Here is a 57,671-nt window from a genome sequence, read left to right on the forward strand (position 1 = left end):
GGGCAACAAAGTCCTCTCCAAAGTCAAAAAAGAGATGGACGACCTCTATGTCGACTATTCCGATGAGCACGCCGAACGCATTGGTGAGCTACAAATACAGTTTGATGAAATGAACGGATGGAATGCCGAGAGTGATGCAGCTGCACTGCTCTCCAATTTGGGCATTACCGAAGATATGCACTATACCCTAATGTCCGAAATGGACGGTAAGCTAAAAGTGCGAGTACTTTTGGCGCAAGCACTCTTTGGCAACCCCGATGTACTCATAATGGACGAGCCTACGAACGACCTCGACTTCGAGACTATCAGCTGGCTGGAGAACTTTTTAGCAAACTATGACAATACGGTGATTGTAGTTTCCCACGACCGCCACTTCCTCGATGCTGTTTGTACCCATATCTCCGATATTGACTTCGGGAAAATCAATCATTATTCGGGTAACTATACTTTCTGGTACGAAAGTAGCCAGTTAGCAGCTCGTCAGCGTGCGCAACAGAACAAAAAAGCGGAAGAGAAAGCCAAAGAGTTGCAGGAATTTATCGCGCGCTTTAGTGCCAACGTGGCAAAATCAAAGCAGGCGACCTCTCGTAAGAAGATGTTGGAGAAACTCAATATCGAGGAAATCAAACCGTCCTCTCGTCGTTACCCTGCCATCATTTTCGAGCGTGACCGCGAGGCTGGCGACCAAATCCTACACGTGGAAAACCTCGCTGCATCTATCGACGGACAGGTATTGTTCCAAAATGTAGATATCAACCTTGCTAAAGACGACAAAGTAGCCGTGATTTCTAAGGATTCACGCGCCACCACTGCCTTTTATGAGATTCTCAACGGCAACCTCAAGCCCGATGCGGGCACTTTTGCGTGGGGGATTACCACCTCGCAGTCTTACCTGCCGGTGGATAACTCCGATTTCTTCACTCAAGACCTTTCTTTGGTGGATTGGTTGCGCCAATGGGCGAAAACAGAGGAAGAGCGCGAGGAAGTATATGTGCGCGGGTTCTTGGGCAAGATGCTTTTCAGTGGCGAGGAAGCCCTCAAAAACTGCAAAGTGCTCTCAGGAGGCGAGAAAGTACGCTGTATGCTCAGCCGTATGATGATGTTGCGCGCCAATGTGCTAATGCTCAACGAACCTACCAACCATTTGGATTTGGAGAGCATCACCGCCTTCAACAACTCGCTGAAAAACTTCAAAGGCACCGTGCTTTTTACCACCCACGACCACGAATTTTCGCAAACCGTCGCCAATCGTATCATCGAGCTTACCCCCAACGGCATTATCGACCGCTATATGACCTTTGATGAGTATATGGACGACAAGAATATTCAAGAATTGAGGGAAAAAATGTATAAACAATGATTAATGGTTAATGATTAATGGTTAATCACAGCACTTTGGCAAAGGTCATTGCACAAAAAGATGATTAAAATGAACTTTGCCAGAGTTTTTTGAAATAAAAAAAATATTAAATACTATAAAAATATGTATAGAGGATTTAATTTAGAAATGGATAGATGCGTTTTGCCACTATCTAATTTTATTTCTTACAAAATGAGAGATAAAGATCAATTCCCAAAGTTAGATTTTTCTTCTATTTTAAAAAAAGGAACTCTTGATGGAAATGAAATCATAAAAGAATGGTTTCCAAATGATATTAAATATCATATCTTTTTATCACATTCTCACAAAGATGAAGAACTAGCACTTGAAATAGCCTACATATTAGAAGAAAGACATAATTTAAAAGTTTTCGTAGATTCTGATATTTGGGGAAATAGTCTTGACTTACTAAAAAGAATTAATGATAAATATTGTATTGCTGAAGAAGATAAAACTTTATATGATTATGATAAATGTAATTATAGTGCTTCTCACGTTTATTTAATGCTTATGAATTCTTTAAATATAATGATAGATAGATGTGAAGCATTATTCTTTTTGAATACACCTAATTCTATTTTACTAAAAGATAGTCTTGATAATCTAGATGATTTAGAAAGAACATCATCTCCTTGGATTTTTTCAGAAATACAAATAAGTAAAACTATTAGAAAGAAGATTGATAGACCTCGAACAAAGTCTTTTAGTTCTACTGAAAAATTAGATGAAAGTCTACAAATAAGTTATCCATTAGATATAAAGAGTTTTCCTAAGATATCTTGTGAAATATTTAAAGATTGGATAGAAATGAAATGTAATAGTCCTTATGAAGCATTAGATGATTTATATAAATGTATACATTAACTATGGAAAAGAAACTAAAACATTTAGAATTTATACAGAATGCCATTAATAGAATGGCAAGTAATTCCTTTATTATTAAAGGTTGGTGTATTACACTTATAGTAGGCTTATTTGCTTTAGTAGAAAAAGAGATAATTCAAAACTATATTCTATTCTCTTTTATACCATTGTTATTTTTTTGGTTTCTTGATGCATATTTCTTGAAAAAAGAAAAAGAATATAGAGAATTATATGATGATGTAAGAGAAAAAGAGGAAGAAGAGATAGATTTTTCAATGAAAATTGAGCAAAAAAAATGTTACGGAAATTCCTTTTTTTCACAAACATTGATATTTTTCTATTTTATACCGTTACTAGTTTTAATAATTACTTTTTTAATAATAATTTATGGAATACAAATATGATATAGCTTTATCTTTTGCGAATGAAGATAGAGAATATGTAGAAAAAGTAGCTGCAATTTTAAAAGAAAGTGAAGTTTCTGTTTTCTATGATAAATATGAAGAAGTTGATTTATGGGGGAAAGATTTAGGTATTCATTTTGAATATATTTATCAAAGAGCCTCTAAATATGTTATTCTTTTTATCTCACAAAACTATGCTCAGAAAAAATGGACAAATTATGAATTTAGAAATGCTTTATCAAGGGCAATAGAAAGTAGAGATGAATATATTCTTCCTGCTAAGTTAGATGATACAAAATTAGAAGGATTAAGAGACTCTATAGGTTTTTTAGATATAAAAAGAATGTCACCAGAACAGCTCGCTTCAAAAATAATAGAGAAACTAAAACGAGAAATAAATATTCCTCTACCTCAAAAAGAACAAGCTAATAGTGATGTAGATGTATATTTATCATCTCAAATTATGCTTTCTAATTATAATTATAGTTCAGGAATTGTAGGAGTAATAGTTACTAATAAAATAAAAGAGCATAGATATTTTGATTCTCCTATATTTGAAATTAGTGAACCTTTATTTAATACTAATACCTTTATTTTATTAAACCCTATGGAAAATATTTCTTTTCCTAAAAAAATGGAATATGGAGAATCTTATAGTATTCATTATCCATTAAAAAAAGATGTTTTAGAAGAATTAAAGAAACTAAGAGGTAAAGAGGTCTTTTTAAAAGCTATTGTTAGAACATCAATAGGAGAAAAATTTGTATCTAACGAAATGAATATAGATAATTTATTTTAAATAGAAGATAATCCTCAAAAAAGATAATATCAACCCCCAACATTGCAATATTAACTCGGTAGAAACCAAAATCAAGTCCGTAGGATACAATATAAAGTCCGTAGAACACAATATAAACTAGAAATTTACTAAAATTATTTGTTTAACCATTAAAAAAGACAAGAAAATGGCTACAAGATTTATCTCATTCGAAAAATTCAAGAATTATTCCTTCATTTTTGAGAATATTTCCAAGAGTGATGTTCTATATAACAATTAATCATATAAGAAAATGAAAATCATAGGAATTAGTGTACGCACTACCAATCAGAACGGACAAGCGATGCAGGATATCGGAAACCTTTGGCAACGCTTTTTTAGCGAGCAAATTTTGGCAAAAATACCCAATAAGGTAAGCGATGCCATTTACAGCATCTACACCGATTACCAAAAGGACTATACCGAGCCTTACACTTGTATAATAGGAGTGGAGGTTACCACGCTCAGCACAATTCCCGACGGCTTAGAGGGAAGGGAATTCCCTGAACAAACCTTTCAAAAGTTTGTAGCCAAAGGCGCAATGCCTCAAGCAGTAGGGGCGATGTGGCAACATATCTGGGACAACGATGCCACGCTCAATCGCACTTATATATATGACTATGAGTGCTACACCGAGAAGTCTCAGCAAGGGGATACCTCCGAAGTAGATATTTTTATAGGTGTAAAAGAAAACAAATAATCCTAACAAACAAATGAAAAATTTATATAACGAAGCAGATAAGAACGAAATACTCAATCGGTTAGAAAATCTGAAAGTAGATGCCGTACGTCAGTGGGGAAAGATGAACATTGTACAGATGTTAGCCCACTTGAACGTTTCTTTAGAAACTCCTTTAGGGAAAAACTTTCCCAAGCGGGCATTTATCGGTAGGCTTATAGGAAAATTGGTAAAGAAAAAGTTTATCAACGACCAGCCTATGCCTAAAAATTCTCCTACTGATAAGATGTATGTCATCACAGACATCTCTATGGAGGATTTTGAGAAAGAAAAGCAACGAGCTAAAGAGCTGATCACCCTTTTTTATAACAATGGAAGGGAAAAATGCAGTCAGCACCCGCATTCTTTCTTTGGCAAACTCACTCCCGACGAGTGGGGAATCCTGCAATGGAAGCATTTTGACCATCATCTGCGACAATTTGGGGCGTAATGAATGCAATGCTACTCAATTAGAAATAATTTGTAAAAAATTAGTGTTAGACAAGTAAGAGTTAATTATCTTTAGCACTTAAAAAAGTAGTACAATGAATGACTTCGAGCAATATATAAGGGAAACTGAACCCCATCGTCGTGAAAAAGGTGAGGCGTGGCAGACGGCTATTGGCTTGCAGGCGGTAGATGGATTGAAACCCTCGGATTATCTCGTGCAAACGGCTAAGCAACACATCGAGGGGGATATTACTATAGAGGAGGCTAAGCACCTCATTGATAGTTATTATCAGTCCAAGACAGTACGCCACGAGCAGGGAGAAGAACGCACTGAGGAAGCCGACAAAGTTTCGGCGCGCATCACCGAATTGCTTACCGAGTCAGCTTTTAGCTTTTCCCCAGTAGCATATATAGGCATTCATCGCAAGTTATTCACCGGTATTTACAAGTTTGCAGGCAAATTGCGCGACTACAATATCACCAAAAAGGAGTGGGTACTCGGTGGAGACACGGTTCTCTACGCCAGTGCAAACAATTTGCGTGAGACTTTAGACTATGATTTCGAGCAAGAAAAATGTTTTTCTTATCAAGGCTTGCCTGTAGAGGAAGCTATCAAGCACATAGCTAAATTTGTATCAGGACTCTGGCAAATACACCCTTTTGGTGAGGGAAATACACGTACAACGGCAGTTTTCACGATTCAATATCTGCGTACCTTTGGCTTTGCGATGAGCAATGAAGCCTTTGCTTATCACTCTTGGTATTTTCATAACGCCTTAGTCCGTGCCAATTATAACAACCTTGCTAAAGGGATAACAGCGACTACTGAATACATAGAACGTTTCTTTAGAAACCTAATTTTAGGCGAGGAAAACGAGCTTAAAAATAGGTATTTATTAGTAGGGGATGAACTTCAAAGTGCAAAAGAGCAAATTCCAAAGGGCAAAATTTGCACTTTGAATTGCGCTTTGGAGGAAATGGCAGTATTACAATACTTACAACAAAATCCTACCGCTACTCAAAAGATTATTGCTGAGCATATAGGAAAATCGGAACGCACCGTAAAGACTATTACAGCAAATCTGGTAGAAAAAGGACTTATCGAACGCAAAAATGGTAAGCGAAATGGCTTTTGGGAAGTAAAAACAAACAATTAATCTTAAAATAAGTATCATTATGAAAACAACTTTCAATTTTGAGCTTTTTAAAAAGCGTTTAAACCTATTTTTAGAAAAGATAAAAGACCTTGGTGGCGAGGTCTCTTACGATAGAAAAGCCTGCTACAGAGGATGAAATCAAAGCTATAGAGGCACAATTGGGCTATACACTGCCTCCGCATTTCCGCGAAGTACTTTTGGAAAACACCGCTCATTTGGATTTTTATTGGGATATTAATGATATTACGGATGAGGGAGACATTTCTCTACCTGATAAATTAGTTGAAATCTTTCGCGGACAGTTGCTTTTTGGATTAGATTTGCTTTTGGACTATGAGGACGATCGCAAAGGTTGGGTAAAAGAGGTATATCCCGATTACAATAACGAATATGATCGCGTTTGGCATAATAAAATGTCCTTTCACCAAGTAGGCAACGGCGATTACATCGCTATTGAGTTAGAGCCAGAGAACTATGGTAAGGTTGTGTATCTCAGTCACGATGGTAGTGAGAACCACGGGCTTTATATAGCCGATAACTTTAAGGAATTCCTGATGAACTACGCTGCTATCGGTTGTACAGGGGGTGAGGATTGGCAATGGGAGCCTTTTTATACCAAAGGCAAAGGCTTAGACCCCACTTGTGAGAACGCCCAAGCGTGGTATAAGGTATTGGGGATAATACCTGAGGAATTAAGAAACAACAACAACTCGTAACTCTTAACTCATAACTCATAGATCTTAACTAAATTAAATGTTACCAGAAGAAGAAAACTACGCCGTTAGCAAATTTGAATCAATGCTCAAAGAGAATAATATCCTCTTTTTTGATGTGGATGAATTTGAGGAGATTGTAGAATATTACGTAGAATATGGGCGTATTAGTAAAGCCAAACGTGCCTTAGAGATTGGATTATCGCAACACCCCGATGCGTCTTCACTGAAATTGCTAAATGCTGAGCAATTGGTGTTTGAAGACCGTTTGGAGGAAGCTTCAGAAATTCTCAATGAATTGCTTGTGCTTGAACCTATGAATGCCGAAGTACACGCACAGCAGGCTAATCTGTATTCTAAAATGAACAAACATCACCGTGCTATTGAGTTGTTGCAATACGCCCTCACTCTTACTGATGATGTTTCCAATATTTATGCCTTAATAGCAATGGAATACCTCTATATAGAGGATTATACCAATGCTAAAAACTATTTTATCAAATGTTTGGAACAAGACCCTCAGGACTATACAGCACTACAACAGTTAGTATTCTGTTATGAAGTTTTAGGCGATGTACAAGAGGCTACTTCTTTCTTAAATCATTACTTGGATCAAAATCCTTATTGTGAAGTTGCTTGGTATTATCTCGGCAGACTCTATTTGGCTATTGGTGATTACAAAAATGCTTTGCGTTGCCTCGATTTCGCTATTATCAGTGACGATACTTTCACGGGGGCTTATTTTGAGAAAGCGCGTGTGCTCGAAATGATGGAAGATTACGAAAAAGCCATTGAGAACTACAAAATTACTCTCACCCTTGACGATCCTTCAGCTTTAGCTTATTTACATATAGGTCGTTGCTATGAAAAAATGCATAATGATACTAAAGCAGAGGAGTATTATTTTAGAGCTACTCACGAAGATCCTCAATTAGACAAAGCGTGGATTACCTTAGCCGACTTTTATTACTTGCGCCATAATCACAGCAAAGCCTTGAAATATATTCAGAAAGTACTCACTTTTGAACCTAATGAGCCTTATTATTGGCGTCGCTATGCCGAATTAAATTATTTTGAATTCCAAAATCTTGAAGAAGCTGAATATGGCTATCGCAAGGCTGTACAAAATGGCGATTATTCTTATAATACGCTTATTGAATGGGTAGATTTGATGTTCCTCACCAAAAAATATGGAGATGCATTGCCTATTGTTGCAGATATAGTACATATTTATCCACACGAACTCAACAATTATTTTCGTCTTTCCTTAGCTTATTATGGTGTAGGTGATGAGCATACAGCATTGCAATATTACCAAATGGGCGTTACTAAAGCTCCCGAATGGCAATCTTTCTTTGAAAACAAGTTTAACTTCAAAATGTAATTATTATGGGCATAGTGCTCCGTCAGTCGTTTAAGAATGTAGTGGCTACCTATTTGGGGTTTGCCATAGGGGCACTGAACACCCTTTTCTTATTTACTTACTTCCTTTCAAAAGCACAATATGGCTTGGTGAGTTATGTTACTTCCACTGCCACTATTCTCTCTCCACTTATCGCTTTTGGAGTAAATAATACTTTAGTACGTTATTATACGGCTTACCAGCATAAGGAAGAGCAAGCAAAATTCAACCTAATGCTTTGCTTTTTACCTTTGCTCATCATTGTACCTGCTACCTTTATTGGGGTAATTGGGTACGAACAAATCGCTCAATGGCTTTCGGCAAAGAATACAGAAGTACGCGATTACGTTTTGCTCATTTTTCTCACTTCAGTAGCAATGGCTTACTTTGAGATTGCTTATGCATGGACACGTGTACAGCTAAAAACTGTCTTTGGCAATTTCCTCAAAGAAGTATTCCATAGGGTAGGGGTAATGCTCCTGCTATTAGCTATTTATTTGCAAATTATTGACTTTTACCAACTGATATGGGGGGTGTTCTGGGTCTATACTTTGCGTATGCTTTTGATGTTCATTTTCGCTTTCTATGTACGCCGACCACAATTTGCTTGGGGATTGCCAAAGAACAAAAAAGAAGTTTTTTTGTATAGTCTTTTTGTGATTTTATCGGGGTCTGTAGCTTCTGTATTGATGGATATTGATAAGTTTATGCTCAACCAATACCTGCCTATTAGTGAGATTGCCATATACAATGTAGCTATATTCACTGCTACTGTGATTGCCATTCCTTACCGTAGTATGTACCAGATTGTAAGTCCCCTAACAGCACAGTTTATGAACCAACAGAAACCTCAAGAGCTTGCGGATTTGTACAAGCGCAGTACGGTAAATACTTACTTTGTGAGTATGGTCATTTGTGTGCTTATTGTGGTGAATGCCCAGCAGTGTTACGCCCTCCTATCCGATAAGGATTATAGCACAGGGCTTGGGGTGCTTATCATCATATCCGTAGTGAAACTCTCTGATGCCTTAGTAGGTTTCAGCAATGCGGTATTACTCAATTCTCCTTACTATCGCACGGTGCTATTTTTGGGCGTTTTCTTGGTCATAGGCACTGTTTTAATGAATATGTGGCTCATCCCTATTTATGGGATTAATGGAGCTGGATTTGCTACTCTTTTAGCTTTTACTTCGTATAATCTTCTTAAGTCGGGATTTGTGTATCGCAAATACAACTTACAGCCTTTTTATAAAGAAACTCTACAGACTACTCTCTTTGGTATCGTAGCCATAGGAGGTTTCTTCTTTTGGGACTTCCCATTTCACCCGCTGGTGAATATCAGCTTTAAATCATTGCTCGTAGGAGCCTTTTGGATATGGGCACTTATCAAATTTCGTTTGTCAGAAGAACTATTAAAAATACTTAAATAAATATGCATCCACGTATCAAAAACATTCTTGAAAATTACACTTATCCTATTATCAAATCTATTACTTACCCTAATGGTGATATGCTTGTTTTGGAGGGACAATGGATTAAAGAGAAGTATCACCTAAGAATTTTGTGCAAATCGTCCTTAGATAGTTATTTTTCTTATAACGAAGAGGATTATGTCTCTAATCTCTATCCGAAAATTATGGTAGAGAATGCCCAATATAAAATTTATGGAGGTGAATGTAGTTGGGAAGGAGATGGTTTTATTTACATTATCAATAAAGAAAATGGGGAACTTTTATGGTTTTTGTTTTTGGATAATAGCGAGTATTTTAAGGAAGCCTATTTTGAGGATACAAACCATATAATCGCTCGTTCTGAACTTGGCTTACGACTAAGAATTCCTATTAATGAACCTGAAAAACTAAGTGTAATAAAATGACTTTAGAAGAGATAAAAGCAATTGTCTATTACATTCAAGGCTTACAAGCCCTTTGGAAAGAAGGCTATAATGCTAAAAAAGTAGGAGATTATACTTCCAATTTTATATGCAAAGACTTCAGAGACTATAATACCACAAATGAGCTGTGGGAGGTTGTCAATGAGTTACAGTTTATGGGAGAAGGAGAAGAATGGGAAAAAACCAAAGAAGAAGTAGAGGCTCTCATTCAAGAAAAATTAGGAATTAGAATTTGCGACCCTATCAGTACACTTTCTTACACAATTAACTTGTTTATAAAGCAACTTACCAATGATTTTTCAACCAATTCGCTAGTTTTATCATTTATAGAACAGACAAAAGAGCTTATTACTTATCAAGAATATACTTTGGCATTGGAAAACTTACTGAAAAGCCTTTTGGAAAAATGTATTTTTATTCCAAGAGATACTTTGGCTATTATTGATGTAATAGATGATTCTTATATTAAGAGATTACAGGCTTCATTATGGGGAGTGTAAAACCAAAATTTTTCTAATTATTTTTGATACTTCTTTGTGAAATTATTATTTTTGCAGAAAAATATTTTTTATGAAAGAAAAAAGGAATATCAAACAAAAAATTAATTTATTTATAGGTTCGATTGGAGCCTTTATAGGGGTAGCAGTGTTTGTAGCTTATATTCCTCAAATTATGGCTAACTTAGAAGGACACAAAGCACAACCTTGGCAACCATTGTTTGCAGCAGGATCTTGTCTTATCTGGGTAGTGTATGGATGGACAAAAGAACCTAAGCCCGATTATATTCTCATTATTCCTAATTTGGTAGGGGTTGTTTTAGGATTCTTAACTTTTATTACTTCACTTTAAATACGTTACTTTTTGAAAAAATTGTAACTAAGCTGTATGAAAAACATAGATTTTTTGATGCTGAATAATCATCAGAAATTCTTTTGTTTGTTTTCTTTGGTAGGTTATTCTTTTTTATCTATCTTTGTCGGTGCTATTTGAAGAGTAATTAAATTTTAAACTTACCAAAATATTATGTCTAAAGAATTAGAAAATGTAATGACCAATCACTTTGAAAAAAAACACCTTATCGCTTTGATATCTATAGTGATTGTAACCGCTGTAGTGTGGAATTTGCCTACTGAGGTGTTTCATATTAGCGGACTAACGGTGGTACATCAGCGAATTATCGCTATTTTTGTGTTTGCCACTCTTATGTGGATTAGTGAGGCTATCCCTTCGTGGGCTACTTCGTTGGGTATCATCACCCTAATGTGTTTAACGGTTTCTAACCACAGTCTGTTCTTCTTTAAAGGAGAAGAGAACGAGATTTTCGGAAAACTACTCAGCAGTAAAGAGATTATGGCTACCTTTGCCAACCCTGTGATTATACTCTTTTTAGGTGGTTTTTTCTTGGCTATTGCCGCTACCAAATCGGGGTTAGACGTCTTGCTTGCCAAAAATTTGATACGTCCGTTCGGAAATAAAAGCGAGAATGTGTTATTGGGTTTCCTGCTCATTACGGGTATTTTCTCAATGTTTGTGAGTAATACCGCTACGGCAGCTATGATGCTCACTTTCCTTACTCCTGTTTTTGCAGCATTGCCTGCAAGTGGCAAAGGACGTACCGCGCTCACGATGAGTATTCCAATTGCTGCTAACTTGGGAGGAATGGCTACCCCTATCGGTACACCTCCTAACGCTATTGCTCTGCAAGCTCTCAACGACCCCAAAGGACTGAATATGGGCGTTGATTTTGGTGAATGGATGTCGTTTATGTTCCCATTGGTACTTTTGTTACTCTTCATCTCGTGGCGACTTATATTAAAATTCTTTCCTTTTACTCAAAAAACAATTAACTTACATATTCTAGGAAAAGTACACCAAGGTTGGCGTATGTGGGTAGTAAGTGGCACTTTTATCGTTACCATTCTTTTATGGCTACTCCCCAGTGAACTAACAGGCATTGATGCCAATACCGTTGCCTTAGTGCCTATGGGTATTTTTGCAGCAACAGGCGTGATTACCGCCAAAGACCTACAGTCCATCAATTGGAGTGTTATTTGGATGGTAGCAGGAGGTTTCGCTTTAGGTTTAGGTATCAATGAATCGGGCTTAGCCAAACTTGCTATTGATACCATTCCATTTGGGTCGTGGTCGCCTATAATAGTATTGATTGCCTCAGGACTTATTTGTTATCTTCTCAGTAACTTTATTTCCAATACCGCTGCGGCAGCTTTGTTAATTCCTATTTTGGTAACTATTTGTCAAGGAATGGGAGAAAACCTAAGCGCAATAGGGGGTACCTCTACAGTGCTTATTGGGATAGCTTTGGCAGCATCATCAGCGATGTGCTTACCTATTTCTACTCCTCCAAATGCCATTGCGTACTCTACAGGCTTAGTAAAACAAAACGATATGCTAAAAATGGGGCTTATCGTAGGGCTTATCAGTATGGTGATAGGGTACCTTGTTTTGTATGTTGTAGGAGAAACACATCTCTTAGGATAATATGAAAAACATCATTATCTTACTTGTATATATGTTAGATAAAAAAATGAATTATGAATTACGACAATTTTTTTCTTCCTGCGGAAAATTTTGAAGAAAGTAAACAATTTTTTGCAGAAGTTTTAAATCTGAAAATCAAGTTTGATTTTTCAGAGATAGGAATGATAGCTTTCAATGTGGGAGATGAAGAACCTGCCATTATTTTGAAAGATAAGACGAAATTTCCCCATACCAAACCAACAATTTGGATCGAAGTAGATGATGTAAAACAAATATATGATGAGTTGCAAGGAAAGGGTATATCATTTTTAAGTCCGCCGTTTCCTATCAGAACGGGTTGGGCGATTGAGTTTTTAGACCCATCAGGAAATGTATTAGGTTTTACGGATTACAAAGCAGAAAAATAAAATCTCTCTAGAAGTAATAAATTATGGCACTTTGGCAATATCAATTTACGATCATACCTAATCAATATATATTGAAAGATATATCTAATGAGGAGTTTGAATATGAATTATGGGAACACGCTAATATTCATAAAGAAGATTTTATGCAGGTGAACTCTTTTCTGCCAAAGACTAAATCTTGGAGTGAGAATTTAGATATATATGGCAATACTGATTCTAACTGTTTGGAAGTATTTTTTGATAGAGAAGATAGAGTTACTTCAGTTTCTTTGAGAATAGATTTCAGAACTGATTACAATAAAATACTTTATCAGTTATTATCTTTTTTCAAAGCAAAAGATTATACTTTATTGGATGAGAACTTACAACCAATAAAAACAATAAATAATGAAAGTTTGGAAGTAATTATAAAGCAATCTGCTCAATACAAAAAATATAATGAATTAGCATACCTTACAAATAAGAAGTAAGAAAAATTAAAAAATGAAGAACATTATCATCACAGGTACCAGCCGAGGGATAGGCTTTGAACTGGTACAACAGTTGGCATCGCAAGGACACAATATCTTAGCTCTTTCACGGCATACAGCTCCCATAGAAGCACTAAAATTACCCAAAGTACATTGTTTTCCTTTTGACATTACCTTAGCTACAGATAGAGAAGCCGTAGCGCAGTTTGTAAAAGAGCAATGGCAAAAGGTAGATATCTTGATTCACAACGCAGGCAAACTTATCAACAAACCTTTTGAAGCCCTTACAGAAACCGACTTTTTAGAAGTGTACAAGGTAAATGTATTCGGAGTGGCGCAACTCACCCAGAAAGTATTGCCTTTTATGAGGAATGGCTCGCACGTGGTAAGTATCAGCAGTATGGGAGGGATACAAGGAAGTTTGAAGTTTGGCGGTTTGGCAGCGTATAGTTCCTCTAAAGGTGCTCTTATTACCTTATCGGAGCTCTTAGCCGAAGAATACAAAGAGCGCGGTATCATCTTCAACACCTTAGCCTTGGGAGCCGTACAGACCGAAATGCTCACTGAAGCCTTCCCTGATTATAAAGCTAATATCACCCCACAGCAAATGGCACGCTATATTGCCGATTTTGCCCTTAATGGTAGTAAGGTATTCAATGGAAAAGTATTACAAGTAGCCAATACAACACCTTAAAACACTAACGAGTAAAGAATAAAAACTAATATTTAATAATATGTATATCATTATTTTAACGTATCAAAAAGACCTTTCAGAGGTTGAAAAACATTTAGAAGCACATCGCGCTTATTTAGATAAGCATTATGCTTCAGGACATTTTGTTGCTTCAGGAGCACAAGTACCCCGTGTAGGTGGTATAATTTTGTGCAAGGCAGGTAGTAGGGGAGAGGTAGAAACTATCATTGCCCAAGACCCTTTTTATCAGCACCAAATAGCAACCTACCAGGTCATTGAGTTTACTCCTACCAAATTCTCTGAAGAGTTCGGTAAGGTACTCTCTTAAAACCACAATTAACAAGTGAAAATTATTTTTCTAACAGCCCTTACTTTCTCAGTCTTAATACTCCTGCTTTATTACCTAATTCAGCAGTCTAAAAAGCCTTCGGGTTTTGTAGGTGTAATAATGATGAGACTTTTTAATCGTGTTTATATACCAATGGTACAATGGGCATTAGGACTTTATAAACCGTCAGAAGCTCCACGAAAAATATTAGATATAGGGGTAGGAAATGGCAAATCAACTGTCCTACTCACTGAATATTTTCCTCATAGTGAAGTTTGGGGAATTGAAATATCCGAAATCGCTATTAAGGAAGCAAAGAAGCTTCATACAAGGGCTATCTTTCAGTTAGAGAACATTCAGCATACCTCATTTGGTGATAAAACTTTTGATTTGATAACTGCTTTTCAAACACACTTCCATTGGCAAGACCTCAAAGAGGCTTTTTTGGAAGTCAAACGCATACTCTCAGACAAAGGCATTTTTCTCATTGCTTGTGAATATGCAAAGATTAGTTATTACCTTCCTAAGCTAAAAAGAACAGAAGATTTTAGTCAATTTTTAAGCTCAGTAGGACTATCCTTAATACAAGAAGAAAGAATGCAAGGTTGGGTACTTTATAAATTAATAGATACTGAATATAAGTAACTTATAATAATAATATAAACCTTTTATTTAATATGTATTTTATAAAGTATCTAATTACTATGTATATAAATGTGAAAATAATCTAATAATCAGTATATTAACCACTAATTTAAACAAAAGTAACAAGCATTTATTACGCTTACTAATGCTTTCGTTTTTGTTATAATACTTATACTTTAGCTTTAAAATGTTTTAATAAAATATTAATAACCAATATTTTAATATAATAATTATATATGAGTAAAAATATAGTCTCTACTACCAGGAGGAAACGCAAGGCAAATCGCTCCAAAAAGGTAGGTTTGCCTGCCGGTAGTCTGGTGTATTTCGGTAATAAAGAGAAGCCTCTCAATATAGAAGTCTTTGCCTATAACGAGCATTCTTGTGAGGTAAAGAAAGTTTCTTCGGCTGAAGAAGCCCTTAGATTTATAACCGACAATCATATCACGTGGGTAAATGTAAACGGCTTGAACAATATCGAGGAAGTAAAAAAGTTTGGGGCTTATACTCATTTAAATAACCTGCTCTTGGAAGATATACTCGATACCGAGCACCGTCCGAAAGTGGAAATCCTCGACGACCATATTTTAGTGATAATCAAAATGCTTTACTACGGTAAAGATGAGCAACTCATTTCAGAACACTTAGCGTTATTATTGGGCAAAAACTACCTCATCACTTTTCAAGAAAGTGAAGGTGAAGATGTCTTTGAACCTGTCCGTAAACGTTTGCAAAATACTGATAGCAGTTTGCGTAAACGCTCAGCTGATTATTTGTTATTCGGACTCTTAGATGCTATTGTAGACAACTATTTTGTGATTTTGGATAAAGTAAGCGATAAGATTGAAGCCATTGAAGACGAGATTATTATTCACTCTCGTGAAGATATGATTTCCGAAATTCAGTTGCTAAAAAAGAGTGCTATATTTTTGCAAAAATCGATTGTGCCTTCGCGTGAGGTAGTAAACAAGATTGAGAAAACCCCTCATCATCTTATCGACACCGATACTAAGCACTATTTCCGTGACCTCCACGACCACACAGTGCAAATTGTCGAAACACTCGGTACCTACCGTGATATCCTTTGGGGACTTACTGATACCTATATGGGGGCAATGAGTAACAAAATGAACAACATTATGCGCTTGCTCACCCTTATTTCTACTATTTTTATTCCGCTCACTTTTATTGTGGGGGTATACGGTATGAATTTCAGGTATATGCCTGAATTAGAGCTATGGTGGGCATATCCGTTAGTATGGTTGGTGATGATAGGTATTTCAGTAGCAATGATTTTCTACTTCAAACGCAAAAAATGGCTTTGACTTTCGTAAAAATGCACTATCTTTGCGCGCTATGAATTTGTTAGACGAGAATGTACAACGCTTTATCAGGGAATACGAGGGGACAACTACAACATTGCTCCTCAAAAAAACTGTGTTTAATGGCATTTCTAACAAAGAATTAACACAACAGATTGAAGGCAGACGTACAGCAGCTAAAAAACTCCCTTTTTTGCTTACTGCGGAAGGTATATTGTTTCCCCCAACACTTAATTTAGAGCAAACCTCCTCCGAGGCAACCGCTCAGTATAAGGCACAAGGCTTGCACGGAGAACGTTTTTTAGACCTTACTTGTGGGTTCGGTATTGATGCATTTTTTCTTTCAGAGAAGTTTAAAGAAGTTACGTTGGTAGAACAAAATAAGGAACTTCTCAGCAAAGTAGAACATAATTGGCAGGTTCTAGGGCGCAAGGCTACATTTATAAATGGAAGCGCAGAAGCTTTTTTGAAAGCAACAACAGCACATTACAACCTTATTTATCTCGATCCTGCCCGTAGAGACATACTCAAACAAAAGAAGTTTCTCTTAGAAGACCTCTCACCTAATATTTTAGAGTTACAGTCTGTACTATTGCAAAAAGCAGATAAAGTGCTTACCAAACTATCACCTATGATAGACATTAGTTATCTGTTGCATACGCTACCCAAGATAACACATATTCATTTGGTAGCCTTGCGCAATGAAGTAAAGGAGGTATTGGTAGTACAAGAACCTAAAAAAGAAACGCAAGTACAAATACATTGTGTGAATTTGGAGACTGAAGAGCCTATTTTACAATTTGCAGAAGAAGTGTTGCATAGTTCTCAAGTGGTGTATAGTGCGCCTAAAAAGTACTTGTATATTCCTAATAATGCTTTGTTAAAATCAGGAGCTTTTAACTATATAGCGCAGTATTTTGAGGTAGAGAAGTTGGACGTAAATACCCATCTATACACTTCCGAGCGGCTAAAAAAGCCCTTTGCCGGACGTGTTTTGCAGGTAGTAACTCCTATCAATCTTAAAGAGTTAAAAAAAGGTAGTAAATATTGTATTCTCTCTAAAAACTATCCGTTATCGGTAGCAGAAATTAAAAGGAAATACCGTATCGTGGAAGGTGGTAATGAATATCTTATCTTTACCCGTTCCGTTGAGGGGTTGGTCGTACTTTTAGGGAAGGTAATCGAGTGAGAAAGTTTTTTCTTTTGAGGTAAAAATGCTTAGTAAACGATAGTTGTACACTGGGAGTAATCAAGCGAATAGGTTTGTTATCCGTAGGATAAACTGACTTGTTATTAAAGATTCCCGATAAGGCTACAGTCCAATCATCTTTCAGATATACAAACGAAAAGCGCGTCACAGAAGTAGGATAAACCTTAATATTCAGCTGTTACAGTATGTCCATTTGGTTACCAAAATTCAGTCCACCGATAAACGCCCCTGTAAGTAACCAGTGTTTGCCAGCTACCCACGAATAGCCATAGCCCACGTGAAAACCTATTTGGAAATTCTCAAAAGCCTCGCTACTCACATTCTCTGTTTTAGCATCAGGCTCTATGCGATGCCAATAGAAACCACTGCCAAAAAGCAAACTCCCCGCCGATTTCACTTGGCGTTCGCTTTGCTCAAAGGCAGCTCGTGCCGAAAACTTGTCAGCACGCCATACGTAAGTGCTTTCTACACCTATTTGCTGGGTAGAAAGGGTAGGGAAGAGGGTGTAATTCCCTTTACCTCTATCGATATAAAATCCTGTATAGTCTTGATAATAAGCATCTATAAGTATGCGTTTACCGTATTTATGTGCTTGTATATCAATACTGCGAGTTTTTAGATTTGTTTCATTTTTTAGTCGGAATAAGTTCTGTGCATAAAGTACGTTAAGCCCTAATATCTTGCGCAAACCTATTCCAACTCCTAAACTAAATGGGTAGTTGGGTGAATAAGCCTTTTTCCCTTGCGTAAGTATGAGCATTTTGGTAGGAGTATATGCTCTGAGCCATATTTCTTGCGGATAAGGTTGAATGTAGGTAGTATCGCGCTCTTGTGCAAAGAACGAAAGGCAACCTCCCCATAAAAATATCAATAATAAGGCTCGTAAATTCATTATAATATATAAAAACGGGTGCAAAAGTAATACATTTTTAGCAACTATGAAAATCATACTCAAATACTTTTCCTCACTTAGTGAGTTGCAACAACAACAATTTGCAGAGCTCAAACCGCTATACGAAAAGTGGAATGCTCAAATAAACGTCATCTCGCGCAAAGATATAGACGATTTCTACGAGCGACACGTGTTGCATAGTTTGGCTATTGCTAAGCGCATTCAGTTCGTTGATGGCACGGTACTATTAGATGTCGGTACTGGTGGAGGCTTTCCTGGCATACCTTTGGCTATAATGTTTCCTAACTGTCAGTTTACATTGGTCGATTCTATCGGAAAGAAAATAAAAGTAGTACAAGAAGTAGTAAAAGCTTTGAGGCTCACCAATGTAACGGCTATGCAGATAAGAGCCGAAGAACTAAAAGATACTTACGACTTTGTGGTAAGTCGTGCCGTTACTCAAATGAAGGACTTTGTACCTTGGGTAAAAGGAAAGTTCAAGAAGACTTCCAAAAACGACCTCCCTAATGGTATTCTTTACTTAAAAGGCGGTGACCTTACTGAGGAGTTAGCTCCTTTCCCTAAGGCAGAACTGACTGATATTAGTAGTTATTACGATGAACCTTTCTTCGAGACTAAGAAAATAGTGTATTTACCTTTTTAAGCCCCTATTATAAAGATTGTAGGTCGTTTTTGTATATCAATATTTACTTTTTTCCAAAGATGTATAGGGTGTGTTTTGATTTCTTCAGTAGGAAGTGTAATATCACAAGCTATACATAAAAGAGTATCAGCTTGTAAGTTATCCATAAGGTCATTAAACATTTGTTGGTTACGATAAGGAGTTTCTATAAATAGTTGAGACTGTCCTTCACTTGCTTTGCGTTCTAGGGCTTTCAGTATTTTCTTGCGTTCTTGCTTATCAATAGGTAAATAACCATTGAAAGCAAAATTTTGTCCATTGAGTCCGCTTGCCATCATTGCTAATAAAAGTGAAGAAGGACCTACTAAGGGGATAACCTTTAATCCTCTTTGATGAGCTATACGCACTATATCAGCACCAGGATCGGCAATACCAGGACAACCAGCTTCCGAGATAATACCTATAGAATTCCCTTCCATACAAGGAGCGAGAAAGTTACTAAAATCACTATTACGCTGGTGCTTATCAATTACAGCAATTTGTAAATCAGCTTGTTTTTTATCTGGTACCATCAGTTTGATAAACTTTCTTGCTGATTTTTCATTTTCTACTACAAAATAAGTAAGTGAATGCAGTATATTGCTCACTTGTGTTGGTAATACATCAAGAGCGCTATCTCCTAACAAATTAGGGATTAAGTATATATTTCCTTTTGTTTGTTCCATTTATCTGTTATAAAATTTGCTAAAAATTCCTTTCCAACGATATTGCCTTATCCATTTACCTTCTTCTGCAGAGAGTAAGTAAGGTTGTTTTTCTTGTTTTGCTTTGTAAAAACCTTTGCAATAATCTAAGAAAAGTTTGCCACTACGTTTCTTTACAGCTAATTTTATTGCAGCAAATAATGTGAGAAGTACACCATATCGCATACGATAAAATACACTTCCTTGTAAATAACGGGCATTGCTTTTATAACCTGCCCCTGTAGGACGAAGATGTTTTACGTGAAGAGTTTCATCAGTTTGTACTGTCCATCCGTGATAACGAGCTAATAACTCATCTGCTGTATCCCACCCCATTGCTATTTTTAATCCTCCTATGGCTTCAAAACACGCTTTCCGATATGATTTTACAGCACCTCTCAAATGGTCTTTATTTGTGAGATTTTCAAGTACCCATAAGCCATTTTTCTCAATATAACAAAAGCCTCCAAACATTCCTAACTGAGGATTTTTGCTATATTCTTGCTTCATTACTTCAAGATAATTATTGGGAAAAATAAGGTCAGCATCAAATTTACAAATCACTTCTATGTCTTCTTTTAGATAAGGAAGTCCATAGTTAAAAGTTTGTACAACTTTAGCTCCAGGTAAGTGTTCTCCTTTTTCACCACGTTGTACTAATTGTACTATAGGATACTTAGAAGCAATGTGATTTACTACCTCAGCAGTACTATCAGTAGAACCATCATCTACCACTATAATTTGAAAAGGAGGATAAGTTTGATTGAGCAGAGAATGCAGTGTAGTACCAATGCTTTCTGCCTCGTTATAAGCAGGGATAACAATTCCGATATTCATTTTACTTAGCACTATCGGTTTCTATAAGTCCGTCTTTTAATCGGATAATACGCTTAGCATACCGTGCAATATCTTCCTCGTGAGTAACCAAGATAACGGTATTTCCTTTTTGGTAGATTTCGTCAAAAAGGTTCATTATTTCATAAGAAGTTTTAGAGTCGAGATTTCCTGTAGGTTCATCTGCTAAAATAATAGAAGGGTGATTTACCAAAGCACGTGCGACAGCCACTCTTTGCCGTTGCCCTCCTGATAACTCATTAGGTTTGTGAAGCATACGATTGTCTAAGCCTACTAATTTCAATACCTCTTTAGCACGCTCGTGTCGTTTTTCTTTCTTAACACCAGCATATACCATTGGGAGAGCCACATTATCTAAAGCTGTAGTACGTGGCATCAAATTAAAAGTTTGAAATACGAAACCTATTTCTTTATTGCGTATATCAGCTAACTCTGAATCACTCATCTTGCTCACATCCTTTCCATTTAAGATATATTCACCAGAAGTGGGAGTATCTAAGCAGCCTAAGATATTCATTAAGGTAGATTTTCCTGATCCTGATGGTCCCATTAGAGCAACATACTCTCCTTTTTCTATGGAAAGATTGATACCTTTTAGTACGTGTAGTATTTCAGAACCTAATCTAAAATCGCGTTTGATATTTTTAATTTCTAGTAAACTCATCTTTTCCTTACTGAATTTTTTGATTTAAAAAATCTAACAACTTTCCAAAAGCTTTTCCACGGTGACTGATACGATTTTTTTCGTCTTGAGTGAGTTCAGCAAAAGTTTTATCAGAGTTTTCAGGAATAAATATAGGGTCATATCCAAAACCATTAGTTCCTATAGGAGTTGTGCTTATATTTCCTTTTGCAATACCCTCAAAAGTATATACAACACCTTCTAAGCACAAGGCTATAACAGTTTTAAATTGAGCTTCTCGACAAGAGATTCCCTCCATATTTTTCAAAAGCAATTGTACATTATCCACATCGCTTTTGTGTTCACCTGCATAACGTGCTGAATATACCCCTGGAGCATTATTTAATGCTTGGACTTCTAACCCTGTATCATCAGCAAAAACATTACAGTGATACTGTTTTTGAACGTATTGTGCTTTTAGTAAGGCATTGTCCTCAATGGTAGTAGCTGTTTCAGGAATATCCTCATTACAGCTAATGTCATCCAAACTCAACAATTGAATGTTTGGAGGTAAAAGGGCTTGTATTTCCCTTAATTTATGCTGGTTATGGGTAGCAAATACTAATTTCACAACTAAAACTATTCCTTTTCTTCTGTATTTTCTTGAGCTGTTTCAGCTAATTGTGTTTTTTGTAAATGTTTCAGTTCTCGAAGTTTATTTTCCCACGTTTTAAGAGCCTCTTTTTGATTATTGATGTTCTTAATCACATCACGTACCAATGGATTCTTTTCATCAATATTACCAAAGAAAGCTAAATTATTTTCCAATTGTAATACTTCCGATTTGAGTTCCTCAATACGACGTTTTACAAAAATCACCTCATTGTTGAGAGAATTCTCATTATCATCATTGATAAGTCGTTCCAATTTATTGTTGTACTTAATAATCTCAATTTCTTGTTTATCAAAATTGAGTTTTTTGTACAATGCATCGATTATTTTGTGGAATTTGATATCGATAGTTCTCTTAGAATGATGAGTAGTTCCTAAAGCATTCCATTCATTCACAAAATTTTGTAAGGTTTCTATTTCCCTATCTCTATCAGTGCTTAATTGGTATTCTTTCAGTTTGTCCAAGAAAGCTTTCTTTTGCTCAAGAGCATTATTTTCTTTATTCTTAGAATGTTGGATTGCTTCTGCCAAACGAGTAAAATAGGTGTCACAAGCCTTTTTGAACTCTTTCCAAATTTTTTCGGTATTTCTAAGAGGTACACTTCCTATTTCTTTCCACTCTTTCTGAATATTTTTCATCAATTCAGTAGTAGTTTCCCAGTCAGTGCTATTTTGGTTTGCTTTAGCTATTTCTACTAAAGCTAATTTTTTGGTTAAATTTTCTTGTTGTTCTTTTTTAAGAATTTTGTAGAACTGGTTTTTCTTTTTGTTGAAGCTTCGCAAAGCTACATTAAAAGCTTTCCATACTTCATCAGCTTGTTGCAAAGGTACTTTTCCTACATTTAGGAAGTTTTGGCGCAATTCTTCTACTTGTTTAGAGAGTTGCTTCCAAGCATTATGTGTAGTAGGTTCTTTTTCTCCTAATTTTTTAATACGTTCAATAATGCTTTGTTTTTTCACAGCATTTTCCTCATATATTTTATCTAAATTTTTGAGGTAATATTGGCGTTTGTCGTGTATTTTTTTTGTCAGTTCGCTGAAACGTTGCCATATACTCTCACGGTGTTCTTTATCTACAGGGCCTATTTCTTCCTTCCAAATACGATGTAGCACTTGTAGCTCACGTGAGGCAAGTAGTGCATCTACATCATCTTGAGCGAGAGCTTCAGCTCGTTGAATGATTTTTAATTTTTCTTCCAAATTGCGTTTGAAGTCAATATCACGTAAATCTTTACTTAGGTGGATATAGTCATAGAAATTTTCTACGTGGTGGTGGTAGGTATTCCACAAGTCTTCATAATCGGCGTTAGAAACAGCTCCTGCTCTGCGCCAGCGTTCTTGCAATTGTTGGAATTGCTTAAAAGTTGTGCCTATGTGTTCCTCTGTTTTGATAAGGTTTTTTAGTTCTTCTATAATTTCTCGGCGCTTAACAAGGTTTTCCTTATGAGTTTTTTCCATTTCCTTGTAGTACTGATTGCGCTTTTCACGATAGTTATTGAAAGCTGTATAGAACTCCTTATAGATAGGAATTTCATAAGAAAAGTTATGAAGTTCACCTTCATCGGCAATAAACTCTTCTCTTTTCTCTTCTACCAGCGCATCGTACTTTTTATCAAATTCATAGCGGATAGCATCCACTTGTTTTTTGATAGCTTGAGTTTTCTCGGTAAGGAGCAGTTCTTTCAACTCTTTAGTCAATTCACTAAGAGACATTGCTTCATAATTTACAAATGAAGCTTCTTCTAAACGATTGTCCTCTATGGCTAATGTGTTTTTTTCCTCTGACATATCTAAGATTTAAATACAACTATTGTTTAAAAACGCTACTAAATTACAACAATATTTTGAAATACCTACTTTTTTTTGAAAATATTTTCACTTTTATTCTCTATAATAAACATAAGTAGTTTATTATCAGTATTTATTAAGGGAGATTTCTTTAAGATTCTCTATAAAAAAATCTACTTCTTCTATTGTATTAAATGCTGAAAATGAGAAGCGCAACGAAGGATATTGTAGTGCTTCTTTTGGCATAAAAGCCGATAATACGTGTGAAACTTGCACGCTACCACTTTGGCAAGCACTTCCTTTTGAGCAGGCAATACCTTTTAGATCTAACTGAAAAAGCAAAGTGTTATCTTGCTGTTGTAATGTAGGAAAGCCTACATTCACTATAGCATAACTACTTTCCTCTAAACTCTCTGATGTCCCGTTGAATACTATCTCAGGAAAATGATGTTTGAGTTGATGTATAAAATATTGTTTCAAGTTTTTGAGTTTTTCAGTATTCTCTTCTAAATTCTTATAACACAAGCTAAAAGCTACTTCCATACCCGCTATATTATGTACAGCTTCTGTACCTGCGCGCAAACCTTTTTCTTGTTCTCCTCCAGTAATACTGCCGTGTAAAGCTATACCTTTTCTGATAAAAGCAAACCCCACTCCTTTAGGTCCGTGAAACTTATGAGCTGAAGCTGTGATAAAATCTACAGGAATCTCTTGTAAGTTAATAGGATAATGCCCTACAGATTGTACTGTATCAGAATGAAAATAGGCTCCTTTTTCTTTGCAAAGTGTAGCAACCTTTTTTAAAGGTAAAATATTTCCTATTTCATTGTTTAGATGCATCAAACTTACTAATACTTTTTTTCCAATATATTGTTCGAGTAAGTTTTCTAAATGTTGAAGATCTATCTCTCCTCTTTCCGTAAGATTCACATAAACTATTTGTATAGGGTATTCCTTAGCTAATACCTCTAAAGTATGTAGTACAGCGTGATGTTCTATAAGTGAAGAAATAACTACTTGTACGTGTAAATCACGTATGCAACTGTGAAGAATAAAATTATCAGCTTCAGTACCCCCTGAAGTAAAAATAATTTCAGAGGGTAAAGCTTTTAGTTCTTTCGCTATTTGCTTGCGACTGTATTCAATAAGTGATTTTGCACCACGCCCTAAGGCGTGAGTAGATGATGGATTACCATAAGTAGTATTCAATACTTCTGTTATCTTTTCTACAACCTCAGGATAAAGGGAAGTAGTAGCCGCATTATCAAAATAGACTTTCATAGTTTTTGAAGGAGAAATTGTTATGCTTTGTTGGAAGTAGTATTATTATTCCTGTTGTTATTATTATTTTTGCGATAATTTTTATTGCGGTTGTTGTTATTTTTATTTCCTAATCCTTTTTTCTGTTTAGAAAGGAAAAGTCCTACTATAAAAGCTAATATAGCGACTGTAAAAGCACACCAGCAAGCTTCATTACACATAAAAGAAGAGTTAAATAATGGAGCTATTAACAAGCCTGCAAATACGTATTTAGAAACGTCTAACAAAAAATCTGAAATTCTTTTTTTCATTCTTTATTTTTAATAATTTTCGGCAAAGATACAACTTTTTATCAAAATGGAAATAATAGTGGTAAAACAAATACCATTACAATCCCCATAATAATTTGTAACGGTAAGCCTACTTTTACATAATCGGAAAATGTATAACGTCCTGCCGACATTACTAAAGCATTGGGTGGAGTAGAAAATGGTGAAGCAAAACACATACTCGCTCCTACAGCTACTGCAAACATAAATGCTTGAGGTTGTAAACCTAACGATAAAGCTGTTTTCATAGCAATAGGTGCTAAAAGTACTGCTGTGGCTGTATTACTAATAAACATCGTCATTAATGAAGTGGTGAAATATACCCCTGCTAATAGTATATATGGACTTTTATCGCCTAAACTTCCTACTAATGCATTAGACACTAAAGCAGATACTCCTGTTTTTTCTAAGGCTAATGCCATTGGCAACATACCTGCTATAAGCACAATACTCTCCCAGTTAATTGTTTTGTAAGCTGCTTCGATATTGCGTAAAGCTCCTGAAATAACCATTAGAAGAGAGGCTATAAGCACAGCTGTTACAGGAGCTATAGGAATAAAATCGAACATCATCGCTACTACCATTGCTACCATTATCAAGGCTGCTATAGGAGCTTTATGAGTGAGGGTTACTTTCGATGCTTCGGCAAGAGGTTGACCTAATACTACTAACTGACTTCTTTCGGCATCTAACTTGGCTATATGATCCCAAGTTCCTTGTACTAATAATATATCACCTGCGTGCATCTTTTCGTCTTTCAAGTTTTGTAAAATATAGGTATCCTTACGTTGAATACCTAAGATATTAAGCCCAAAGTGCTCACGCAGTTTGCTATCACTAACACGAGTATTTACTAATTTAGAAGCGGGCATTATCAACACTTCAGCTATCCCTATATCGTGAAAGTGTAATTCATTAGGTAAGCGTTGTTCAGGATGGTGTGTATCAAGGAAGTCCAAATGATTTTCGGTATTCATTTGTTCAATTGACTCAAAATCACCTCGTAAATAAAGAATATCTCCTTCATAAATTACAGTATCAGCATTTACAACCTCCTGATTACCTGTTTTAAAGAAAGGGTTATTAGAAGTAGGCTTGCGCCTAATTTCTAATACTGAAATATGATAACGTTGTGAAAGGTTTATTTCTTTAAGTGTCTTTCCTTTGAATAAAGTGTTTTCGCTTACCAATACGCGATATAAGTTCTTAGATAATTGATATTCACCTACTAAGTCACTCAGAGATTTTCCTCCCTTGCCTTTGTCACTTCCTCCTTCTCCTTTCTTAGTTAAAAAGATTTTAGTAATAGGTATCAATATTAACATCCCAACTAATAAACATATCAATCCTACAGGGGTGAATGAGAAAAAAGTGAGTTTGTCATAGCCATTTTTCACTAACTCTCCATCGATTACTAAGTTAGGAGGTGTACCGATGAGCGTCATCATACCGCCCATACTACTGGCAAAAGCCATAGGCATCAGCAATCTACTACTATTGATATTACCACTCATCGCCATACTCACAATAATAGGCATCATCAAGGCTACTGTGCCTGTATTGCTTACAAAAGCTCCAATAAAAGCTGTAACAAGCATCACCAGAACAAGGAGCTTCACCTCACTATTACCTGCTAAACGCAAGATTTTACTGCTCATCATCTTTGCCAATCCCGTTTGGAAGATAGCACCTCCTACTACAAAAAGCCCTATCATCATCACCACTACTTTATCCGAAAAACCTGACAAGGCTTGTTCGGGTGTAAGGATACCAAAAAGTACTAAAAGCACTAAGGCACACATTGCTACCAAATCGGAACGGACTTTACCGCTCATAAAAAACAAGGCTGATATAAAGAGAATGATGAGTGTTGTGTACATAACAAATTAAATGATTAATTCGACAAATCTACACTATAATTACTTGGCTCAAAAGTTACTGAAACGTGTTCTTGTAAGGAAGTAGATAATGAAATACCTTTAAAATCAGCTTTTATAGGATAATCTTTATGATTGCGATTCACTAACACTGCTGTTGTGAGTCGTTTTAGAGGTACTTCTAAGAAGTGTTTCACTCCATAGATAAGTGTACGTCCTGAATTGAGCACATCATCTACCACTATCACTGCTTTATCAGTATATTGTTCAGCAGGAATAGAAATCGTAGTACCTATCAATGGATTTTTTTTATCCATTATAATTTGGCATAAAACCACTTTTAAAGGTGAAATACCTGCCAATGCTACTGCAAGTTTCTCTGCAAATACATATCCATTGCCATTGATACCTGCTAACACGATTTCCTCTTCATTAAGATGTGTTTCATAAATTTGATAAGCAATGCGCCTTATCTTGTGTTCAATATCGGCGTGATTTAATATTTGTGTCATATACATATAATTTATTAAAGGCGACAAAGTTACAAACTATTTCCATAAAAAGCAAGATTTTTTATCTGAACTTCTATCATTTATCATTTATTTTGTACATTTGCCTCACCAATTATTTATCATTATGTTTATAACAGAACGTCTTCTAACTTTAGCTGATATTCCTTACCGCGATTTTACAGCTAAACTTATTCCTACCATTGATAAAGAATGTATCATTGGAGTACGAACCCCAGCAATACGCTCTTTAGCTAAAGAATTACTAAAACAACAACCTAAGGAGGCTATGGTTTTCTTAGAAAAACTGCCTCATTATTACTACGAAGAGAACAATCTGCATGCCTTTATCATAGCACAAATAAAGGATTTCGAAAAGACTATGCAGTACACTACACAATTTTTACCATATATTGACAATTGGGCTACTTGTGATATTTTTGCCCCTAAAATTTTCTTGAAATACCCTGAAGAGGTGTTGAGTTATGTTCAACAATGGCTCAAAAGTAACGAAACTTATACGGTGCGTTATGCTATTGGAGTATTACTCTCTAATTACTTAGATGAGCATTTTAAAACAACTCATTTAGATTGGGTAGCTGCCATACGTTCAGAAGAATATTACATCAATATGATGATAGCGTGGTATTTCGCTACAGCTTTAGCTAAACAATACAAGACTACTATCCCTTATATAGAAGCTAAAACACTTACGCCTTTTGTACAAAACAAAACCATACAAAAGGCGAGAGAGAGTTTGCGTATTTCAGCTGAAACAAAAGAATATTTACTTCAATTTAAATTGCCAAATTGAAAATTATTCAAACATACTAAACACACAACCTCCATATTTTTTAGAGGTTACAAAGTGAGGTAAATTTGAAAGGTCAGTACGAGAAGAATGTTCTATAATGAGAGTACCATTTTCATTGAGAAAATCTCTTTCAAAAATAAGTTCGGCAATCTCAGTAAATTTTTCTATAGGAAGTTCATAAGGAGGGTCAGCAAAAATTACATCAAAACGCTGTACAGTGCGTTTGAGGTATTCATACACATCAGCTTTGAGCACTGTGATAGGATAGTCAAGCTCACGTGCTGTTTTGTTAATAAACTGCACGCAACCACTATGACTATCCACTGCAATAAGTGAAGGACACCCCCTGCTAGCAAATTCATAACTGATATTTCCTGTACCCGCAAAAAGGTCAAGTACTGAAAGTTCATCAAAATAGTAATAGTTGTTAAGAATATTGAACAAAGCCTCCTTGGCAAAATCGGTCGTAGGTCGAACAGGGAGTTTGGCTGGAGCTATCAGTTGTTTACCTTTATTTTTTCCTGAAATGATGCGCATTTTTTATTAATTATATCAGGCGACAAAAGTACTAAAAAATACGAATACATACAAATTGCTTGTGCATTCAATAAAAAGTTGTACTTTTACGCCCTCAAAACTATCACTATATGATTGCTTTAAATTTTATATGGAATTCTAATGAGATTCTCGCTACTATAAACTTACCTATTGTAGGCTCATTTTCTCTTCGTTATTACAGCTTAATGTTTATCGTCGCTTTTAGCTTGGGGTGGTATCTGACTAAAAAAATATACCTCAACGAAGGTAAAACTATACAACAGCTTGATACTTTATTTGTCTATACAGCAGTTGCTACCTTAGTAGGTGCACGCTTAGGTGATTGCTTATTTTACAATTGGGATTATTTCAAAGACCACTTGCTCGAAATCTTTTTACCTATTAAAGAGAAACCCGGTGGCGGTTGGGAACCTACAGGCTTTTCAGGTTTAGCAAGTCACGGAGCTGCCATAGGGATTATTATCGCTATGATACTATATGTACGTAAATATAAAGATATCAGTCTATCATGGATATTAGACCGTGTAGTAATTCCTATTACTATTGGAGGAATGTTTGTACGCTTTGGGAATTTTTTCAATTCTGAAATCAATGGTAAAGAAGTAAGTGACACTTTTCCTTTAGGGGTCAAATTTGTACAAGGAGGAGCTATCTCTCCACGCCAAGCAATGGAAATCACTCAACAATCTGACCCACAATCGGCTTACCAACTCATTGCTCACGACCCACGTTTCTCCGAAATATTAGCTTCCATTCCTTATCAACACCCTGCACAACTATATGAAGCCTTTGGTTATTTCTGTCTGTTTTGGGTATTGTGGTACGTGTATTGGAAAACTAACAAAAAAAATAAACCCTACTTTATTTTCGGTCTTTTCTTAATAGCTTTGTGGAGCATCCGTTTTGCGGTAGAATTTGTAAAAGAAAGTCAAGGAGGATTTGAAAGTTCTTTAGGTTTACTTTCTACAGGTCAATGGCTGAGCATTCCATTTATCATAGCAGGCTTTTATTTACTATTTAGAAAAACACAAAAAGTATAATTATATTCAAAAACAAAAATGCAATTTTTTAGAAAACACTTTGTAACAGTAGCTTTAGCATTAGTTGCCTTAGCTGCAATCGCTCTCATTTTGCCTCGTTTTTTTGGCAGTAATAAAACTGAACAAATCGTAGAGATTACTCCTGATGACATTCAGTTTACTAAAGATGGAGAGCTTTCTATTTTCAAAAACGATTCTCTTATCCAAACCATTGATGTAGAGTTTGCAAAAAATGAAATGGAACGTTCCTTAGGATTGATGTATCGTTCTTCAATGGATGAACATCAAGGAATGTGGTTTATATTCTCTGAAGAAGCACCACGCTCTTTTTATATGAGAAACACTGAAATTTCTTTGGATATTATCTATTTAGACAAAGATAAGAAGGTAGTAAGTATTGCTAAAAACGCCCGGCCATACGATGAAACTTCTTTACCTTCAGAAAAACCTGCGATGTATGTACTCGAAATTAATGGAGGTTTAGCCGATAAATGGGGAATTGATAAAGGTGATAGGGTAGAAGTAAAATAAACCTTTACGATGGAAGAAAAAGTAATATTAGTAGACGAACAAGACAACCCTATAGGCTTGATGGAGAAGCTTGAAGCACATCAAAAAGCACTATTGCATAGGGCTTTCTCTGTATTTATACTTAACGATAAAGGGGAGATTATGCTGCAACAAAGAGCTGCTAATAAGTACCATTCTCCTAATTTGTGGACAAACACTTGTTGCAGTCATCCACGTGAAGGAGAGACTACTATTGAAGCTGGTAAACGCCGATTACAAGAGGAAATGGGATTTGTTACAGAGCTTAGTGAAGTGTTAAGTTTTATTTACAAAGCTCCTTTTGACAATGGGCTTACTGAACACGAACTCGACCATATTCTTATAGGTTATTACAACGATTCACCTATTATTAATCCTGACGAAGTATCCAATTGGCGTTGGAAATCTCCTAAAAACATCAAAGCTGATATTACAAAATTTCCTCATCAATATACTGAATGGTTTAAGATTATTTTTGATAAATTCTACGATCAGATTAGTCAATAAAAAAGGGATGATTAATCATCCCTTTTTTAATAACTCTATTGCGTGGTTTCGTGCTGAAACTCCACTATTTTTACCTTCTAACATTTCTGATAGTTCAGTAATACGTTCTTCTTCAGTGAGTAATTTCAAATGTGTTGTAGTCATGCCATTCTCATCTTCTTTAAATACCTTAAAGTGATAATTTCCTTTAGCAGCTATTTGCGGTAAGTGAGTAATTGCAAATACTTGTCGGTTTTTACTCATCGCTTTCATTATATCACCCATTTTCTGAGAAATTTCTCCAGACACTCCTGTATCTATTTCGTCAAACATTATAGTAGGCAATGCAGTATGCTCTGCCATAATAGCTTTTACTGCTAACATTATACGTGAAAGTTCCCCTCCTGAAGCTACTTTTTTCAAAGTACCAAAGTCTCCACCTTTATTAGCTGAAAATAGAAATGATAGCTCATCATTACCATTAGTAAAGAAACTATCAGTAGCTTTGAGTTCTATGGCAAATTTACCATTTGGCATACCGAGTTCGTGCATAAAGTACGTAAGTTTCTCATCTAAAGCAGGAATTACCTTTTCACGTGCATTGTGAATCTCGGTGGCTTTCTCAAGGGTAGCAAGCTTTTGAGCTTCTACTACTTTTTGCTGTTGATTGAGATCTATATCCACACTTTCAGTTTTAGACACAGCTTGTTCTAATTCCTTCTGAATTTTAATAAGTTCAGCAACTGTAGTTACTTTGTGTTTCTTTTGAAGTGCATATATTTTGTTGAGTTGAGCCGATATTTCCTCCAAACTCTCAGGATCAGTTTCTATATTTTCGTCTATATAGGCTATTTCACTGTTCAAATCTTCGAGTTCTAAAAATGCTGATTCTATACGTTCATAGAGTTCTCTGTATTGCTGTTTGTATTCTGCAAGATTAGAAAATGCGCGCTTGAGTTCACGTAATTTATTGAGTATCCCTACCTCTTCATCATTAAGCAACTGTATACTTTCTGCTACACTTTCTTTTATATCTTCTATATTTGAAGCTTCTTGATAACTCTCTTCTAATTCCTCCAAAATGCCTTCTTCTAATGTAACTGATTTAAATTCTTTTAATTGGTGTAGATTATAATCATATTCCTTAGTCGCATTTTTTTGAAATTCGATAAGTTCTTGTAATTTTTTCTGTTCCTTTTTTAATAATTGATGAAGCTGTGAATATGCTGTAAGAAGTGCTTGATCATCAGCCATAGTATCAATAATTTCAAACTGAAAAGAAATATCGCTCAAGGCCAAAGTTTGATGCTGAGAGTGAATATCTACCAAAAGTTCTCCTAAACGAGAAAGTACTTCTAAAGTAGCAGGAACATCGTTTACAAAAGCCCTTGATTTACCTGAAGGGAGTATCTCTCGACGAATAATTGTTTGTGAATCATAGTCAAGATCTAATTCGTTAAACAACGATTGGAAGCTGTATTTTTGTAGTGAAAATTCTGCTTCTATTACACATTTTTCATCTTTATTACGAAGGGAAGCCATATCGGCACGTTTCCCTAAAATAAGAGAGAGAGCATCAAGCATAATTGATTTACCTGAACCTGTTTCACCTGTGATAATAATAAAACCTTCAGGAAAATCTACTTTCAAGTCATCTATAAGAGCATAGTTTTTTATAGAAAGAGATGTGAGCATAGTCGTTATTTAATTTCTCCCCATTTGGCACCTTGGGTAGGGGCTAATTTTTGTAAGGTTTCTTTTAGTTTTTTAGTATCTACCATTACTCCACCTGCAAAAATAGCTGCAATTTCGTCAGTTTTTGCATTAAAAAAGAGTGTCATTGCATAGGAATTAAGGCGAAGACTTGGTATTTTATCTAATAATAAAATAGCAGTTTGAATTGTTTCTTTAGCTTGTTTTTCATTAGAACTCATTTGGTCTAAGCCTAAACGGTGGTATTGGTATAGAGTTTTGTGGTAATCGTCATAATTCTCAGAAATAAGTTCATTTATAAGTGAAAACCGATTATTTCTGCCATTATCTCTCCATCCTTCATAGCCACTATTTTGTCCTAAATTAGCAATCTGTTTGGCTTTGATAAAATAAGGATACCCTCCTTTTTCTGAAAAAGTATCAGCATCAAAGCCTAATAACAAATAAGCATAGTAAGCAACTACTGAAGTAAGATTAGACTCAAAAGTACTTTCATTAAATGAAAGTGGTGCAAATTCTTGATATTCAAAAGATACTTCTTTATCTTGCAAGTTAAAAATAGGTGATTGATAAGCACTATTGTACACAGGTCGCGACGATTGTACCAAAAGAGTAGCCTCATAACGTGTATTTTCAAACTTAGTAATCACCAATGTAAAACTACAACGCAATCGCTCGTTTTCACGCACCTTTATATCTGTCCATCGCGTTTGATTGATAAACTCTTGCAATGACTTTTCTAAAGTTTTGAATACTGAACGATTACTCAAATTCACTTGCTGTGTATTTACTGTTACTATAGCATTGAGCTCTTGTGAATGAGTAAAAACACAACTGAATAATACAAAAAAGAATAGTATTTTTTTCATCAAATTGTTTTTAATAAGGAATTTCTTCTGTGATTTCAAGTCCGTAGCCTGACATACCTACATAATTTGACGCATTTTTAGAATTGCTAAGCAATCGCAATTTACGAATACCTAAATCATTGAGTATTTGAGCTCCCATACCTATATCTTTAGTGTCTTTATCTATTTGAGGTAGAGGATTTCCTTTTTGGTTTTCCTTCATTTGAGTAATATGTTGTAATAGGTTCTGAGAATACCTTTCTTTATTGATTACAATTACAGCACCTTTGCCTTCCTCGTTTATTTTCTTAAAGATGCGTTCTAATGGATTATCTTTATCACCTGCTAACACTTCTAAAATGTCATTACTAATAAACGAAGCATGTACACGAGTGAGAACAGCTTCATCATTTTTCCAAGTGCCTTTTGTAAAAGCCAAATGGATTTGTTTGTTAGTAGTTTGCTCATAAGCACGCAAGCGAAATTCTCCATAAGGAGTTTGCAATAAGAAGTCTTCTTTTTTTACCACTAAAGTATCTTTGCGCATACGATAGGCAATGAGGTCTTCTATAGATATGATTTTAAGATCAAACTTTTTAGCTACTTCTACCAATTGAGGTAAGCGAGCCATCGTACCATCTTCATTAAGTATTTCTACTAAAATACCTGCAGGATAAAGCCCTGCTATACGTGTGAGGTCTATAGCAGCTTCAGTATGTCCTGAACGGCGTAACACACCTCCTTGTTTAGCACGGAGTGGAAATATATGACCTGGGCGTCCTAAATCAAATGGTTTAGTTTCAGGATTTACCAATGCTTGGATAGTTTTAGCCCTATCGAAAGCTGAAATACCTGTAGTACAACCATTTCCTTTCAAATCCACTGATACAGTGAACTGAGTTTCGTGTAGTACGGTATTGTTCTGCACCATCATTGGTAGGTCTAACTCTGCACATCGTTTTTCAGTAAGTGGCGCACATACTAATCCGCGACCGTGAGTAATCATAAAGTTAATCATTTCTGGAGTTACTTTCTCAGCTGCTGCTATGAAGTCTCCTTCATTTTCACGGTTTTCATCATCTACTACAATGATTACTTTTCCTTTTTTTATATCCTCTACAGCTTCTTCTATGCTGTTTAGTTTAAAATTATTCATTTTTTATATAATATATAACTTAACTTTAAAAGTTGATAGTGATATGTTTGATTTTTGCGCTCTCTTCTATATCGCCCTTAGAGATATTATCAGCAAGACCGAAAGCAGTTTTGATTGCAGTTTTATCGAATGTAAAATAGAAATTTTGACCTTTAGGAGTAACGAGCACACTACTAATAGAGGGTTGTATTTCTAAATCAGGGTATTTATCTTTCACATCTTTGAAAGTACTCTCTAATGATATACCTTTTTCAGTAGTGTACAAAGGAGAGAGTACTAGCACGCTCTCTATCACTTCTACGCCTTTTTCATTGGTAGTAGGTGTGATTTCAAGAAGTTCTTTACCATCCTTGCTAAGGATTGTAATACGCTCAGAACTTGCATAACGCAACTCTCCTTCCACATTAGAATTTACAATTGAATCTTTAGCAAAAATAGAATCTAATTTTTGTATAGGTGTATTTTTTTGAAGTACCCCTATACTGTTATTAGTAATGAGAAAATTATTTTTGCTGTTGTTACAAGCAGTAAGCCCGATCAAGGCTATAGCGGTGATGATAAGCTTTTTCATTATTTTTTGATAATTTTGTTCAATATTCCTAATACACCTCGTATAAAGGTAGCACTGGTTACCATTTTTACTAATGCGTTTTGTCCTGAGCGTTTTGCTGGAGCTTTAGAATTGTTGTTTGATGATGTTTTTTCTACTTTCTCTGCTCTATCAGCTTCTTCTTTTGCTGCTTTTTGCTTTTGTTCTTCCTCGTGAACTTCTTCAATTTTTTTATTGAGTAACTCATAAGCACTTTCACGATCGATAACTTCGTTGTATTTGCGTACCAATTCAGAGTTATTTACAAGGTTTTCTATTTCGGTATCGGTAAGTATATCCATTCTACTCATAGGAGCACGCATCATTGTGGCTACCAAAGGTGTAGGGATTCCTTTTTCGTTTAATGCAGTCACTAAAGCCTCTCCCGTACCAAGTGTTGTAAGAGTTTCTGTAGTATCGTAAAATTCTGATGAAGGATAATTTTCAGCGATTAGCTTAATAGCTTTACGATCTTTAGCTGTGAATGCACGAAGTGAGTGTTGTACTTTCATACCTAACTGTGAGAGCACTGCATCAGGTATATCTGTTGGATTTTGAGTACAAAATATCAATCCTACACCCTTAGAACGTATGAGTTTTACAATATTTTCTAATTGGTTGAGAAGGGTTTTTGATGCTTCATTGAAAATAAGATGTGCCTCATCTATAAAGATAACCAATTTTGGTTTCTCCATATCACCTACTTCTGGGAAAGTAGTGTATATCTCGGCTAACAGACTCAACATAAAGGTAGAAAACATCTTAGGACGATCTTGTATATCAGTAAGTCTAATGATATTCACATAGCCTTCACCTTGGTTGTTTGTACGCAATAAGTCTTGAGGGTCAAAACTGCGCTCTCCAAAGAAAAGATCAGCACCTTGATGTTCTAACTCTACTAATTTACGCAAGATTGCACTGGTAGAGGTTTTAGAGATAGAACCATATTCTTTTTCAAAACTTGTTTTGCCCTCTTCAGTAGCATATTGAAGAATTTTTTTGAGATCTTTGAGGTCTAAAAGAGGTAATGCGTGGTCATCACAGTATTTGAATACAACTGCGAGAACGCCCTCTTGTATATCGCTTAGGTCTAAGATACGTGAGAGCAATACAGCACCAAATTCTGAAATAGTAGCGCGCATACGCACTCCTTTCTGAGCTGAAATAGTAAGTAATTCGGTAGGAAAAGCTTGTGGTTGAAAATCTAATCCTATTTTTCCTAATCGTTCTAAAATAAAAGGTTTTACTTCACCCGATACTGCAATCCCACTGAGGTCACCTTTCAAGTCCATTAAAAGTACTGGAACACCTTTTTTAGAAAGGTTTTCAGCAATTACTTGTAGTGTTTTAGTTTTCCCTGTACCTGTAGCTCCTGCAATAAGCCCGTGGCGGTTTAAAGTTTTTAAAGGTAGTTTTACTAAAGCATTTTCAATAGGTTGCCCTTCGTATACTGCACCACCTAAGATGATGGCATCACCTTTAAAGGTATAGCCGTTAGTAATAGTTTCTCTAAAAGATTCTATATTAGTCATTTCATTTAATTATCTAAAGCGTTTCAAGCGACAAAGATACATACTTTTATCGAAATATACAAATTTTCCTTATTTTATTCTTGATACCGTAATGCCGTCACGAATAGGCAATAACACTGTCTCCATCCGTGGATCATCTTTTAACTTCTGATTATATATCATTAGTGCTTGAGTATGCTTATCGTTGTGTTTTACTTCTTCTACTACCTTACCACTCCACAACACATTGTCCGAAAGAATGATGCCACCTCGGTTCATTTTTTCGATAACCAAATCAAAATAAAGACTGTAGTTTTGTTTATCAGCATCAATAAAAACAAGGTCAAAAGTAGTGTTGAGAGTAGGAATAATATCGGCAGCTTTACCGAGATGTTGTACTATTTGACTTCCATAGCCACTACGGTCAAAAAATTCACGTTGCAAGTCGATGAGTTCTTCTTTGATATCAATAGTATGTAGTACTCCATTCGTTGATAATCCTTCTGCCAAGCAAAGGGTAGCATAGCCCGTATAAGTACCTATTTCCAAAATAACTTTAGGCTGTACTAACTTAGATAATAAACTGAGAAAACGCCCTTGTAAATGCCCACTAATCATTCGTGGTTGGAGTACACTAAGGTGTGTACGCTTACTGAGTTCTTGCAACAAAAGAGGCTCATTATCAGTATGTTCGTTGGCATAATTTTCTAAATCTTCTGATAAAAAGTGCATTAGCAAAATATTTTTTAGGGCAAAGATAGTAATAATATTAGAAAATATTGTAATTTTGGGCGCAAATTCACGACTATATGAAAGCACTCGTTATCATTGATGTACAAAATGACTTTATGCCTACAGGATCTTTACCTGTGAAAGAAGGAGATCAAATTATACCTTTTATCAATGCAGAAATGCAGAAAGGTTATGACCTTGTAGTTGCTACTCAGGATTGGCACCCTGCTACCCATAAAAGTTTTGCAAGTCAGCATAAGGGTAAAAAGCCTTTTGATGTAGTTCAGTTAAATGGTATAGAGCAAATACTGTGGCCAGACCACTGTGTGCAAGGGACTTTTGGTGCTCAACTACATAAAGACCTCGACATAAGACCTATATCAGCCATTTTTAGAAAAGGAATGAACCCCGAAATAGATAGTTACAGTGCTTTTTTTGATAATAACAAACTTAATAATACGGGCTTGCACGGCTTTTTGCAGGACAAAAGTATTACAGAACTCGTATTTTGTGGTTTAGCAGGTGATTTTTGTGTAGCTTATAGTGCCAATGATGCCAAAGCCTTGGGCTACAAAGTAAATTTGTTTGACAAAGGAATAAGATCTATTAATTAAGAAATGGCTCAAATAATTTCATATCAGAGAGAAGGTGCAATTGTATATGTACAAAAAGGTGCTGAATGTGATCCTTCTTTACTGGATAAACCAAGAATATGGATAGACTTTAATACCCCTTGGGAGGATTTATATTTCCTATCACAAGCTGATATAAAAACAGATTCTAATGGCAATGAAATAAGCTTGAAAGAAGGAATGCAAGTTTCTGTTTTTGATTTTGACTCTGATGAAAATAATAATCCAGATAATCTATTAGCTGATGGTATTGTAGTTTTGAATGAAACAGGAACATATACCAATACGAAATGGCTTATAAAAGTACTTCCTAATGAAAAATATGGGAAATACTATTGGGTATCAGATACTAAAAAGTAAAAAATGAATTGTATAAAATGAAATATATCACCTACATACTATCAGCCTTACTCCTTGCAAGTTGCGAAACTCATTTTTTTTCGTCTCCTGAGAAATATGAAACTCCCTTTGAAAATAAAGATGGTTTAAAAAGCTCTTCGTATGAGGAAGTGATTGATTATTACAAACAACTTTCGCAAGACTTTGCTTCTATATCTTTCAAAACAATGGGACAAACTGATAATGGTGTACCCTTGCATTTGGTGATATACAGCCCTGATGCTGAATTTAACTTCAATAAATACCGCAAAGAACGAACTATTATCTTCATCAACAATGCAATTCACGGCGATGAACCTGACGGAGTGGACGCTACGATGTTGCTTTTCCGTAATTTAGCCCAAAATGAAATCAAACTTTCTGGGAATGTGATGGTAGTAACCATTCCTGTCTATAATATAGGAGGAATGCAAGAAAACAGGAAAGAGAGTGCTGCTCACTATAATTTAGACAACGATTTTGTAAAAGCTGATGTAGAAAATACTTTATCTTTCGCTAAAATCTTTCAAGAAATACAACCCGATATTTTTATAGACAACCAAGTAAGCCGAAAAGAAGAGTATCAATACACTCTTAGCTACTCATTTTCTAACAAACAAAAGTTAGGAGCTTTCTTAGGAGGGTATATTGAAAATGTATTGACACCACGCCTTGCTGATACCCTCCTGAATAGAAGTGATATTTTCAAAAAAGATACACTTCACAAACCTTTTCGACGTTTAATTGTTGATGATACTATCGGCAGAGCAAACAATGCTATTGGCTATGCTTCACTTTGGAATTGTATAGGTATTCGCTTAAATACTCATATATTTCAATCGTATAAACAACGGGTAGAAGCTAACTATGAAACTATGAAAACTATTATAGAAGTTGCCGATGCTGATAATCAGTATATTAAACAACTAAAAATAAAACAAGCTCAGACATATGCTAAAGAAGTATCATCTGAATACTACATAATTCCCAAAGCGTGGCAACAAGTAATTGCACGACTCAACGCTCACAATATAGAAATGAAAGAGCTCACAAAAGATACTTTGATGAATGTAAATTATTATCAAATAGAAGACTTTAAGACTATAACACATCCATTTGAAGGGCATTATTTACATTATGACACCCAAGTAAGTAATCATAAAGAAAAAATGCAGCTTTACAAAGGTGATTATGTGGTACCTACTTCACAGTTTGCCAAACGATATTTGTTAGAAACCTTGGAACCTACTGCTGCTGATTCTTTCTTCAACTGGAACTTTTTTGATAGTATTTTTGGAGAAGGAGTACAAGAAGAAAATAAAATTATTTATCCAATTTACCGAAAAGAGTAATAGTATTATGAAGAACATAACTAATTATTTTATCTTCTTATGTTGTATCTTACTGATTTCTTCTTGCAAACAAAAATCTAAAGAAGAAACCTCAGAAAAGGAACTGTCTACCTCTATTTCTGATACCATTTCTCAAAAAGAACAACTTTCTTGTGAAGAATGGCTTACAAAAGTGATGCGCTCTTCAAATTTTATTCCTTTAGCTGAAGTATCTATTGCCGATTGTTATCTCTATATAGATGAAGCAGAGTTAGATAACATTACTATGTGCGTATACCTTCCTACTGATGGAGATAGCAAGACAATGCCTATAGGTTGGTTGCAATTGAATGTTACTGAGAAGAAACTTTATGATATTTTTTCAGATCCCGATAACCCTAAAGAGCTAAAGTTTAACACTTCTTTGTTAGACCAATACGATTTTGAAACATTTTGTGGAGTATCATCTCAAATAGAAAAGAAAGTTAATGAAAAACGCAAAAATTGTAAAGATATAGCTAACCATCATAATTTCACTTTTACTACTATATGTGAATACCCTAATGTTACAAACTTTACTGCCTTATATGATTCTCTTAGAGCAGTTGAAAAAGATCAGAATTTATTAAAGAAATTACCAAAAAAAGATACATTATTCACTAAAAATAAATCTATAGAAATTAAATATCGATTGTATAAAGATAGTATAACAGTGAATATGCTCTGGATTGAATCAGCAGGAAGTATTGATTACAAGATTTATAAAGAAGGAAATAAAGGAGTTACTCTAACAATTAATGCTCCAGATTAATAAAATACGACCTTATAAAATATCTGACTTATATGAAACAATTATTATTTATTTTATGTATTTTACCAGCTCTTACTGTAGCACAAAACTTAAGCGTAATGACTTACAATATTCGCTATGACAACAACTACGATGGTATAAACTCTTGGACAGAAGGCAATAGAAAAGAAAAGGTATTTACCATTATCAACGATGCAAATCCTGATATCTTTGGGGTACAAGAAGCCTTAGCTCATCAGCTTAAATTTTTGGAAGAGCGTTTTCCTACTTATCAACGTGAAGGTGTGGGACGTGATGATGGTAAAGAAGCTGGTGAACACTCAGCTATCTTCTTCAAAAAAAATCGTTTTGTCTTACTTGATAAAGGTAACTTTTGGCTCTCTCAAACACCTGATGTTCCCTCCTTAGGTTGGGATGCTACTTGCTGTAATCGCATCTGTTCTTGGGTGAAACTCAAAGACAAAAAAACGACCTTTTGGGTATTCAATCTTCATTTTGACCACGAAGGTAAAGTAGCTCAAATACAAAGTGCTGACTTAGTTTTGCGAAAAATCAAAGAAATTGCCAAAAATGGGAAAGTTATTTTAATGGGTGACTTCAATCTTCCTACTGAACATCCTGCTGTACAAAAGATAGCAACACAGCTGTATGATACTCAGTTATCTCCCACTAATAAAACACCTAATATGGGTACTTTCAATGCCTTTAAAACCGATGAGCCACTGAAAGGACATATAGATTTCATTTTTACAGAAAAATCTATTAAAATCAAACAATACAAAATTATAGAAACCCGCATCGATGGTCTCTATCCCTCTGACCACTTACCTGTATGGGTACAATTACAACTAAAATAAAATAACAAAACGATATGAAACAGTATTTATCCGACCGTATCAATGCTATGGAAGTTTCGGCTACCTTAGGAATGGCAGCTAAAACACGAGAACTCAAAGCTGAAGGCAAGGATATCATCGGTCTTAGCTTAGGTGAACCCGATTTTGATATTCCTGATTTTATAAAAGATGCCGCTATTGAGGCTATACAGCAAAATTACAGCAAATACACACCTATTGACGGGTATTTGGAGCTGAGAGAGGCAATTTGTAAAAAGTTCAAAAGAGACAACAATCTCAATTACAAACCTTCACAAATTGTAGTTTCTACGGGAGCTAAACAATGCTTGGCAAATGTAGCTTTGGCGATGCTCAATACTGGTGACGAGGTGATATTTCCTGCACCTTATTGGGTGAGTTATAAGGAAATAGCTAAAATGGCAGGAGGCATTCCAATAGAGGTTCACACAACCATTGAGAATAACTTCAAAATAACTCCTGCTCAGTTAGAAGCTGCTATTACTTCTAAAACAAAAATGGTATGGTTCAATACCCCTTGTAACCCTAGTGGTTCTATCTACAGCAAATCCGAATTAGAAGCCCTTGCTGTAGTACTTAGGAAACATCCTCATATTTTCATTCTTTCTGACGAAATTTATGAATATATCAACTTTACCAATGAGAGAGTAACTAGTGTTGCTGAAATCGATGGCCTTTATGAACGTACTATTACTGTAAATGGAATGTCTAAAGCATTTGCAATGACAGGTTGGCGTATAGGTTATATGGGAGCCCCCGAATGGATTGCTAAAGCTTGTGCTAAAGTACAAGGACAAGTAACGAGTGGTGCTAACGCCATAGCACAACGAGCATCTATTGCGGCTTTAAAAGCTCCTAAGAGCAAAATACAATATATGGTAGATGAGTTCAAATGTCGAAGAGACTTAGTATTACAACTTTTAAATGAGATTGAAGGCTTTAAACTCAACATTCCTGAAGGAGCTTTTTATGTGTTCCCAGATATATCGTCTTTCTTTGGTAAAACCTTAAGAGGTCGCGTTATAAACAATGCTACTGATTTTTCTTTATATCTATTAGAAGAAGCAATGGTAGCTACTGTTACAGGAGAAGCTTTTGGAGATGCTAATTGCATTCGTTTCTCGTATGCAGCTTCTGAGAAAGATTTGCGAGAAGCTATCTGTCGTATCAAAGAAAGTTTGCAATAATTTTGTTTGGCAATTCAATGAAAAGTATTACTTTTGCGCCGTTTCTTAAAAATAAGAACATTTATTCTTTTAAATTCTTACATCAATGGCTATATCAGAGAGTAGAACTATTAAATACTTAAAATCTTTTTATCTAAGAGATTACCTTACTATATTTGTAGGGTTAGTATCTTACGCTGTGGGTATTACAGGTTTTATAATGCCTAATGGGATAGTAACAGGAGGATTAGCAGGTATTTGCCTTATCCTAAATTACAAATTGGGGTTAGATTTTGCTATTACCTATTGGACAATTAATATCACCCTTTTATTAATAGGTTTTAAGGCAGTGAGCAAACAGTTCACTTACCGAACTTTTATCTCCATATCTATTTTATCAGGATTGATTTGGGCAGGGAAAGAGTATTTGATGCCTTACTTTTTGGAACACCCTCCTTTGAGTGGTGATTTTCTTTCTGTAATTATGGGTGGTTTACTCTGTGGCACAGGTTTAGGTTTAGTATATTCGGCTAATGGAAGTACTGGTGGTACCGATATTATAGGATTTATACTCACTAAATATTGGAATATGAGTATTGCACGTATTCTCTTGGTAGTGGATGTGTGTATTGTATTATCCTCTTTCTTCATTTTAGAACATCAAGACAATTCAATTGAAAAAACTGTTTATGGGCTTATCCTTCTTCCTCTGATGTGGCAAATGGTTGAGATTGTTATCAATGGAGCAAGACAATCAGTGCAGTTATTTATATTTTCAAAACACTACGATGAAATTGCAAACCATATCAATAGTGAACTAAAACGTGGTTGTACTATTATTGATGGTATTGGTTGGTACTCTAAATCTTCACAGAAAATAGTGATTGTAATTGCTCGTAGAACAGAAGCTACTTCTATTTTCCGCTTAGTACGTACTATAGACCCTTCAGCGTTTGTAACCAAAACAAATGTTATGGGAGTTTATGGTAATGGCTTTGATAAATTGAAATAATTTTTCCTATTTTCAAGAAAAGTAGTATATTTGCCCACTGAAAAAAACAATAACAGATGATTCAGAGAATACAAACAGTTTATATGCTGATAGTTGCAATAGTAGCAGGTCTTCCTGTTCTTTTTGGGTTGGATTGGATCAGAACAATAGTCTTTGCCCTTTCGGCTGTATTGGCTATCTACAGCATATTTAAATATAAGAAAAGAAGTGTTCAGCAGTGGCTCAACTGGCTGAATATACTTATAAATTTTACTTTACTAGGAATATTTGTATATCGAATGCTAAACTCACCTGGAGAAAGCTTTATTTCTGAGAAAGGTGTTGGGGTTTTCGCACCTGTGCTTTCTATCGTTTTTTTGTTTATGGCCAACAAGGCTATCAGACGGGACGAGAAGCTCGTAAAATCTGCAGACCGATTGCGATAGACCTATAATCTTAGTAGTGTTGTGCGTTAAAAAAATCCTAAGTATATATACTTAGGATTTTTTTATTACCTTTGCACTTTATTCGCTAAATATATAAACAATGAAAAGAACGTATGCTGGAATTCCAGAGGAAAATGCAACACTGGAAAATGCCAAAGTAATGTTAGTAACAGTACCTTATGATGGTACATCTACATGGGGCAAAGGAGCTGACAAAGGTCCTGAATTATTTTTAGATGCCTCAGAAAATATGGAGTTATACGATATTGAAACTGATACTGAACCTTACCTCAATGGAGTGTATTTAGCAGGTGAAGTAACTGAAAGTAGTTCACCTGAAACAATGACACAAGCTGTTTATGAAAAGACCCAAGAACTATTGAAGCACGAAGATAAGCTCTTTACTCTTTTTGGTGGGGAACACTCAGTGTCTATTGGTTCAATACGTGCTGTAGGTGAGAAATATGAAAAACTCACTGTATTACAACTTGATGCTCATACTGATTTACGTCCTGAGTATCATGGTTCTACCTCTAATCACGCTTGTGCTGTGTTTGAAGCGAACCGAAAGCACAAATTGGTACAAGTAGGTATCCGCTCAATGGATGCAGAAGAAAAACAATATTTGCCTAAAGGTCGTGTGTTCTTTGCTCACGAAATTGCTAAAAATAACAATTGGATAGAGGATGTATTAGACAAAGTATCTGGTAATATATATATCACTATTGACTTAGATGCTTTTGATCCAGCAATAGCACCTTCAACAGGAACTCCTGAGCCAGGTGGTTTACAATGGTATCCTACGCTCAAACTCTTGCGTAAAGTGTTTAAAAAATGTAATGTAGTGGCATTTGATATTGTAGAACTAATGGATAGTCCGCAAGCAAAACCAACTGCTTTCTTAGCTGCAAAACTCTACTACAAAATGTTAGCTTATTATTTTAAATATAACAAGAAAAAAGGTGTCTAATAACGACACCTTTTTTCTATTCATTTATTATAGTGAGTTTTGCAAAACGCAATAGTATATTCTTCAGTCCTCCTGACTCAAAATTAACTTGTGCTTTTCTATCATTGCCTACACCTTCAAGAGCTTTGATGATTCCTTTACCGAAACGTTCGTGATAAACAGTTGTTCCTACTTCTAATTCGTTGTAGATAATTCTGTTAGGTGAAGCATTTTGTATACTATTCACGGGTTTAAGCTTGCGTAATCGCTGTTGTTCATCACCCGTAGGGGCATTTTTAGAGGGGGGGGTACCACTGATAGGCTTTTGTAGACGCAATTTACTCTTATCTACTTCACCAAAAATATCTCTATCTATCAAAGGTTTATAACGATAGTTAGGATTAGACAAAGTGGGGGTAAGATAATGTAAATAACGTTCATCTATTTCCTCTATAAACCTACTTGGTTCGGTATCTGATAGATTTCCAAAACGATAGCGCCTTTCAGCATAGGTGAGATAAGCCTGTTTTTCAGCACGTGTAAGCGCCACATAAAACAAGCGACGTTCTTCTTCTAATTCATCACGTGACTGTATACTTTTTGCTAAAGGAAAAAGATCTTCTTCCATCCCCACTATATATACATACGGAAACTCCAAGCCTTTAGCTAAGTGAATCGTCATTAAGGCTACACGATCGTCATCTCCTATCTCTTTATCACTATCGGTAGCTAAAGATACATCTTCTAAATATTCAGCTAAACTACCTATACTATCCGCTACATCTTCTTGTCCAATCACAAAGTCTTTCATACCATTAAGCATCTCTTCTATGTTTTCCATTTTAGCGATCCCCTCAGGAGTACCATCTTTTTTAAACTCTTGTAATAATCCTGTTTTTTTAGCTACTTGTTCTGCTACTTCAAATACATTCGCTCGCTGATTGAGTGCTTGCAAGTTGAGTATCATCACCACAAAATCTGTGAGTTTTTGCTTGGTTGTACTATTAATATGTAATTCAGGTAACTTATTTACATTGTACATTATCTCAAAGATAGACTTCTTATAGTGATTGGCTGCCAATGTAAGTTTTTCCATTGTAGTTTCTCCAATACCACGAGCTGGAAAATTAATAATGCGTACCAACGCTTCTTCATCATTAGGGTTGATAATCAAACGCAAATAAGCAAGCATATCTTTAATTTCTTTGCGTTGGTAGAATGAAAGCCCTCCATAAATGCGATAAGGTATATCACGTTTTCTAAGAGCATCTTCTATAGCACGCGATTGTGAATTGGTTCGATAAAGTACAGCAAATTTCCCATTAGCTAACTGGTGCTGCATCTTATTTTCAAAGATAGAACTCGCTACAAAACGTCCTTCATCGGCATCAGTAGGACTGCGATGTACTTTGATAAGCTCTCCCATCTCATTTTCAGTGAATACTACCTTATCTAATCGCACTTTGTTGTGTTCAATTACACTGTTAGCTGCTTCCACTATATTTTTAGTAGAGCGGTAGTTCTGTTCCAATTTATATTCTTTAGCTTCAGGATAATCACTTTTAAAATTCAGTATATTATTGATATTTGCCCCACGGAAAGCATAAATACTTTGAGCATCATCACCTACCACACAAATATTGTGAAAACGGTCAGCGAGAGCTTTTACAATAAGATACTGAGAGTGGTTTGTATCTTGATACTCATCTACAAGTATGTACTGAAAGCGATTTTGGTATTTAGCTAATACTTCAGGGTATACATTCAGCAATTCATTTGTTTTCAGCAGTAAATCATCAAAGTCCATAGCTCCTGCTTTAAAACATCTTTCTACATACTCCTGATAGATTTCTCCAAAACGCGGTTGCTTCCTAATAGCATCGTTTTCTACAAGTTCAGGATTATTGAAATAAGCTCGTACTGTAATAAGATTATTTTTTAAAGAAGAAATGCGTTGTTGTATTTGTTTGTATTTGTATACATCTTTATCCAACTCCTTTTCTTTAATAATTCCATTAATAAGTCGTTGAGAGTCTTGTGTATCATAGATAGTAAAGTTCTGAGGATAACCTAATTTATCAGCTTCAAAACGCAATATTTTAGCAAATACAGAGTGAAAAGTACCCATCCATAGATTCTTAGCCTCGCTATTGCCTACAATATCCGCAATACGTTTTTTCATTTCGTTAGCCGCTTTATTAGTAAAGGTAAGTGCAAGTATATGAAAAGCATCTACTCCTTCTCGCATTAGGTTAGCAATACGATAAGTAAGTACACGAGTTTTGCCCGAACCTGCTCCCGCAATTACAATAATAGGACCTTCCTTCTGAAGTACTGCTGCACGTTGTGGTGCATTAAGTCTATTGAGTTCCTTTTCAAATGTATCCATAAATAGTGTGTTTTTAAGGGCGCAAAGGTAGCGATAATTTAGCAATTAGGCAATTTCGGAACTGATAGTAATTTTGCTTCTCTCATAATTATTTAGTACTTTTGCAGCCTAACATTCAACAATCGATGAAAAAACTTTTATTAGCTAGTACCTCAACTGTATATGGTGGTACTTATCTCTCTTATTTGCGTGATGAACTCAGCAATTTTTTCCAAGAAACTAATGAAATTCTTTTTGTACCTTATGCACGCCCCAGTGGAATTTCTCACGATGAGTATACTCAAATAGCCGCTAATTTTTTTCAGCAATTAGACAAAAGGGTAGTAGGTTTACACACTTTTGTCAATCCTAAACAAGCTATAGAACAGGCAGAAGCTATTTTTACAGGAGGTGGTAATACCTTTGTATTAGTAAATGCTCTATATCAATTAGATATTATAAACTCTTTACGCAAAGTAGTATTAGGAGGTACACCCTATATGGGCACGAGTGCAGGAAGTAATATAGCAGGACAAACAATGCAAACTACTAATGATATGCCTATTGTCTATCCTCCTTCTTTCCGTACTTTAGAACTTATTTCTTTCAATATCAACCCTCATTATCTTGATCCCGACCCTCATAGCAAACACAAAGGCGAAACTCGCGAAACACGTATTAAAGAATTTCACGTGTTCAACAATATACCAGTAATAGGGTTGCGTGAAGGCTCTTGGCTGCGTGTAATGGGAGATGAAATAAATTTAAAAGGAGAATTTACTGCCCGTTGGTTTGAAAAAGATAAAGAACCAATAGAAATTAGCAATTTTGATAAATCACTATGACAAATATTCAATATATAAAAGCCCAAACACAACTACCTGAAAAAGTTATTGAAAACACACTTTCACTATTAACCGAAGGCTGTACTATTCCCTTCATTGCACGCTATCGAAAAGATAGTACCCAGAATTTAGATGAAGTAGCCATTGAGCATATAGCCAAATCCCAAGCTGATTACGACAATATCTGTAAGCGCAAAGAAACGATTCTCTCTTCTATTGAAGAACAAGGAAAACTTACAGACGATTTGCGCAAATGTATTGAGAACTCTTTTGAGCTCAATGAATTAGAAGACCTATACCTACCTTACAAAAAACGACGTAAAACTAAAGCTGATGTAGCCAAAGAAAACGGCTTAGAACCTCTTGCAAAACAGATAATGAGTCAGCGTGTGACCGACTTGGAACTATTAGCAGGGCGTTATCTTTCCGATAAAGTACCTACTGAAGAAGAAGCTTTACAAGGGGCTTCGGATATTATAGCTGAATGGATTAACGAGAATACGTTTATACGTCGCACTCTTCGCCGAATATTCCAGCGTAAAGCAATTATCAGTAGCGAAGTAGCCAAAGGTAAAAACGAAGAGGAAGAAGCTCAGAAATACGCTCAGTATTTCGATTGGGAAGAAGCCCTTAACAAAGCACCCTCTCACCGTGTATTAGCAATGTTGCGTGCCGAAAAAGAAGGATTTGTAAAACTAAAAGTACAAGTAGATAGTGAAGAAACCTTACCTTTTATGGAAGAAAACATCATAAAGAGTAGGGGAGAAGTAGCCGATTTCTTGAAGAAAACGGTAAAAGATAGCTACAAACGCTTATTAGAGCCTTCTATTTCCAACGAAACACTACAAGAGGCAAAAGATAAAGCCGATGCGAAAGCTATCAGTGTGTTTGCCGAGAACCTCTCACAGCTGTTATTAGCATCTCCTTTGGGTGAAAAGCGCATTTTGGCTATTGACCCAGGATATCGTACAGGTTGTAAGGTAGTGTGCTTAGATGAAAAAGGCGACCTTTTGCATCACGATGTTATCTACCCTCACGCTCCCCAGAATGATATGACTATGGCTACCAAAAAGCTCAGCACAATGGTCTCTCAATACAATATCCAAGCCATTAGTATAGGCAATGGGACTGCTTCTCGTGAAACAGAGTCGTTTGTAAGAAGTATTGCTTTTCCTGAAAAGTTAGAAGTATTTGTGGTGAGTGAAGCAGGAGCATCGGTCTATTCAGCTTCTAAAATAGCTCGCGATGAGTTCCCCGATTACGATGTAACTGTACGTGGGGCAGTATCCATAGGCAGGCGTCTTGCCGACCCATTAGCTGAATTAGTGAAGATAGACCCTAAGAGCATAGGAGTAGGTCAATACCAACACGATGTAAACCAGTCGTTATTGAAAGAGGAGCTCGATGCAACCGTAGTGCGTTGCGTGAACAAAGTAGGGGTAAACCTCAACACAGCAAGCAAATCATTACTCAGTTATGTATCAGGAATAGGGGAGAAGATGGCTGAAAACATAGTAACCTACCGCTCGGCTAATGGTGCTTTTAGTAAGCGAGAAGACTTAAAAAAGGTACCTCGTTTGGGTGGCAAAGTATACCAGCAAGCAGTAGCTTTCTTGCGAGTACACAATAGTGAGAACCCGCTCGATAATTCAGCAGTACACCCCGAAGCCTATCCTATCATCAAACAAATGGCAAAGGACACGGGAATCTCAGTGGCACAACTTATAGGTAACAAACAAGCTATTGCCTCTATTGATATTCAAAAGTACAAAACAGATAAGGTGGGTGAACTTTATTTGAAGGACGTATTAAAAGAATTAGAAAAACCAGGGCTCGACCCTCGTACTACTGCTAAAGTCTTTGTCTTCGACCCTAATGTAAAAACCTTTGATGATGTGCGTGTGGGAATGATATTGCCTGGTATAGTAAATAATATTACTGCCTTTGGTTGCTTTGTGGATATAGGTGTGAAAGAAAGTGGATTGGTACACATTTCTCAACTGAAAGATGGTTATGTCTCTGATGTAAATGAAGTAGTAAAACTCCACCAACAAGTAAAAGTAAAAGTTATAGAGAAAGACGAAGTGCGCAAACGCATTTCACTAAGTATGGTGTGGTAATAATTATCATTTTCAATCCTTCTATAAAAGAAAATATATAGATTTCTAGTATTTAGTTAGAAAAATAAAAATCTTTATTAAGGTATCTATTAGACAATCAGAATTTAAGAGTTAGAGACAGCTCCAACTCCATTTTAGGGGTATATATGTCATCAAAAACTTATAACATCTCTAATTTTTAAATTTGTTTGACTATATTCTTAATTATTTCATACATTTGTCACCAAAATAAGTTTGATAATGAAAAAAGTATATCGTAAAGAACAATTACAAACCATTACCTTGCGCAATGCTAACGGAATGGAGGTAAGTATAATGAACTTTGGAGGAGTGATAAACTCTATAAAAGTCCCTGTAAATGGAAAAATAGTAGAATGTGTATTGGGCTTTGACACTTTTGAAGAGTATATAAGTGATGTTTACCGTGCTGAATATCCCTATTTAGGAGCTATCATTGGGCGTAATGCAGGGCGTATTAAGTACGGAAAGGCAATTATTGAAGGAAAAGAAATACAATTAAACTGCAATTTAGGTGAAAACCAAATACACGGAGGCTTTATAGGCTTTGATAGTGTATTTTGGGAAGTGATTGATCAAGTAAAAGGTGAAAATTCTTCTGTAACTTTACGATATGTTAGTAAAGAAGGTGAAGAAGGCTACCCTGGTGAGGTAACTGTATTAGTTACTTATATGCTTACTACTGATAATCGTTTACGAATAGATTACCACGGAATCACTACTGCCCCTACTATACTCAACTTAACTCAACACACTTATTTCAACCTCAATGAGAATGATAATAATGTTCTCAACAACACACTACAAATAAAAGCTGAAAAATACGTTCCTTTAGAGGAAGGTTTTTTCACGCCTACTGGCGAGCGCCCTTCTGTTGTAGGTACACCTTTAGATTACCGCAACGGACAGAATGTATATCCTCACACCGATAATTCCTTTATACGTGAAATATCTGCTGACGAGGTAATGGCAACTCTCATTAATGGAGAGGGAACTTTAAAAATGCAAGTACGTACCAATCATCCTGTGTTACACATCTATGCAGGTTATTATTTGCCAGAGTTACATCCTGCACACCGCAAAACTTTAGGGCAAAACAAAGGTATCTGCTTTGAGGCTCAAGGCTATGCCGATGCTACTAAACATCCTCAGTTCAACAATGTAGTGCTACTACCCAATGAGGTATATGAGTTTTTCACAGAGTTTAAATTCCAAGTAATAGATAAAAAATAGCAAGTGAAAAAATGAAATATTTAGCAACTAAAAATCCGTATTTTAATGTCTCTGGGCTTACATCCTCAGAGGCTAATTATGTATGTGAACGTATTAAAGAACGACTAAAACCCATTCAAGATCTTGTTAGCTCTATTGAAACTCATACCTCCAGCATTGATGGAGAACCTTTAGATACTTTCACAAAGGTAGATGATATAGGTGGTAAACTCAATGAAATCGGCTCATTATATGCCATTTCAGCTTATTTACGATCGGCTATCAAAGAAAAAGATAATCGTTTAGAAATAGTCAACAAAAAACTAAACGAAATACTTGTCAAAGCTGAAGAGGAGGTTAAACCTATTGATTATGAACCGCTCAATCTGCTTAAAAACGTGACTATCGACGATTATCTCAAAACTCTTTCCTTAGAAGATATGGTTTGTTATAAAGAGGCAGAAGCTAAAGCTGCTCATATAGGAAAATACATTCATAATTTTGATGAGGTACGTAACCAACTCAATAAAAAAGAACTTATTACCTTTAAAGAAGTAGGCGAGCAAGTCTTCAAGGTTAAAAACACTCCTTTGTACGAACTCTCTGAACTACAACAGTTACAAGAACAGCTTCTGGCTGAACATCGTGAGTACGAAAGTGAAGTAAACTTCTATAAAACACAATTCCGTACTTACCAGAACAATTGTAAATTGCAATATGAACAAGAGTTACAATGCTTGCTACAAGAACGTCAAGCAAAAGTAAATGCTTTGGTTGTAGAAAAGACTGCAGAGCTTACTAAACTCAAAGAAACTATTGCTAATTACAGAATAGTAGTACCAAATGTTTACAAAGAAACTATTGAAAGGCTGCTAAAAAAATAAGGTTAGGAACAAAACAAAATAGTTAACTTATAACAGATTTGCTTTGTACTTATTTAGAAAACTACAAATCGGATTTCATTTGATAGCAAACACACCTCATAGGATATTCTCGCTCTATACCTAAAATAGTTTTAAAAGGGAATGGTGTTGCTCCCAAAAAAGAGAGTTTATCGCCCTCTCATCAAAAACTTCACTTTAGACTTTGCCTTTGTGGGTATAGAGGTCTTAAACTTTATTTTTGTCATCGGCTGTGTTCCGTTTTGTAGTTCTCACTTATATAATTCATCAATTCGTTAATGTAAAAAAAATAGACAATTATATTTTTTATTAAAGAAATATTAAATATTTGTGATTTTTATTACCTTTGCAAAGTAATAATAATGTAGTAGTGTATAACAAAAAAACATTAAAGATTATGGCTATAATTGATGTCGTGAGCTGGTCTCCTCAAAGTAGTGGAGTAGTTTATGCTTGGAAATTCCCCGAAACTAATTTAGCTACTTATACCCAACTAATTGTACAAGAATCTCAAGAAGCTGTATTGTTTTCTAAAGGGCAAATCATAGGAAAATTTGGACCTGGAAAGTACACCCTCAACACTGAAAATATACCCATTTTGCGTAATTTATTCGGAATTCCTTTCGGAGGAAAAAATCCCTTTACTGCAGAAGTATGGTTCGTAAACAAAGTTCAATCGTTTAGTATTGATTGGAATGTGAGTGGAATGCCCATACACGACCCTGATTATAACACCCAATTACCCCTTGTAGCCGTTGGTAGATATGGTTTGAAAGTAAACGACTCCGAAATATTCCTCCTTAAAGTTGTAGGCACAAAATCTGAATTTACACAAGATGACCTTACAAATCAATTTTTTGGAGAATTCTCTACTAAAACAAAATCACAAATAGCCCAATATGTTATCAAACATCGGGTAGGGTATAAATATATTTCAGCTTTTTTAGATGAATTATCAGGCTATCTCAAAAATGTACTCAATCCTTTTTGGACGAACTTAGGTTTAGAACTCCTTCAATTCAATATCACTAATATCGATATTGATAAATCTACTGAAGAAGGTAGAAAGGTAGCTGAGGCGATTGCTACCCAAGCCTCAATGTCAATTACAGGACACACTTGGCAACAAGAGCAAATGTTCAATACTGCCAACAATGCAATTGAAGGATTCAGAAATGGCAATGGAAGCTTATTAGGAGGATTAATGGCAATGAGTATGATGGGAGGTATGAATAATTCTGGAATGGCAGGAGGAATGATGCAACCTCAGTATAACCAACCTACTTTTGGAGGTAATCAACAAGTAGGACAACAAGGAGAACAAGCTCCTATAAAAATGGTTTTCTGTTCTAATTGTGCGAAAAAATATCCAAGTAATAGTAGTTTTTGCCCTCATTGTGGCAATCCTTACAATCCTTGTCCTAATTGTGGTGCCGACAACGATACTAATGCCAAACGTTGTGTGAGTTGTGGCACCCAATTACAACAAACAAACAATACTACTCCTGAGCAAACTATAGCCGATGTTTGTAATCGTTGTGGAACTGTATTCCCTCCTTCAGCAAAGTTTTGTCCAAAATGTGGGAATAAACGATAATATTCATCAAACAAATAATAGGTAACAAAATGAATACACGTCGAAAATTATCATTAATAGCCTTAGTTTTAGGTGAAATATTGTTGATAACAGCCTTTCTGTTATTGGGTACAAATTTAGCTACGAATATACTTATTCTAAATATTGTAGTAACCTCATTAGTCTATGCCTTGTTTTTTGTTGACGTACTCTTCCCTTGTATACGTTTAGGAAAACAACAGTCTATTGAAGTAGGTTCATTGGGAGTAAGATGGTTTTTCACTTGGATTTATGCCTTTGCTGCAATAGGAGTAATGTTATGTGCTAATATATTCTTCAGTTGGTTCTTTGTCCTGCAATTCGTTATACAAGCAACCCTTATTTTCTTACTAATTTTAGGTATGATTGCTGTATTATCAGCAGCCGATAGAGTAGGGGAGGTGCCTATCTCTGAAAACAGTATTAGGTCTGGTGTTTCTGAAATGAAACAAGTGATAAACAATTTAAAAATACAAATCAGTACACTCCCCGATTTACCAGAAAATCTTGTACACCAAATTAATTCTTTAAATGAAAACTTGCGATACATTTCACCTGCAAATACAATAGAAGCTCGTGAAATAGAAAATCTTTTTTGCCAAGAAGCTAACAATATGTTAATTGTTATCTGTAATTATAAGTACAATACAACAACCATTGAAAATCATCTAAAAAAAATGGAAATGTTATATCAAAACAGAAAATCAGTCTATTCAATTTAAAAAACCAAAAATATGTTAGGAAAAATCTTTTCAGAATCCGATAGTATCTATCACGATCAAGCTAAAGTACTATTAGATTATTATAGCGCAGCAGCTGAAAAAATAGTAGCCGAAGAGGAACGTATCGAAAAACAAATTGCAATTTTGGAAGAAGAAAAAACAATGTTGCAAAAACAAATGGATGGACTTTGGGTGTGGTTTCTCACCTTAATATTTTTTTTTGTGTATTATATTAAAAAAAATACCCTTGAAAAAGAAATTGCCGACAAAGAAATACGTATTGTTGAGTTCAAGAAACAACATAGCGAAATCTTTAGAGATTACAAAGTAACCAAACTTGGTTTAGCTTATGTGCCTATTGCTGAACAAATAAAATACACTGATAAAAGTTTTATAGTAGATTATACAGGACAAGTAGACGAATCTGAAGTTGTACTTCAAATCCCTCGTCAAAACGATTTACTAGTTGAAACCATTGAAAAACTTGAAAAACTATCAGAACAAGCCCCTATAGTAGAAACTTCTTATGATACTGAAACTATTGAAACCGACCAATACTCTACTTCATTCCAAAAAATCAATCAACACGATTATTTTGGAAGTTTAGAACGTTCATTGCGTACCATTTCCTATTGTATGGATGATTTGAACACTACTTCAGTATCTTTGCCTTTAGTAGCCGATAAGAGCGAATATTTAGCTTACCTAAATGAATATGCCACCGATAATGTTCCACAGGGTGCTGTTATAATTCCTGTTTTCAACAAAGAACGATATGCCGATAGTATCAACAAATTTCAGGAAATCAATCAACTAAGAGATTCTTTATCTAATAAAACTGAGCAATTCGAAAATATATTAAAGAGTTTGATGCTTACTATAGCTACTTCTGTACAAGCTATTTCAGCACTGAAAGTAGCTTCAGCCAACAAATTGATTACTACTTCTAACAAAGTGTTATATCAACTCTTGAAATCTCCTTATAATCATTATTCACCTATTTTAGAACACGAAGAAATAGAACGTATTCGCAATGAGAAGTTTGATTATAGCGAATCTGTACAAGAGTACATTCCTTTCCATCTAAAACAGAGTTCTCGTGTGTATTACAACCTAACTTCAGGAATGTGGACTGCAGAAGATGGTAGCACTACCAATCTTCCTTTTGGAGTACATCAAATCTATGAAGAAATTGTAGCTCCTATGGTACAAAACTTAATGCAAGAAAACCGATTGGAACGCCTCAAGATCTACAATCACATTCACGACCAAAAAACACATTATCTAAATGAGTGGCATAAAGATACCGAAGCTTTCTATCGCTCAAACCGATTGGAAAGTGCCGATATCATCAACTTAATGCAAGAAAATTTGCGAAAATACGTAGCTGAATACAACACTTTGATTTCTTACCAACGCACTGAAGATAGTATGATACAAACAGAAGATAACTTAAACAGTACAGTAGTGAATGTAACTGACAATTCAGCTGAAACTCTTGCTGCTTTTGAGATGCAATCTCAAGAATTTAAAACAATACAAGATAACTTCGAGGAATATATGGAACGCCTAAAAGAGGATATAGAACTCAAAGCTATGAAGTTTGGACATATAGAGTATTACGATGCTAAATTGCGCGACGGGTACTCTAATGAAATAGCGGTAGCTACTAATGAAGTGCGTGACTTAGACAATCGCCGAAGACCTCTTGCTCTTGTAAATCCACTTTTTGCTAAAACATCTGAATTACCACCTGTGCCTAATGTAGAGGAAGTTACTTTTGAACACATTTCATTAAACTTACCTGCTATAGCTAAAAATGCACTCAACAATTTGAATAATTTCAGTAATAACAAATAAAACTATAGAATTATGGCTCGAATTGATTGTGTAGTAGACACCCAACCAATGGCAGAAGAAATAAAATCTGTCTCCCATCAGATAAATGACACTACCACAGCCGTGGTAGCTATGAAAGCTGCTATAGTTTTAGCTGAACAACAAGCAGCTGATATGGTATGCAGAAATGTAAACAAAGGATTTTATACCCTTATGCGTTCCCAAATATCTCAAAAAATAGCTAAACTGCAAAGCGAAGTCGATTCACAACTGATGCAACTCAACACACAGCGCAAACAACTCTTAGCAATTAAAAATCGTATGGAACGCAATTACAATATGCTTTCTGACAGATATTTAAAACTATTCAACGGAATAAACCAAAATCTCAAACAACGCATTTTAGAACTTGACCGTCCTGTGTTTAATTTTGCAGTTCAAGAAGTAGAAAAAGTATCAAATAGAACTAAATACTTAGCAGCCACAGTACCTATTTCTCAGTTAGAATCGCTTATTACAAGTCAGCAGATTGTAATATCTAATGTAAAATATCGTGCAGAAAAAGTGATTGAGTCAATGACTAACTTTTTAGCTAATACTTCTGAGCAAAAAAAATTATCAGAACGTGTATTACTAAAAAATGAAAAAGTTCAAAATACAACATTACTTATACCTATCTTAGTATGTGAATCCAATTTCGACAGCTTTGATAATAAAAAACTCGAAGTAATTGTCTGTAAAGAACAACTTAACGCCTCTGTACAATCAGCAATGAAAAATATACTAAATCAACACTTAGAACAACTAGTATGGAATGATGCCTGCGAGCCTCACCAAGAAGTAAAAAGTGAATTTAGTAAGATGCTTGCAACTAGCAATACCTCACAACG

General features: G+C 35.5%; 60 protein-coding genes and 1 pseudogene (2 of these 61 cut by a window edge). 43 read left to right on the forward strand and 18 right to left on the reverse strand.

Annotated elements, in window-relative coordinates; genetic code table 11:
• The 21 genes and pseudogenes from CBG49_RS09170 to CBG49_RS09270 all read left to right on the forward strand — a co-directional run.
• Positions 1-1,360, forward strand: the 3' portion of a protein-coding gene (locus tag CBG49_RS09170) for an ABC-F family ATP-binding cassette domain-containing protein (RefSeq protein WP_088594255.1). 260 nt of this gene lie to the left of the window's left edge; only the last 1,360 of its 1,620 coding nucleotides appear in the window; the start codon falls outside the window, past its left edge; its stop codon occupies positions 1,358-1,360.
• A gap of 123 nt (positions 1,361-1,483) precedes the next feature.
• Entirely contained in the window at positions 1,484-2,245 is a 762-nt protein-coding gene (locus CBG49_RS09175; protein WP_157668384.1) for a TIR domain-containing protein, read from the forward strand.
• A gap of 2 nt (positions 2,246-2,247) precedes the next feature.
• Positions 2,248-2,649: a hypothetical protein gene (locus CBG49_RS09180; RefSeq protein WP_088594257.1), complete on the forward strand. Its 402-nt coding sequence runs from the start codon at positions 2,248-2,250 to the stop codon at positions 2,647-2,649.
• Positions 2,633-3,448, forward strand: coding sequence for a toll/interleukin-1 receptor domain-containing protein (locus CBG49_RS09185; RefSeq protein WP_088594258.1), 816 nt, complete (start codon positions 2,633-2,635; stop codon positions 3,446-3,448). The genes CBG49_RS09180 and CBG49_RS09185 overlap by 17 nt, the downstream gene beginning before the upstream one ends.
• A gap of 271 nt (positions 3,449-3,719) precedes the next feature.
• The gene (locus CBG49_RS09190) at positions 3,720-4,166 is read left to right on the forward strand and encodes a GyrI-like domain-containing protein (RefSeq protein WP_088594259.1); all 447 of its coding nucleotides are present in this window, start codon (positions 3,720-3,722) and stop codon (positions 4,164-4,166) included.
• A 13-nt stretch (positions 4,167-4,179) separates the two neighbouring features.
• Complete coding sequence (locus CBG49_RS09195) at positions 4,180-4,635, forward strand: DUF1569 domain-containing protein (protein WP_002667695.1); 456 nt, start codon at positions 4,180-4,182, stop codon at positions 4,633-4,635.
• A 94-nt stretch (positions 4,636-4,729) separates the two neighbouring features.
• A complete protein-coding gene (locus tag CBG49_RS09200; protein WP_088594260.1) occupies positions 4,730-5,791 on the forward strand; it encodes a Fic family protein in 1,062 nt (353 codons plus the stop codon).
• A gap of 19 nt (positions 5,792-5,810) precedes the next feature.
• Positions 5,811-6,507, forward strand: a pseudogene (locus CBG49_RS09205) (SMI1/KNR4 family protein).
• Positions 6,508-6,544: 37 nt separating this feature from the next.
• Positions 6,545-7,888, forward strand: a complete 1,344-nt coding sequence (locus tag CBG49_RS09210) for a tetratricopeptide repeat protein (protein ID WP_088594261.1) — start codon at positions 6,545-6,547, stop codon at positions 7,886-7,888.
• Positions 7,889-7,893: 5 nt separating this feature from the next.
• The gene (locus CBG49_RS09215; RefSeq protein ID WP_088594262.1) at positions 7,894-9,336 is read left to right on the forward strand and encodes a lipopolysaccharide biosynthesis protein; all 1,443 of its coding nucleotides are present in this window, start codon (positions 7,894-7,896) and stop codon (positions 9,334-9,336) included.
• 2 nt (positions 9,337-9,338) lie between these two features.
• Positions 9,339-9,782 (forward strand): hypothetical protein, encoded by a 444-nt coding sequence (locus tag CBG49_RS09220; protein ID WP_009419748.1) that lies wholly within the window; start codon positions 9,339-9,341, stop codon positions 9,780-9,782.
• The gene (locus tag CBG49_RS09225) at positions 9,779-10,300 is read left to right on the forward strand and encodes a hypothetical protein (RefSeq protein WP_088594263.1); all 522 of its coding nucleotides are present in this window, start codon (positions 9,779-9,781) and stop codon (positions 10,298-10,300) included. Before CBG49_RS09220 ends, CBG49_RS09225 begins: the two co-directional genes overlap by 4 nt.
• A 70-nt stretch (positions 10,301-10,370) precedes the next feature.
• Positions 10,371-10,649, forward strand: coding sequence for a SemiSWEET family transporter (locus tag CBG49_RS09230; protein ID WP_009414533.1), 279 nt, complete (start codon positions 10,371-10,373; stop codon positions 10,647-10,649).
• A gap of 174 nt (positions 10,650-10,823) precedes the next feature.
• A complete protein-coding gene (locus CBG49_RS09235; protein WP_088594264.1) occupies positions 10,824-12,299 on the forward strand; it encodes an SLC13 family permease in 1,476 nt (491 codons plus the stop codon).
• 53 nt (positions 12,300-12,352) lie between these two features.
• Complete coding sequence (locus tag CBG49_RS09240) at positions 12,353-12,706, forward strand: VOC family protein (RefSeq protein ID WP_088594265.1); 354 nt, start codon at positions 12,353-12,355, stop codon at positions 12,704-12,706.
• A 23-nt stretch (positions 12,707-12,729) separates the two neighbouring features.
• Entirely contained in the window at positions 12,730-13,176 is a 447-nt protein-coding gene (locus CBG49_RS09245) for a hypothetical protein (RefSeq protein WP_088594266.1), read from the forward strand.
• 13 nt (positions 13,177-13,189) lie between these two features.
• Positions 13,190-13,870, forward strand: coding sequence for an SDR family NAD(P)-dependent oxidoreductase (locus CBG49_RS09250; RefSeq protein WP_088594267.1), 681 nt, complete (start codon positions 13,190-13,192; stop codon positions 13,868-13,870).
• Between the two features lie 40 nt (positions 13,871-13,910).
• On the forward strand, positions 13,911-14,198 hold the full coding sequence (locus tag CBG49_RS09255) for a YciI family protein (RefSeq protein WP_088594268.1): 288 nt from the start codon (positions 13,911-13,913) through the stop codon (positions 14,196-14,198).
• A 15-nt stretch (positions 14,199-14,213) separates the two neighbouring features.
• Entirely contained in the window at positions 14,214-14,843 is a 630-nt protein-coding gene (locus CBG49_RS09260) for a class I SAM-dependent methyltransferase (RefSeq protein ID WP_088594269.1), read from the forward strand.
• 236 nt (positions 14,844-15,079) lie between these two features.
• On the forward strand, positions 15,080-16,168 hold the full coding sequence (corA, locus tag CBG49_RS09265; protein ID WP_088594270.1) for a magnesium/cobalt transporter CorA: 1,089 nt from the start codon (positions 15,080-15,082) through the stop codon (positions 16,166-16,168).
• Positions 16,169-16,199: 31 nt separating this feature from the next.
• Positions 16,200-17,354, forward strand: a complete 1,155-nt coding sequence (locus tag CBG49_RS09270) for a class I SAM-dependent methyltransferase (protein WP_088594271.1) — start codon at positions 16,200-16,202, stop codon at positions 17,352-17,354.
• Positions 17,355-17,553: 199 nt separating this feature from the next.
• Here CBG49_RS09270 and CBG49_RS09275 read toward each other — a convergent pair whose 3' ends face one another.
• On the reverse strand, positions 17,554-18,267 hold the full coding sequence (locus CBG49_RS09275) for a DUF4421 family protein (RefSeq protein WP_227002863.1): 714 nt from the start codon (positions 18,265-18,267) through the stop codon (positions 17,554-17,556).
• Positions 18,268-18,313: 46 nt separating this feature from the next.
• On the opposite strand from CBG49_RS09275, the gene rsmG reads away from it, so the two are divergent.
• Positions 18,314-18,931, forward strand: coding sequence for a 16S rRNA (guanine(527)-N(7))-methyltransferase RsmG (gene rsmG, locus CBG49_RS09280; RefSeq protein WP_088594272.1), 618 nt, complete (start codon positions 18,314-18,316; stop codon positions 18,929-18,931).
• Here the strand turns inward: rsmG and CBG49_RS09285 are convergent.
• The 9 genes from CBG49_RS09285 to CBG49_RS09325 all read right to left on the reverse strand — a co-directional run bounded on the left by CBG49_RS09285 (position 18,928) and on the right by CBG49_RS09325 (position 27,568).
• The gene (locus CBG49_RS09285) at positions 18,928-19,635 is read right to left on the reverse strand and encodes an SAM-dependent methyltransferase (protein WP_088594273.1); all 708 of its coding nucleotides are present in this window, start codon (positions 19,633-19,635) and stop codon (positions 18,928-18,930) included. The genes rsmG and CBG49_RS09285 overlap by 4 nt on opposite strands.
• Entirely contained in the window at positions 19,636-20,490 is an 855-nt protein-coding gene (locus CBG49_RS09290; protein WP_088594274.1) for a glycosyltransferase family 2 protein, read from the reverse strand.
• Between the two features lies 1 nt (position 20,491).
• Positions 20,492-21,172, reverse strand: a complete 681-nt coding sequence (locus CBG49_RS09295; protein WP_009751145.1) for an ABC transporter ATP-binding protein — start codon at positions 21,170-21,172, stop codon at positions 20,492-20,494.
• A 7-nt stretch (positions 21,173-21,179) separates the two neighbouring features.
• Positions 21,180-21,761, reverse strand: a complete 582-nt coding sequence (locus tag CBG49_RS09300; RefSeq protein ID WP_088594275.1) for a non-canonical purine NTP diphosphatase — start codon at positions 21,759-21,761, stop codon at positions 21,180-21,182.
• A gap of 8 nt (positions 21,762-21,769) precedes the next feature.
• Complete coding sequence (locus CBG49_RS09305) at positions 21,770-23,590, reverse strand: DUF349 domain-containing protein (protein WP_088594276.1); 1,821 nt, start codon at positions 23,588-23,590, stop codon at positions 21,770-21,772.
• Positions 23,591-23,716: 126 nt separating this feature from the next.
• Positions 23,717-24,871 (reverse strand): cysteine desulfurase family protein, encoded by a 1,155-nt coding sequence (locus CBG49_RS09310; protein ID WP_088594277.1) that lies wholly within the window; start codon positions 24,869-24,871, stop codon positions 23,717-23,719.
• 20 nt (positions 24,872-24,891) lie between these two features.
• The gene (locus CBG49_RS09315; protein WP_088594278.1) at positions 24,892-25,161 is read right to left on the reverse strand and encodes a DUF6722 family protein; all 270 of its coding nucleotides are present in this window, start codon (positions 25,159-25,161) and stop codon (positions 24,892-24,894) included.
• A 41-nt stretch (positions 25,162-25,202) separates the two neighbouring features.
• Positions 25,203-27,059, reverse strand: a complete 1,857-nt coding sequence (locus CBG49_RS09320) for an SLC13 family permease (RefSeq protein WP_088594279.1) — start codon at positions 27,057-27,059, stop codon at positions 25,203-25,205.
• A 14-nt stretch (positions 27,060-27,073) separates the two neighbouring features.
• Positions 27,074-27,568 carry a phosphoribosyltransferase family protein gene (locus CBG49_RS09325; RefSeq protein ID WP_034555991.1) on the reverse strand — a complete coding sequence of 165 codons (495 nt, stop codon included), beginning with the start codon at positions 27,566-27,568 and terminating at the stop codon, positions 27,074-27,076.
• Between the two features lie 124 nt (positions 27,569-27,692).
• Between CBG49_RS09325 and CBG49_RS09330 the strand changes: the two genes are divergently transcribed.
• Positions 27,693-28,379, forward strand: a complete 687-nt coding sequence (locus CBG49_RS09330) for a DNA alkylation repair protein (RefSeq protein WP_088594280.1) — start codon at positions 27,693-27,695, stop codon at positions 28,377-28,379.
• A gap of 3 nt (positions 28,380-28,382) precedes the next feature.
• On the opposite strand, the gene CBG49_RS09335 is transcribed toward CBG49_RS09330, so the two are convergent.
• Complete coding sequence (locus tag CBG49_RS09335) at positions 28,383-28,916, reverse strand: RsmD family RNA methyltransferase (protein ID WP_088594281.1); 534 nt, start codon at positions 28,914-28,916, stop codon at positions 28,383-28,385.
• Between the two features lie 110 nt (positions 28,917-29,026).
• On the opposite strand from CBG49_RS09335, the gene lgt reads away from it, so the two are divergent.
• From lgt to idi, 3 genes are read left to right on the forward strand one after another with little or no spacing between them, the layout of a single operon-like run.
• Positions 29,027-29,977: a prolipoprotein diacylglyceryl transferase gene (gene lgt, locus CBG49_RS09340; protein WP_088594282.1), complete on the forward strand. Its 951-nt coding sequence runs from the start codon at positions 29,027-29,029 to the stop codon at positions 29,975-29,977.
• Positions 29,978-29,995: 18 nt separating this feature from the next.
• On the forward strand, positions 29,996-30,508 hold the full coding sequence (locus CBG49_RS09345; RefSeq protein ID WP_088594283.1) for a DUF192 domain-containing protein: 513 nt from the start codon (positions 29,996-29,998) through the stop codon (positions 30,506-30,508).
• A gap of 9 nt (positions 30,509-30,517) precedes the next feature.
• Entirely contained in the window at positions 30,518-31,033 is a 516-nt protein-coding gene (gene idi, locus CBG49_RS09350; RefSeq protein ID WP_088594284.1) for an isopentenyl-diphosphate Delta-isomerase, read from the forward strand.
• 15 nt (positions 31,034-31,048) lie between these two features.
• Here idi and recN read toward each other — a convergent pair whose 3' ends face one another.
• The 6 genes from recN to CBG49_RS09380 form a co-directional block, all read right to left on the reverse strand.
• Positions 31,049-32,707 carry a DNA repair protein RecN gene (gene recN / locus CBG49_RS09355; RefSeq protein ID WP_088594285.1) on the reverse strand — a complete coding sequence of 553 codons (1,659 nt, stop codon included), beginning with the start codon at positions 32,705-32,707 and terminating at the stop codon, positions 31,049-31,051.
• A 5-nt stretch (positions 32,708-32,712) separates the two neighbouring features.
• Positions 32,713-33,594 carry a type IX secretion system protein PorD gene (porD, locus tag CBG49_RS09360; protein ID WP_193433062.1) on the reverse strand — a complete coding sequence of 294 codons (882 nt, stop codon included), beginning with the start codon at positions 33,592-33,594 and terminating at the stop codon, positions 32,713-32,715.
• Between the two features lie 10 nt (positions 33,595-33,604).
• Complete coding sequence (gene ribB, locus CBG49_RS09365; RefSeq protein WP_009751131.1) at positions 33,605-34,729, reverse strand: 3,4-dihydroxy-2-butanone-4-phosphate synthase; 1,125 nt, start codon at positions 34,727-34,729, stop codon at positions 33,605-33,607.
• A gap of 25 nt (positions 34,730-34,754) precedes the next feature.
• Positions 34,755-35,300 carry a hypothetical protein gene (locus tag CBG49_RS09370; RefSeq protein ID WP_088594286.1) on the reverse strand — a complete coding sequence of 182 codons (546 nt, stop codon included), beginning with the start codon at positions 35,298-35,300 and terminating at the stop codon, positions 34,755-34,757.
• Complete coding sequence (locus CBG49_RS09375) at positions 35,300-36,850, reverse strand: helicase HerA-like domain-containing protein (protein ID WP_088594287.1); 1,551 nt, start codon at positions 36,848-36,850, stop codon at positions 35,300-35,302. The genes CBG49_RS09370 and CBG49_RS09375 overlap by 1 nt, the downstream gene beginning before the upstream one ends.
• Before the next feature lie 69 nt (positions 36,851-36,919).
• Complete coding sequence (locus CBG49_RS09380) at positions 36,920-37,561, reverse strand: O-methyltransferase (protein WP_088594288.1); 642 nt, start codon at positions 37,559-37,561, stop codon at positions 36,920-36,922.
• Between the two features lie 77 nt (positions 37,562-37,638).
• Here CBG49_RS09380 and pncA point away from each other — a divergent pair, with 77 nt between their 5' ends.
• From pncA to speB, 9 genes are all read left to right on the forward strand, one after another.
• Positions 37,639-38,175, forward strand: coding sequence for a bifunctional nicotinamidase/pyrazinamidase (pncA, locus tag CBG49_RS09385; protein WP_009751127.1), 537 nt, complete (start codon positions 37,639-37,641; stop codon positions 38,173-38,175).
• A 3-nt stretch (positions 38,176-38,178) separates the two neighbouring features.
• Positions 38,179-38,553, forward strand: a complete 375-nt coding sequence (locus tag CBG49_RS09390) for a hypothetical protein (RefSeq protein WP_088594289.1) — start codon at positions 38,179-38,181, stop codon at positions 38,551-38,553.
• Positions 38,554-38,570: 17 nt separating this feature from the next.
• The gene (locus CBG49_RS09395) at positions 38,571-39,923 is read left to right on the forward strand and encodes a M14 family metallopeptidase (RefSeq protein WP_088594290.1); all 1,353 of its coding nucleotides are present in this window, start codon (positions 38,571-38,573) and stop codon (positions 39,921-39,923) included.
• A 7-nt stretch (positions 39,924-39,930) separates the two neighbouring features.
• Entirely contained in the window at positions 39,931-40,713 is a 783-nt protein-coding gene (locus CBG49_RS09400; protein ID WP_227002864.1) for a hypothetical protein, read from the forward strand.
• 32 nt (positions 40,714-40,745) lie between these two features.
• The gene (locus CBG49_RS09405; protein WP_009751123.1) at positions 40,746-41,570 is read left to right on the forward strand and encodes an endonuclease/exonuclease/phosphatase family protein; all 825 of its coding nucleotides are present in this window, start codon (positions 40,746-40,748) and stop codon (positions 41,568-41,570) included.
• Between the two features lie 14 nt (positions 41,571-41,584).
• Complete coding sequence (locus tag CBG49_RS09410; RefSeq protein WP_088594292.1) at positions 41,585-42,775, forward strand: pyridoxal phosphate-dependent aminotransferase; 1,191 nt, start codon at positions 41,585-41,587, stop codon at positions 42,773-42,775.
• 85 nt (positions 42,776-42,860) lie between these two features.
• On the forward strand, positions 42,861-43,766 hold the full coding sequence (locus CBG49_RS09415; protein WP_009751121.1) for a YitT family protein: 906 nt from the start codon (positions 42,861-42,863) through the stop codon (positions 43,764-43,766).
• 56 nt (positions 43,767-43,822) lie between these two features.
• A complete protein-coding gene (locus CBG49_RS09420; protein ID WP_040361118.1) occupies positions 43,823-44,191 on the forward strand; it encodes a DUF4293 domain-containing protein in 369 nt (122 codons plus the stop codon).
• A gap of 100 nt (positions 44,192-44,291) precedes the next feature.
• Entirely contained in the window at positions 44,292-45,161 is an 870-nt protein-coding gene (gene speB, locus CBG49_RS09425; RefSeq protein ID WP_088594293.1) for an agmatinase, read from the forward strand.
• Between the two features lie 16 nt (positions 45,162-45,177).
• On the opposite strand, the gene CBG49_RS09430 is transcribed toward speB, so the two are convergent.
• On the reverse strand, positions 45,178-47,529 hold the full coding sequence (locus CBG49_RS09430) for an ATP-dependent helicase (RefSeq protein WP_088594294.1): 2,352 nt from the start codon (positions 47,527-47,529) through the stop codon (positions 45,178-45,180).
• Between the two features lie 125 nt (positions 47,530-47,654).
• Between CBG49_RS09430 and pepE the strand changes: the two genes are divergently transcribed.
• The 8 genes from pepE to CBG49_RS09470 form a co-directional block, all read left to right on the forward strand.
• Entirely contained in the window at positions 47,655-48,353 is a 699-nt protein-coding gene (gene pepE / locus CBG49_RS09435) for a dipeptidase PepE (RefSeq protein WP_088594295.1), read from the forward strand.
• Positions 48,350-50,473 carry a Tex family protein gene (locus CBG49_RS09440; protein WP_088594296.1) on the forward strand — a complete coding sequence of 708 codons (2,124 nt, stop codon included), beginning with the start codon at positions 48,350-48,352 and terminating at the stop codon, positions 50,471-50,473. Before pepE ends, CBG49_RS09440 begins: the two co-directional genes overlap by 4 nt.
• Positions 50,474-50,713: 240 nt before the next feature.
• Positions 50,714-51,724 carry an aldose epimerase family protein gene (locus CBG49_RS09445; RefSeq protein ID WP_088594297.1) on the forward strand — a complete coding sequence of 337 codons (1,011 nt, stop codon included), beginning with the start codon at positions 50,714-50,716 and terminating at the stop codon, positions 51,722-51,724.
• Between the two features lie 11 nt (positions 51,725-51,735).
• Positions 51,736-52,587, forward strand: coding sequence for a hypothetical protein (locus tag CBG49_RS09450; RefSeq protein ID WP_088594298.1), 852 nt, complete (start codon positions 51,736-51,738; stop codon positions 52,585-52,587).
• A gap of 415 nt (positions 52,588-53,002) precedes the next feature.
• On the forward strand, positions 53,003-54,202 hold the full coding sequence (locus tag CBG49_RS09455; RefSeq protein ID WP_088595302.1) for an SPFH domain-containing protein: 1,200 nt from the start codon (positions 53,003-53,005) through the stop codon (positions 54,200-54,202).
• 29 nt (positions 54,203-54,231) lie between these two features.
• Entirely contained in the window at positions 54,232-54,942 is a 711-nt protein-coding gene (locus CBG49_RS09460; protein WP_088594299.1) for a folate/biopterin family MFS transporter, read from the forward strand.
• Positions 54,943-54,954: 12 nt separating this feature from the next.
• A complete protein-coding gene (locus CBG49_RS09465) occupies positions 54,955-56,802 on the forward strand; it encodes a hypothetical protein (protein WP_088594300.1) in 1,848 nt (615 codons plus the stop codon).
• Positions 56,803-56,814: 12 nt separating this feature from the next.
• Positions 56,815-57,671: the 5' portion of a hypothetical protein gene (locus CBG49_RS09470; protein ID WP_088594301.1), read on the forward strand. 64 nt of this gene lie beyond the right edge of the window; the window shows 857 of its 921 coding nt (coding positions 1-857); it begins with the start codon at positions 56,815-56,817; its stop codon lies beyond the right edge, outside the window.

The sequence above is a fragment of the Capnocytophaga endodontalis genome (genome assembly GCF_002209445.1).
Taxonomy (GTDB): domain Bacteria; phylum Bacteroidota; class Bacteroidia; order Flavobacteriales; family Flavobacteriaceae; genus Capnocytophaga; species Capnocytophaga periodontitidis.

Coding starts and splice junctions, on each gene's coding strand:
- CBG49_RS09405 (WP_009751123.1), top strand. CDS start 40,746: ATGAAACAATTATTATTTATTTTATGTATTTTACCAGCTCTTACTGTA.
- CBG49_RS09400 (WP_227002864.1), top strand. CDS start 39,931: ATGAAGAACATAACTAATTATTTTATCTTCTTATGTTGTATCTTACTG.
- CBG49_RS09220 (WP_009419748.1), top strand. CDS start 9,339: ATGCATCCACGTATCAAAAACATTCTTGAAAATTACACTTATCCTATT.
- CBG49_RS09310 (WP_088594277.1), bottom strand. CDS start 24,871: ATGAAAGTCTATTTTGATAATGCGGCTACTACTTCCCTTTATCCTGAG.
- CBG49_RS09255 (WP_088594268.1), top strand. CDS start 13,911: ATGTATATCATTATTTTAACGTATCAAAAAGACCTTTCAGAGGTTGAA.
- CBG49_RS09210 (WP_088594261.1), top strand. CDS start 6,545: ATGTTACCAGAAGAAGAAAACTACGCCGTTAGCAAATTTGAATCAATG.
- CBG49_RS09395 (WP_088594290.1), top strand. CDS start 38,571: ATGAAATATATCACCTACATACTATCAGCCTTACTCCTTGCAAGTTGC.
- pepE (WP_088594295.1), top strand. CDS start 47,655: ATGAAAAAACTTTTATTAGCTAGTACCTCAACTGTATATGGTGGTACT.
- rsmG (WP_088594272.1), top strand. CDS start 18,314: ATGAAAATCATACTCAAATACTTTTCCTCACTTAGTGAGTTGCAACAA.
- CBG49_RS09465 (WP_088594300.1), top strand. CDS start 54,955: ATGTTAGGAAAAATCTTTTCAGAATCCGATAGTATCTATCACGATCAA.
- CBG49_RS09175 (WP_157668384.1), top strand. CDS start 1,484: ATGTATAGAGGATTTAATTTAGAAATGGATAGATGCGTTTTGCCACTA.
- CBG49_RS09190 (WP_088594259.1), top strand. CDS start 3,720: ATGAAAATCATAGGAATTAGTGTACGCACTACCAATCAGAACGGACAA.
- CBG49_RS09250 (WP_088594267.1), top strand. CDS start 13,190: ATGAAGAACATTATCATCACAGGTACCAGCCGAGGGATAGGCTTTGAA.
- CBG49_RS09290 (WP_088594274.1), bottom strand. CDS start 20,490: ATGAATATCGGAATTGTTATCCCTGCTTATAACGAGGCAGAAAGCATT.
- CBG49_RS09440 (WP_088594296.1), top strand. CDS start 48,350: ATGACAAATATTCAATATATAAAAGCCCAAACACAACTACCTGAAAAA.
- CBG49_RS09430 (WP_088594294.1), bottom strand. CDS start 47,529: ATGGATACATTTGAAAAGGAACTCAATAGACTTAATGCACCACAACGT.
- CBG49_RS09235 (WP_088594264.1), top strand. CDS start 10,824: ATGTCTAAAGAATTAGAAAATGTAATGACCAATCACTTTGAAAAAAAA.
- CBG49_RS09270 (WP_088594271.1), top strand. CDS start 16,200: ATGAATTTGTTAGACGAGAATGTACAACGCTTTATCAGGGAATACGAG.
- CBG49_RS09335 (WP_088594281.1), bottom strand. CDS start 28,916: ATGCGCATCATTTCAGGAAAAAATAAAGGTAAACAACTGATAGCTCCA.
- porD (WP_193433062.1), bottom strand. CDS start 33,594: ATGAAAAAAATACTATTCTTTTTTGTATTATTCAGTTGTGTTTTTACT.
- CBG49_RS09380 (WP_088594288.1), bottom strand. CDS start 37,561: ATGCACTTTTTATCAGAAGATTTAGAAAATTATGCCAACGAACATACT.
- CBG49_RS09315 (WP_088594278.1), bottom strand. CDS start 25,161: ATGAAAAAAAGAATTTCAGATTTTTTGTTAGACGTTTCTAAATACGTA.
- CBG49_RS09375 (WP_088594287.1), bottom strand. CDS start 36,850: ATGACTAATATAGAATCTTTTAGAGAAACTATTACTAACGGCTATACC.
- CBG49_RS09460 (WP_088594299.1), top strand. CDS start 54,232: ATGAATACACGTCGAAAATTATCATTAATAGCCTTAGTTTTAGGTGAA.
- lgt (WP_088594282.1), top strand. CDS start 29,027: ATGATTGCTTTAAATTTTATATGGAATTCTAATGAGATTCTCGCTACT.
- idi (WP_088594284.1), top strand. CDS start 30,518: ATGGAAGAAAAAGTAATATTAGTAGACGAACAAGACAACCCTATAGGC.
- CBG49_RS09275 (WP_227002863.1), bottom strand. CDS start 18,267: ATGAATTTACGAGCCTTATTATTGATATTTTTATGGGGAGGTTGCCTT.
- CBG49_RS09195 (WP_002667695.1), top strand. CDS start 4,180: ATGAAAAATTTATATAACGAAGCAGATAAGAACGAAATACTCAATCGG.
- CBG49_RS09240 (WP_088594265.1), top strand. CDS start 12,353: ATGAATTACGACAATTTTTTTCTTCCTGCGGAAAATTTTGAAGAAAGT.
- CBG49_RS09230 (WP_009414533.1), top strand. CDS start 10,371: ATGAAAGAAAAAAGGAATATCAAACAAAAAATTAATTTATTTATAGGT.
- CBG49_RS09295 (WP_009751145.1), bottom strand. CDS start 21,172: ATGAGTTTACTAGAAATTAAAAATATCAAACGCGATTTTAGATTAGGT.
- CBG49_RS09305 (WP_088594276.1), bottom strand. CDS start 23,590: ATGTCAGAGGAAAAAAACACATTAGCCATAGAGGACAATCGTTTAGAA.
- CBG49_RS09330 (WP_088594280.1), top strand. CDS start 27,693: ATGTTTATAACAGAACGTCTTCTAACTTTAGCTGATATTCCTTACCGC.
- CBG49_RS09180 (WP_088594257.1), top strand. CDS start 2,248: ATGGAAAAGAAACTAAAACATTTAGAATTTATACAGAATGCCATTAAT.
- CBG49_RS09215 (WP_088594262.1), top strand. CDS start 7,894: ATGGGCATAGTGCTCCGTCAGTCGTTTAAGAATGTAGTGGCTACCTAT.
- CBG49_RS09410 (WP_088594292.1), top strand. CDS start 41,585: ATGAAACAGTATTTATCCGACCGTATCAATGCTATGGAAGTTTCGGCT.
- CBG49_RS09200 (WP_088594260.1), top strand. CDS start 4,730: ATGAATGACTTCGAGCAATATATAAGGGAAACTGAACCCCATCGTCGT.
- CBG49_RS09420 (WP_040361118.1), top strand. CDS start 43,823: ATGATTCAGAGAATACAAACAGTTTATATGCTGATAGTTGCAATAGTA.
- recN (WP_088594285.1), bottom strand. CDS start 32,707: ATGCTCACATCTCTTTCTATAAAAAACTATGCTCTTATAGATGACTTG.
- CBG49_RS09245 (WP_088594266.1), top strand. CDS start 12,730: ATGGCACTTTGGCAATATCAATTTACGATCATACCTAATCAATATATA.
- CBG49_RS09415 (WP_009751121.1), top strand. CDS start 42,861: ATGGCTATATCAGAGAGTAGAACTATTAAATACTTAAAATCTTTTTAT.
- CBG49_RS09455 (WP_088595302.1), top strand. CDS start 53,003: ATGGCTATAATTGATGTCGTGAGCTGGTCTCCTCAAAGTAGTGGAGTA.
- CBG49_RS09450 (WP_088594298.1), top strand. CDS start 51,736: ATGAAATATTTAGCAACTAAAAATCCGTATTTTAATGTCTCTGGGCTT.
- CBG49_RS09185 (WP_088594258.1), top strand. CDS start 2,633: ATGGAATACAAATATGATATAGCTTTATCTTTTGCGAATGAAGATAGA.
- CBG49_RS09390 (WP_088594289.1), top strand. CDS start 38,179: ATGGCTCAAATAATTTCATATCAGAGAGAAGGTGCAATTGTATATGTA.
- CBG49_RS09325 (WP_034555991.1), bottom strand. CDS start 27,568: ATGACACAAATATTAAATCACGCCGATATTGAACACAAGATAAGGCGC.
- corA (WP_088594270.1), top strand. CDS start 15,080: ATGAGTAAAAATATAGTCTCTACTACCAGGAGGAAACGCAAGGCAAAT.
- pncA (WP_009751127.1), top strand. CDS start 37,639: ATGAAAGCACTCGTTATCATTGATGTACAAAATGACTTTATGCCTACA.
- CBG49_RS09285 (WP_088594273.1), bottom strand. CDS start 19,635: ATGGAACAAACAAAAGGAAATATATACTTAATCCCTAATTTGTTAGGA.
- CBG49_RS09370 (WP_088594286.1), bottom strand. CDS start 35,300: ATGAAAAAGCTTATCATCACCGCTATAGCCTTGATCGGGCTTACTGCT.
- CBG49_RS09345 (WP_088594283.1), top strand. CDS start 29,996: ATGCAATTTTTTAGAAAACACTTTGTAACAGTAGCTTTAGCATTAGTT.
- CBG49_RS09445 (WP_088594297.1), top strand. CDS start 50,714: ATGAAAAAAGTATATCGTAAAGAACAATTACAAACCATTACCTTGCGC.
- ribB (WP_009751131.1), bottom strand. CDS start 34,729: ATGAATAATTTTAAACTAAACAGCATAGAAGAAGCTGTAGAGGATATA.
- CBG49_RS09225 (WP_088594263.1), top strand. CDS start 9,779: ATGACTTTAGAAGAGATAAAAGCAATTGTCTATTACATTCAAGGCTTA.
- CBG49_RS09320 (WP_088594279.1), bottom strand. CDS start 27,059: ATGTACACAACACTCATCATTCTCTTTATATCAGCCTTGTTTTTTATG.
- speB (WP_088594293.1), top strand. CDS start 44,292: ATGAAAAGAACGTATGCTGGAATTCCAGAGGAAAATGCAACACTGGAA.